A 57671-nucleotide genomic window follows, 5' to 3' on the forward strand; every position below is an offset into this window, starting at 1 on the left:
CCCCGAAGCCCCGCAGCCGTTGAGCCCCCTCGTCGACGCCCACACGCACCTCGACGCGTGCGGCGCCGAGGATGCCGCGACGACCTCCGCGATCGTCGATCGTGCCGCCGCGGTGGGGGTCGGACGCATCGTCACCGTCGCCGACGATCTCGAGGCGGCGCGTTTCGCCGTGCGGGCAGCGCACTGGGACGACCGCGTCCACGCGGCCGTCGCCATTCATCCCACCCGCGCGAACAGTCTCGACGACGCCACCCGCGCCGAGATCGAGAAGCTCGCCGCCGACCCGCGTTGCGTCGCGGTGGGGGAGACCGGCCTCGACCTCTACTGGCCCGGCAAGCTCGACGGGTGCGCCGAACCGGCCGAGCAGGAGGAGGGCTTCCGCTGGCACATCGACCTCGCGAAGCGACTCGGCAAGCCGCTGATGATCCACAACCGCGAGGCCGACGCCGACCTGCTGCGTGTCCTGCACGACGAGGGCGCACCCGAGAAGGTGATCTTCCACTGCTTCTCGTCGGATGCCGACATGGCCCGCCGCTGCGTCGACGCCGGATACCTGCTGAGCTTCTCGGGCACCGTGAGTTTCAAGAACGCGAAGGCCCTGCGCGAAGCGGCGCCGCTCGTGCCCCGTGAGCTGGTGCTGGTGGAGACCGACGCGCCGTTCCTGACCCCGCATCCCTTCCGGGGCGCGCCGAACGAGTCGTACTGCCTGCCGTACACCGTGCGCGCGCTCGCCGAGGTACGGGGCGAGGACGCCGACGAACTGGCCGCGGCCACCACCGCGAACGCCGAGCGGGTGTACGGACTTTCGTAAAGGGCACGCGCGTCCCCACTCCCGTCGTGAGAATACGGGCATGCGCTCCTTCGTCTACAACTCTCATCCGGTACGTGTGATCTTCGGCCCCGGTACCGCCTCGCGGGTCGCGGACGAAGTACGTCGACTCGATCGTTCCCGCGTCCTGCTGCTCGCCGGCGAGCACGTGCGGCACCAGGCGGAGCTGGTCGAGAAGTATCTCGGCGATCTGCAGGTCGCGCGTTTCGACGGCGCGGTCATGCACACGCCGGTGGAGGTGACCGAACGGGTCCTCGGCCGGGTCACCGAGCACGACGTCGATGCGGTCGTCGCGGTCGGTGGCGGCTCGACCACCGGACTGGCCAAGGCACTGGCCCGCCGCACGGGGATCGATCAGGTGATCCTGCCGACGACCTACGCCGGGTCGGAGGTGACGCCCGTTCTCGGGGAGACCGCCGACGGGGTGAAGACCACACGTTCGTCGCCCGACATCCTTCCCGAGACCGTGATCTACGACGTCGAGTTCACCACCTCGATGCCCATTCCGTTGGCGGTGACCAGCGCGATCAACGCGATGGCCCACGCGGTCGAGGCCCTCTACTCCGAACAGGCCAATCCGATCGTCGACGCCCTCGCGCTCGAGGCCGTGGCCGCGATCGCCCGGGGTATCCCGGCGCTCGGTGCGGATTCGGCCGATCCCGAGGGGCGTTCGGATCTGTTGCTCGCGGCGTGGCTCTCCGGAACCTGTCTCGCCTCGGCGGGAATGGGGCTGCACCACAAGCTCTGTCACGTGCTGGGCGGCTCGTTCGACCTGCCGCACGCTGCCACGCACACCGTCGTGCTGCCCCACGCGCTCGCCTACAACGAACCGTCGGTACCGCACGTCATGGCGCGGGTCGCGCAGGCGCTCGGCACGGATTCGGCGTCCGCGGGCGTCTACGACCTCGTGGCGGCGGCCGGTGGGCCGACGAGTCTCGAGGAACTGGGGTTGCGGGAATCCGACCTGGACGAGGCGGCACGACTGGCGACGGCGAAGCCGTATCCGAATCCCCGGGAGGTCACGGAGGTGGGCGTGCGGCGGTTGCTGGGGGAGGCGTTCGCCGGTACCCGACCGGAACCGGCTCCGACGGCTGGTTGAAGCTACAACTACGGGTTGCTATCTTAGTTGTCGCTTCAACTAAGTGGGGCTCTCCGGCCTCCGACCCGAAAGGCTCGACATGAAGACCCCTCTCGTCCGCGACCTCGGCATCCTCGTCGCCCGACTCGTACTCGGCGTCATCTTCCTCGCGCACGGACTGCAGAAGTTCGACTCGTGGGGATACGAAGGCACCAAGGCAGGCTTCGAAGGAATGGGCGTGCCCGCCCCGGCCGTCTCGGCGTTCGTCGCCACCTGGATCGAGATCCTCGGCGGTCTCGCGCTCATCCTCGGTGTGCTCGTCCCCGTCTTCGGCGTCCTGCTGTTCCTGCTCATGCTCGGCGCGTTCTTCGTCGTGCACGTGGAGAACGGAATCTACGTCGGCGACGGCGGTTTCGAGCTCGTCGCCGCACTCGGCGCAGGGGCTCTCCTGCTCGCGGCGGTCGGTGCGGGAGCGTTCGGCGTCGATCGATTCCTCGCGCGGAAGGTTCCGCTTCTGCGCACGGCCTGACCTGCGGATCCGAGGCGCTGTGGACGATTTCTCCCGATCGTCCGCAGCGCCTTTTCCGCCCGATGACGCGCGCTTTTCGCATATGTCTTGTTATTCTCCTGCACGACATATGCGTTCACGGATCTCTCCGACAGGATCGATATGGCCGTGCAGCAAGCTGTTCCGCGTCGCGACACCACGTGGAATGTCAATCGACGGACCTTCCTCGTGGGCGCGGGCGCGCTCCTCGCTGCCGGCCTCGTGGGCGCCGGAACGTCTGCGGCACAGCCCCGGACGCCGCAGCGTCCCAACATCCTCATCATCATGACCGACCAGGAGCGTCAGCCGATGCACTGGCCGGCCGACTGGGCGCGCAACAATCTGCCCAACCGGCAGCGCCTGGCCGACACCGGGCTGACCTTCACACGGTCGTTCTGCAACGCCGCGATGTGCTCGCCCAGTCGCAGCACGTTCTTCACCGGGCTCTATCCCGCCCAGCACGGGGTGGTGAGCACCCTCACCGAGGGCGGCACGCTCTCGCCCACCGAACCTGTGCTGCCGGTGGACGGCCAGAACATGGCGAAGATGCTGCTCTCCGCCGGATACGACGTCCACTACCGCGGCAAATGGCACATGAGCAAGGGGGCCGACGGCGGTGACCCGTCGCCCGACGACATCGCGCGGTACGGCTTCGCAGGGTGGGAGCCACCGGAGGCCGGGCAGGACACCGCACCCGAGAACTTCGGCGGTGGCTGCGCCGACCGCGACGGCAAGATCGCCTCCGATGCCGCCGAGTTCCTGCGGTCGCGCAGCGCCACCGACGACAGGCCGTTCGCGCTCATCGTGTCGTTCGCCAACCCCCACGACATCCTCTCGTACCCGAAGACCTGGGATCAGGTCGACGGCGACTGCAACAACTACGGAGCCTTCGCACCCGAGGCCTTCGAGCAGGGAATCGACCTGCCGCCCACCATCGACGAGGACCTGCTCCGCAACTTCAAGCCCACCGCCCAGGCCGAGCTGCTCCTGCTGCTCGCCGGGGCGCTCGGTCCGCTCGTCGGTCCCGAGGCGGCACGGCAGTACGTCAATCTGTACGCCTACATGCACAAGGTCGTCGACCAGCACATCGGAACCGTTCTCGATGCGCTGGAATCGGTTTCGGGCATGCGCGAACGCACCGTCGTCTTCCGGGTGGCCGACCACGGCGAGATGGGCCTGTCGCACGGCGGACTCCGCCAGAAGGCCTTCAACGCCTACGAAGAGACACTCAATGTCCCTCTCGTGGTGAGTAATCCGGTGATGTTCCCGAGGCCGGTCTCCACCGACGCGCTCGCGTCGCTGATCGACGTCATGCCCACCCTCGCGACGATGGCCGCCGTGCCCGACCGTTCGGCGTGGACGTTCAAGGGCGTCGACCTCACGCCCGTCATCGAAGGTGCGTCGTCCGGTGGCACGCCGCCACAGGTGCAGGACACCGTCCTGTTCACCTTCGACGACGAGAACGCCGCCGCGGCCAACGGGCAGACGACGGTGAAGCAGCCCAACCACATCCGTGCCGTCCGGCAGGACAGGTGGAAGTACGCGATGTACTTCGACCCGTCGGGACGCGCACTGCCGCAGTTCGAACTCTACGACCTGCACGACGATCCGCTCGAGACGCGCAACCGCGCGAACCCGCTCGACCTCGCGAATTTCGACCCGGTGCAGGTCGCGACCATGCACGCCGTCCTGATGGACGTCATGGCCCGCACGGGCACCACGCCCGCCGTGCCGATTCCGCAGTTCCCCGTACCGAGCGGATCCGCCGATCTCCCGATCCCCAGCGGATCGGCCGGACGCTGACGAAGCAGATCACCGGCAACCGCGGCCACCGGTAGGCGGTCCGGAAACCGCTGCGCCCGCGAAGCCGGCCGCTCCATCCGAACCTGTGGGCATCGGCACCTCGAACGCTCCCGTATGGGGCAGAGCACAGATGCGCGGGATCCTCGGCCGCCTCACGGAGTCCATGTCCTCGGTGCCCGAATCGCGAGGAATTCCTTTCTCCGAGTATCGATCGAAAATGGCAATTTCGGACACTCGGAAATGATCGAGGTAATACCGATCCGATATCTGTGACGTACGTCGTGATCTGACAGAAATCATTATCTGTGCAGGTGGAGACGATGAAGTTGCGATAACAATGCCGTCTCGTTACCGTGCTGTGATCACAGTTGTCGTCCGTCTGGAAATAATCGTGTCACCTTTCACCAAGATCAATCGCGTCAAGTCGCCGGTGTTCTACTCGGTGGTCGCCGCCGTCTTCGTCACCCTCGGTGCCGGTGGTGCCACTGCTGTGGTTCAGCACAAGGACGTCGTCCTCGACGTCGACGGTGAGCAGCGTGCCTTCGGCACGATGAACTCCAACGTCGGCGACATCCTGGCCGCCGCCGGCTACACCGTCGACGAGAACGACGTCGTGGCCCCGGCCGTGGACTCGTCCGTCTCCGACGGCGACACCATCGTCCTGCGACAGGCCCGCGAACTGCACCTCACCGTCGACGGTGAGGAGCGCTCGGTGTGGACCACCGCGCTGACCGTCGACGAGGCACTCGACCAGTTCCGCCTCTCCGACGACGCCTACGTCTCCGCTTCGCGTTCGCACCGCCTTCCGCTCGACGGCGCCGATCTCGAGGTCGTCAACCCCAAGACCGTGCGTTTCGCCGACAACGGCGCGCCCGCCGCCGAGGTGCGCGTCGCAGTGCCGACGGTCGCCGAGTTCCTGGAGTCCCAGGGCACGAAGCTCGAGCAGGCCGACAGCGTCACCCCTGCCCTCGACGCGCAGCTGGAGGAGGGCATGGAGGTCGTGGTCACCCGCGACCGCACCGAGTCGCGGACCGAGAACCTGCCGATCGCGCCGCCGGAGAACCGCGTGGACGATCCGAACATGCTCGAGGGCGAGACCGCCGTGAACGACCCGGGTGCTCCGGGCGAGCGGTCGGTGACCTTCGACGTCCACACCGTCAACGGTGTCGAGGTCGGACGCACCGAGACCGACTCGAAGGTCCTCGCCGAGCCGCGGCCCGTCGTGGTCCGCGTCGGCACCAAGCCGAAGCCCGCCGTGCCGGCCTCGGGCCGCGCATCGACCTGGGACTCCATCGCCCAGTGCGAGGCGACCGGCAACTGGGCCATCAACACCGGCAACGGTTTCTACGGCGGCCTGCAGTTCACGCAGCAGACGTGGGCCGGCTTCGGTGGCACCCAGTACGCGCCGCGCGCCGATCTCGCGACGCGCGAGCAGCAGATCGCCGTCGCGGAGAAGGTCCAGGCGGCCCAGGGCTGGGGCGCATGGCCGGCCTGCACCAGCAAGCTCGGTCTGCGCTGACCGGCACGGGTGTGCACGGTGTGACCTGCTTCCGAGTGCGCTAGGTTCACCACGTGTCAGCAGACGATCCCGAAACCACTCCGAGGGCCACCCCGGCTTCTCCGCGCGGCCTCGCCGCGCTGCTCGGACCCGCAGAGGTCCGCGCACTCGCGGAGGAGTTCGGGGTGCGCCCGACGAAGCAGCTCGGCCAGAACTTCGTGCACGACGCGAACACGGTGCGCCGCATCGTCAACGTCGCCGGGGTCGGCCCCGAGGATGTCGTGCTCGAGGTCGGGCCCGGCCTGGGCTCGCTCACCCTCGCCCTGCTCGACGTCGTCGACCGCGTGGTCGCGGTCGAGCTCGATCCCGTTCTCGCGCAGCGTATTCCCGCGACCGTGCAGGAGCGGGCCCCGCAGCTCGCCGATCGGTTCGACGTCGTGCACATGGACGCGATGAAGGTGCTGCCGAAGGACCTTCCCGTCACGCCCACCGCGCTCGTCGCGAACCTGCCCTACAACGTCGCGGTGCCGGTGCTGCTGCACCTGTTCTCCGAATTCCCTACTCTGCGAACCGCTCTCGTGATGGTGCAGGCCGAGGTCGCCGACCGGCTCGCAGCCGAACCGGGCGGCAAGATCTACGGCGTGCCCAGCGTGAAGGCGCGGTTCTTCGGCGACGTCCGCAGGGCCGGCGCCGTGGGGCGTGCGGTCTTCTGGCCCGTTCCCCAGGTGGAATCGGGCCTCGTGCGCATCGACCGTTACGCAGAGCCGCCGTGGCCCACCGACGCGCAGACGCGCGCCCGGGTCTTCGCCGTCGTCGACGCGGCCTTCGCCCAACGTCGAAAGACGTTGCGCGCAGCGCTGAGTGGATGGGCGGGCTCGCCGGCGGAAGCCGAGAGGCGCCTGCTGGCGGCCGGTATCGAGCCGTCGACGCGCGGGGAGAAGCTCGACGCCGCAGCCTTCGTGCGGCTCGCGGGGGTGGAGTGATCCCGGTCACTCTTCCTGGTGGTCCGTTGCGATGTGTGGTTAAGTTGTCCTCGGTCGTTAGGTAGTGTGTTCGTGGTTTACCCCTCGCACATTTCTGGTTGCGAGCGGAGGCGATAGCCACGATGGAATCGTTTCAGCCGTGTAGTGACAGACCCGGGAGCCGAAACCGACTCCCGACGAGACAGAACGTCTATATCCGTTCTGCCTGCAAGTGAAGGACAGCAACATGGCTGAAGGTACTGTGAAGTGGTTCAACGGCGAAAAGGGCTTCGGCTTCATCGCTCCCTCGGACGGCTCCGCTGACGTCTTCGTGCACTTCTCCGAGATCCAGGGCCGCGGCTTCCGCACCCTCGAGGAGAACCAGCGCGTGAGCTTCGAGATCGGCCAGGGCCAGAAGGGCCCGCAGGCCACCGGCGTCACCGTCATCGGCTGATACCGATAACTCTCCGAATCCGGGCCGGCACCTCAAAGGGTGCCGGCCCGGATTCGTTGTGTCCGGTCAGCCGATCAGTGCGCCGTAACCGGTGATGCCCACGCCGGACGAGCCGGTCGACGACCCCGCGGAGTCGGCCGAACCGGTGGCCACTCCGGCGGAGCCGGTGGGCGGATTGACGCAGTCCACGAGATTCAGCGAGCGCAGGACCAGGTCGCCGAGCGAGCAGACGCGCGGCGGGGCCGGTTCGGCCGAGGCGACGCCGGCGGTTCCCAGCGTGGCCGCCGCAGCGACGACGCAGACGGCGACCGCATTGCGTACGGATCGAGTCACATTTCCTCCAGAGTGTTCACGAGTCGCCCGATCGTAGAGCGTGGCCGCGGCGGTCGGGAAGCATCCGTATCCCGAGTAAGCTCTGTACTCGTGCTTTCCGTCGTGCCGACCCCCGTGACAGTGCGGGTCCCGTCCAAGGTCAACCTGCATCTCGCGGTGGGCGACCTCCGTCCCGACGGCTACCACGACCTGCACACCGTCTTCCAGGCCTTGTCCCTGTACGACGAGGTGTCCGTGGTCCCCGCCGACACCCTGAGCGTGACGGTGCGCGGCACGGGCGCCGAGGTGGTGCCCACCGATTCGACGAACCTGGCGTGGCGCGCCGCCGAGATGATGGCGGAGCGGGCCGCACGCACCCCCGACGTGGCGATCACGATCGACAAGGGCATCCCCGTCGCCGGCGGAATGGCCGGTGGCAGTGCCGACGCGGCCGCGACGCTGGTCGCGCTCGACGCGCTGTGGGGGATCGGGGCACCCCGCGAGGACCTCGCGGATCTCGCCGCCCGCCTCGGCAGCGACGTGCCGTTCTGCCTCCACGGCGGAACGGCGATCGGAACCGGACGGGGCGAGCGCCTCGTCCCCGTCCTCACCCGCGGCACCTTCCACTGGGTGCTGGCCCTCGCGAAGGGCGGCCTGTCCACGCCGGTCGTCTTCCGCGAACTCGACCGGTTGCGCGCCGAGGGGGAACCTCAGCGCGTCGGCAGCGCCGATGCCGTGCTCTCCGCGCTCGGCTCCGGCGACGCCCACCAGCTCGCGCCCCTGCTCGGCAACGACCTGCAGGCCGCGGCCCTGTCGCTCGACCCCATGCTGCGGCGCACGCTCCGGGCGGGTGTCGAGGCCGGTGCCCTGGCGGGCATCGTCTCCGGTTCGGGCCCCACCTGCGCGTTCCTCGTCGAGGACCAGCACGCGGCGGTCACCGTGAGTGCCGAACTCGCCGGTGCCGGTGTGTGCCGTACGGTGCGGGTCGCCTCCGGTCCGGTGCCCGGCGCCCGTGTCGTCGGCGACGCCGATCCCGCACACCCCTGATCCTGTAGTACATCCCCGCAATCCTCGGAAGGCGTTCCTCCACGTGGCGAATCTGATCAACCTCGAACAGGTCTCGAAGTCGTTCGGCATCAAGCCGTTGCTCGACTCGGTGTCCCTCGGCGTGAACGAGGGGGAGCGGATCGGTGTCGTCGGCCTCAACGGCGGCGGCAAGACGACGATGCTCGAGGTGCTCGCCGGCATCGAGGAGCCCGATTCGGGCCGGGTGAGCCGCGTGAACGGTCTGCGCATGGCCGTCGTCACCCAGCGCGGTGGCCTGCCGGAGGGCTCGACCGTCGGCGAGGTCGTCCTCGGACCGCTCGGAGTGGCCGAGCACGAGTGGGCCGGCGATGCGCGCATCCGCTCGGTGCTCACCGGCATCGGCATCGACAATCTCGGTCTCGACGCGGTCGTCGACGGCCTGTCCGGCGGCGAGCGTCGCCGGGTCGCCCTCGCCGCAGCCCTCGTGCAGGATCTCGACCTGCTCGTCCTCGACGAGCCCACCAACCACCTCGACGTCGAAGGCGTGCAGTGGCTCGCCGAGCACCTGCTGTCGCGACGCAGCGCGCTCGTCGTCGTCACCCACGACCGCTGGTTCCTCGACACCGTCGCGACCCGCACCTGGGAGGTCGTGAACGGGCAGGTCGAGAGCTACGAGGGCGGCTACAACGACTGGATCTTCGCGCGCGCCGAGCGTGCCCGTCAGGCCGACGCGATGGAGGAACGCCGCCGCAATCTCGCGCGCAAGGAACTCGCGTGGCTGCGTCGCGGTGCCCCGGCCCGCACGTCCAAGCCGAAGTACCGCATCGAGGCCGCCGAAGCGCTGATCGCGAACGTGCCGCCGCCGCGCGACTCGGTGGCCCTGGCGTCGTTCGCCAAGCGTCGCCTGGGCCGCGTCGTCATCGAACTCGAGGACGCCACGCTCACCACCCCGGACGGGCGCGAACTGGTCCGCGACCTCACCTGGCGTCTCGGCCCGGGTGAGCGGATCGGTCTCGTCGGCGTCAACGGCTCGGGCAAGACGACCCTGCTGCGCACGCTCGCGGGCGAACTCGAACCGGCGCAGGGACGTCGCATCCAGGGTCAGACCGTCGAGATCGGCTGGCTGCGGCAGGAACTCGACGATCTGCCCACCGACATGCGGGTGCTCGAGGCCGTCAAGGACGTGGCCGAGCGGATCACGCTGGGCGACAAGGAGATCTCCGCCGGTCAGCTCGCCGAACGCCTGGGCTTCACCCCGGCCCGGCAGCGCACCCCCGTCGGCGACCTGTCCGGTGGTGAGCGTCGCCGCCTGCAGCTCACGCGCGTGCTCATGGCCGAACCGAACGTGCTGCTCCTCGACGAGCCCACCAACGACCTCGACATCGACACCCTCCAGCAGCTCGAGGACCTGCTCGACGGCTGGGCCGGAACCCTCGTGGTCATCAGCCACGACCGGTATCTCGTCGAACGCATCTGTGATTCGACATGGGCCCTGTTCGGTGACGGCCGGCTCACGAACCTTCCCGGTGGTATCGAGGAGTACCTGCGCCGGCGCGCGGCCATGGGCGACGGCGACGTGCCGTCGGTGGCGTCGACCGTCTCGAAGACCGGCGACGCCGCGGAGCAGCCGAAGAAGCGCGACGGTGCCGCCGAACGTGCCGCGCGCAAGGAACTGTCACGCCTCGAGCGTCTCGTCGCGAAGCTGACCGAGAAGGAGGAGAAGCTGCACCACGACCTCGCGGAGGCGGCGACCGATCCCGACCGGCTGCAGAAGCTCGACGCGCAGTTGCGCGAGGTGGTCGCGGAGAAGGAAGCGGCCGAGGAGCAGTGGATGGAGCTCGCCGAAGATCTCGACTGAATCCTCTTGACCTCGAGTCGGCTCGAGGTCGCAGGATGGGCGTCGTCAGAAGGAACGCCCATCAGGAGGATTCATGTCCGTCACCGAAACATCCGGTACCTCTACGCATCTCCCGCAGTCCCGGCTCGCGCGTTCCGCGGTGGTGATTGCCGCGTCCGTCGTGACCGCACTGGTGGTCAACCTCGTGCTGTGGGCCGCCGGGCTCGTCGCGGGAGGCTCGTTCGAACACACCGACGCCGGTGAGGTGGTGAGCGCGGCGCCCGGTGGCGTGGTGCTCATGTCCGTCGTCCCGCTCACCGTCGGTCTCGCCGTCGCCGCCCTGCTCACCCTGTGGTGGAACGGTTTCGCGCGGATCGCGCAGGTCGTCGGGGCGCTGCTGCCGCTGGCGACGATCCAGGGCACGATCTCCGCGGACTTCGACACGCCGAGCACCGTCGCGCTGACGCTGATGCACGTCGTGATCGCCGTGGTGGTCGTCGTCGCCCTGGAGATGCTCCGTGCGCGTGACTGAAACGAGTAGGGGGAGGAAATGTGCGCTTCCGCAAGGAAAGTCGCACATTTCCTCCCCCGAGTTCGGGCGGAGACCTACAGGCCGAGCAGCTTGCTGATGATCTCGTTCATGATCTCGTTGGTGCCGCCACCGATGCCGAGGACGCGGGCGTCGCGGAAGTGGCGCTCGACCTCGCTCTCACGCATCAGGCCGATACCACCGGCGAGCTGAACCGCCTCCATGACGGCGTGGTCGCACACCTTGACGGCGTTGTTCTTCGCCATCGAGGTCTCGAGCAGCATGCCCTCGCCGTTGACCCACCGCTCGGCGACCGAACGGCAGAACGTCCTCGCCGCGGTGATCTCGGTGGCGAGCTCGGCGAGGCGGTGCCGCACGACCTGACGCTTGGACAGCGGGCGGCCCATCGTCTCACGGGATTTCACCCACTCGACGGTCAGGTCGAAGCAGCGCTGCGCGGTGGCGACGGCCTGGAAGGCCAGCGACAGGCGCTCACCCTGGAACTGCTGCGCGATCTGACCGAACGCCGAGTTCTCGGCGCCGATGAGGTTCGAGACCGGCACGCGCACGTCGTCGTAGAACAGCTCGGCGGTGTCCGAGCACAGCCAGCCCATCTTGTCGAGCTTGCGGGAGACCGTGAAACCCGGTGTGTCCGTGGGGACGACGACGAGCGAGATGCCGCCGGCGCCGGCGTCGCCCGTGCGCACCGCGGTGGTCACGAAGTCGGCGCGCGTACCCGAGGTGATGTAGAGCTTCGCACCGTTGATGACGTACTCGTCGCCGTCACGACGCGCGGTCGTGCGGATGTTCGCGACGTCGGAGCCACCGCTGGGCTCGGAGATCGCGAGCGAACCGATGGCGCGACCCTCGAGCGCGGGACGCGCGAACCGCTCGATCAGGTCGGTGTTGCCCGACGAGACGATGTGCGGGGTCGCGATGCCGTGGCTGAACAGCGCCGAGATCAGGCCCGACGAACCACCGGCGAGGATGATCTCCTCGAGGATCGCGAGCATGTCGAGGGCGGTGCCGCCCGAGCCGCCGTGCTCCTCGGCGACCGAGGCGCCGAGCAGGCCCGCGTCGGCGGCCTTGCGGTGCAGTTCGCGCGGGATCTCGCCGGCACGTTCCCACTCGTCGAGGTGGGGGACGATCTCCTTGCGGGTGAAGTCCGCGGCGAGCTGACGGAGTGCCTTCTGCTCGTCGGTGTCCCAGCGGATCACTTCGGTGGTGGTCATGCCTATTCGCCCTTCCAGACGGGTTCGCGCTTCTGCATGAAGGCCATGACGCCTTCGAGGGTGTCGGCGCTGGTGGTGAGACGTGCGAGGGCCTTGTCGGTCAGCTCCCAGGGCAGGTCCTCGGCGGGGACGTTGCCGTCGATGATGCCGCGGGCGACGGTCTTGCTGGCCTGCACGGCGAGCGGAGCGCCCTTCGCGACGTCGGCGGCGAGAGCGAGAGCGGTGTCGAGGACGTCGGCCTGCGGGACGACCCGGTTGACGAGGCCCCAGCGCAGGGCGTCGGCGGACGACATCGGCTTGCCCGCCAGGACGAGTTCCATCGCGACGGCGCGGGGGATGGCCTGGCCGATGCGGAAGACGCCGCCGGCACCGGCGATCAGGCCGCGGTGCACCTCGGGAAGGCCGAATTCGGCTGTCTCGGAGGCGACGACGAGATCGCTCGCGAGGGCGAGTTCGGTGCCACCTCCGAGCGCGGTGCCGTTGACCGCGGCGATGACGGGCTTGGAGATGTGGTGCTTGACGACACCGGCGAAGCCCCAGTGGGCGGTCTCGGGCGGGGTGACCCCGTCCGGTCCCTTGGTGCCGAGGGCCTTGAGGTCGGCGCCGCCGCAGAAGACGGCGTCGCCGGCACCGGTGAGCACCACGACGCGCACGTCGCGATCCTCTTCGGCGCGGTCCCAGGCCTCACCGAGTGCCTGGTGCACGTCGGCGTTGATGCTGTTGGCCGCCTTGGGACGGTTGATGGTGACGAGCAGGACGTGCTCGCGCTTCTCGACGAGAACGACGGGTTCGCTCACGACTGGGACTCCTCGGGGGACAGGTGCTCGATGCGGGTGACGGTGAGATTGCCACCGTTGTCGGTGACGTGGACGGTCTCGCCGACGATGTCGGCTCCGGCGGCGAGGACCGCGGCGCCGGCGGCGTCGGTCTGGCCGGAGACACGCCGGCCGTCGGGGGTGAGACCGATGAGGAAGCCGATCGACGGGTTGCCGTCGCGACCGAATTCGGCCGTGGCGGTGACGATCTGGACCTCACCGCTGTAGTCGGTGGCGGCCTCGGGTGCCGACGGCTCGAGCAGCACGTGCTCCGGGTCGCCGACGTAGCCGTCGGTGTGCGGCGCGCAGCCGAGGACCACGACGTGCTGGTAGGTCAGGTAGCCGCCGTTGCCGTGCACGAGGGCGAGCTCGCCGTCCTGCCGCAGCCGCTTGGCGACCGAGACCACCGAGTGCAGCGTGTAGCTGTTGAGCGGGCCGCCGAAGAAGGAGTGGCCGCCGGTCACCGACGGGACGGTGTCGCGGGGGAGACCGAGCTGCTCGATGAGCAGCTTCGGGACCACGGGGAAGCAGCTGTAGGCGTCGATGATGTCGAAGTCGCCGGGACGCAGGTCGGTCGCCGAGAGCGTGCGGCGCAGCGCGTCGTCGAGTGCGGCCGAGCGCCCGAAGTCGCCGCGGGCGAGCACGTCCGAGGGCTCGGTCGCACCGGCACCGCCCCACACGTAGAGCAGGTGGTCGTCGGGGACACCGAGTTCGCGGGCCACGGCGAGCGAGGTGACGACCACGGCCGCGGCCTGGTCGACGAACGGCATCGCGTTGACCAGCAGCGGGTACGGGTCGGTGACGAGGCGGTTCTTGCCGGCGATGGTGCGGATGTCGTCGGCGGTGCGGCGCTCGGGGTTCCACGACGCCGGGTTCTCGGCGGCGAACTCGGAGAAGGCGGCGTACAGCGTCGCCGACCAGTCGAGCGACTTCTCGCGCGAGTGTCCGAGATCGTGGCTGAGCCGGTTCTCGAACAGCGGGTAGACGCGCGTGGGGACGATCATGCCGGCGCGCTGCATCGCGGGGCTGCCGAGGTCCTCGTTGCTGATCGGCGCGGGGCCGCCCGGGGCGGTGGTCCATCCGAGCGTGACCGGATCCGTCCCGGCCTTGTAGGAGTTGGTCGCCGAGGCCTGCGCCTCGCCGCCGACGAGCAGCGCGACGGTGCTGGTGCCCGCGGCGATGTCGTGGCCGATGCGGTCGAGCAGGGCCGTCGGCCAGTGGCCGCCGATCGGCGTGGTCGACGTGTGCTCGGGTGTCGCGCCGAGACGTTCGGCGAGCAGGCCCGGCAGGTCGTCGTAGTTCCAGCTCGCGGTCCTGATCGCGTGGATGGTGTCGATCCGCGTGGCGAGATCGGCGCCGGAGTCGGCGATCGCGGCGAGGGTGGCCTCGTGGATGAGGTCGAGCGGTTCACGCGGGTCGGCGGGCGCACCGGCACGGCCGGAGCGCAGGTCGCCGACGCCGATCACGACGGGAACCCGGGTGGGGTCGGTCATGGCGTTCCTTCGGTCTGCTCGGGGGGAGGAGGACGCGGCCAGCTTAATACGGACTATTTCAGTCTGTAAATCGAGGAGTGGTCTGGCACACTTGCCCGACGTGACCGAAGTACCCGCACCGCGCCGCCGCGGGCGCCCCCGCGACGCCGACCTCGAGGACCGCGTCTTCGACGCCGTGCTCGAGGTGTATTCCGAGACGAGCTGGCGTGGCTTCACGATCGACGCGGTCGGGCGACGCGCGCGGGTGGGCCGCGCCGCCCTCTACCGCCGGTGGTCGAGCAAGGACGACCTGCTGGTCCAGGCCCTCGAAGCACGCAGTCCGCTGCCCGTGCCGATCGACACCGGCGCGCTCCGGTCCGATCTCGTCGAACTCGCCCGGCAACTGTTGCGCGGTTACCGGACCACCCCGGGCCTGGTGAGCCTGCGCGTCGCGCTCGATGCCCGCGCCAATCCCGAACTGCTCGCCCGGCTGATCCACACCCTCAACCGCAGCCGCGTGCTCGCGGCGCGCACGATCGTGCACCGCGCCGTCGAGCGCGGTGAACTCCCCGCCGACACCTCGGCGACGCTGCTGCTCGAGATGGTCACCGGCACCGTGCTCAGTCACGCGCTGTTCGCGTTGGCGACCCCCGACCAGAGCGTCGACGACGACTACGCCGAACTCGTCGTCGACGCGACCATCCGCGCGCTGCGCCGTCCCGAGTCGTGACCGACACGCACTCCCGTGATCGAATCGCGATCGAATGCCGCCTGGTAACAGTGTGATTCCGGCCGTCTGCGCCGGTCGTCCGGGCTAGCCTGGAATGCGAATACTCGCAGGGGGGGCGCCAATGGGAGGCCGACGATGGATGTGCAGGCGGTAGCGGAGATCACGCGGCTCAAATACCGTTATGCGCGAGCGCTCGACACGAAGGACTGGGACGAACTGGCGAACACCCTCACCCCCGACGCACACGCCGTCTACGGGGAGCATCTCGTTTTCGACTCACGCGACGCCTTCATAGGTTTCCTCGAGAACACGCTGGGAACGCGCTTGATCACGGAGCACACGTGTTCCCATCCCGAGATCGACATCGCCGACGACGGCCGCACCGCCACCGGGGTGTGGTTGCTGTCCGACACCGTGATCATCCCCGAGGACGGGATGATGTTGCGCGGATCGGCCTACTACCACGATCGATACAGCCTGGGTGACGACGGATTCTGGCGGATCAGCCGCACCGGATATCAACGCAACTGGGAGACGGTCACATGCATGGGCGACTCGCCTTCGGTCCGGTTGACGACCAATCGATGGGCGCTGCTGCAGCAACCGAAAGCGTCCTGAGCGGGAACGACGAGATGGTCTCGGAGAGCTCCGCCGATTTTCCCCCTCCGGGAGGCTCCGGCGATTTTCCCCGCCCGGGGGCGCTGCCCTATCTGACGGTGCCGCGGGCCCACGAGGCGATCGAGTGGTACACCCGGGTGTTCGGGGCCTCGCTGACCGCCGAACCGGTCGTGATGGACGACGGTCGTGTCGGGCACGCCGAACTGCGGTTCCCCAGTGGAATGATCTATCTCGCAGACGAATTCCCTGAACTCGGACTCACCGCGCCGCAGGAGGGAGCGGTCTCGGTGAGCCTGATGCTCGAGGTCGCCGATACCGACACGGTGCTCACCCGCGCCCGTCTGGCCGGCGGTTCGGTCGAGAGGTGGATCAACGAGGCCCACGGTCATCGCAACGCCACCCTGCTCGATCCCTTCGGGCATCGCTGGATGCTCGTCGGCCCGTTGACCGGCAAGCTGCCGCCCCCTCGGGAATGAGCTCCCCGCTCGGTACCATGCGGCGATGAGCGAGATCGCGCGTCGCAGTGAGTTTCCCGATGTCCGTGGCTGGATCCGGGCCCTGCCCACCCTCACGGCGTCCGCCCCGCGGTTCGAACCGGCCGCGACGCCGCAGGAGACCTTCCTCCGGTGGCTCGCCGAGGCGGCCGAGGCCGGCGTCGCCGAGCCGCACGCCGCGACCCTGTCGACCGTCGACCCGTCCGGGACGCCCGACGCACGCATGCTGCTCATCAAGGACGTCACCGACGACGGCTGGTGGTTCTCCGGCGACGACCGTTCCCCGAAGGGCCGCCAGCTCGACGCGACACCGGCCGCCGCGCTCACCGTGTACTGGCGCGAACTCGGCCGTCAGGTCCGCGTGCGCGGCCCCGTCCTGGCCGGCCCGCCCGAGGTGTGTGCCCGCGACTTCCGGGAACGGTCGGTCTTCGCCCGTGCCGTCGCCTCCACGGGACACCAGAGCGAGGTCCTCACCGATCCCGCCGAGTACGACGACCTCGTGCGGGAACGCCTGACCGCGCTCGAACACGACCCGGACCTCGTCTCGCCGCACTGGACGGCGTGGTGCGTCGCCGCCGAGGCCGTGGAGTTCTGGCAGGCGGATCCCGGCCGGCGGCACCTGCGGTATCGCTACCGGCGTGCGGGGGACCGGTGGGTCACCGAGGAACTTCATCCGTGACGTGTCGCGTGAGAGGGATCCGTCCCCTGCGCCCGGTAGGCTCCCGCCCGTGAACGAGTCCTTCATCCGCACACGCGTCGCCAACGGAGTCGGCGAAGTGCAACTCGACCGTCCCGGTGCGCTCAACGCGCTCGACCGGTCGATGATCCGCGACGTCCGTTCGTCGCTTCTCGCCTGGCGCGACGACCCGGCCGTCACGGCCGTGCTCGTCACCAGCACGTCCGACCGCGCGTTCTGCGCCGGTGGCGACGTCAAGCCGGTGCGCGAGGTGGCTCTCGAGGGACGCTTCGACACCGTCCGGGAGTACTTCGCCGACGAGTATCGCCTCGACGAACTGGTCGCCACCTACCCGAAGCCCTACCTTGCGGTCCTCGACGGCGTCACGATGGGCGGTGGCCTCGGTATCTCGGTGCACGGCGCGGTGCGTGTGACCACCGAGAAGACCACGATGGCCATGCCCGAGACGGCCATCGGGTTCGTTCCCGACATCGGGTCGAGCCACTTCCTCCCGCGCCTGCGCGGCACCACCGCGCGGTGCGACGCGGTGGGGATGTACCTCGCACTCACCGGTGCCAGCATCGACGCCGGCGACGCGCTCGCCGTCGGCCTGGCCACGCACCATGTGCCCAGCGCCCGCATCGACGAGTTCGCCGACCGCATCCGCGCCGGGCAGTGGCGCGACGCCCTCGACGAGTTCGTCGAACCGGCCCCCGAATCCTCCCTGGCGCAGCGTTTCCCCGATATCGAGACGGTGTTCGGCGACGGCACGGTGCTCGACATGGTGGCCCGCCTCGACAGCCTCACCGACATCGACGCCGAGTGGGCGGAGCAGACCCGCACGGCCCTGCGGTCGTTGTCGCCGACGAGCGTGTGGGCCACGGCCGAACTCATGCGGCGCGGCGCCGAGAGCACCCTCGAGGAATGCTTCGCCCGCGAACTCGACGTCGCCGTGCGCGTCGCCGCGACGCCGGACTTCATCGAAGGTGTGCGCGCCGTGCTCGTCGACAAGACCCGCGACCCGCAGTGGTCGCCCGCGACGCTCGAGGACGTCGATCCGGCGGCGATCGCCGCACTGTTCGGCGACGGATAACCCGGGACCTGCCCGCCGCTACCGGGCGTGACGCTGCGGTACCTGCAGGTCGACGACGATGGGCTGCCCACCGAGGGTCGCGTGGATCTCGGGCTTCTCGAGGCCACCGGCGAGCAGGTACTCGCCGAGCAGGGTGAGCAGTTCGTCGTCATCTGCCATCGGGTCGCCGTGCGAGCCGATTCCGCGCGAGTCGCGGGAGGTCAGTTCGTTCTGCGCGAGTCGCGCGGCGATGCGCACCGACGCCACGCCCATCGAATTGCGCCGCGACGGGACCGGGCCCGGTGCGGTGATCGTGCCGAGGCTCTCGGTGGCCTTCGTGGTCGTCGTGGTGGTGGCGGGCCCGCTCGCGGAGCCGTTCGTGCCGGTGCTGCTCACCAGGGTCGTTCCTTCCTCGGAATTGCCGGCGCCCACCCCGCCGGCCGGGTCACCTTCGAGCACTGCGTCCCCCACGCTCGTGCGGTGTGTTCCGGGATCCGGCGTACTCGTCAGCGGGGTACTGCTCGGAAGAGGAGTGCTCGGCAACGGGTAGACGAAGGTGCCCGAGCGCTTCGCGCGTCCGGATCGCCTGCCGGTCTCCGCCGTCCCACCGGACGACAGGTCCTCACCGGCCGTGGCCGGTACGTCGTCGTTCATCGACACAACTCCTGATTCCACCCGAATACGTCGGATCGACGAAAGGGAAAGTATCAGTAAAATCCGCTGGACGCACTACCCGTCCGGCGTCGTCGGGACGGTCAGTCGGTGGCCGCGACCAACGGTTCGAGAGTCAGCTCCGGCAGCTCCTTGAGGATGTACTGCAGCCGCCACTTGTCGCTGACGAGAGCGAGGAGCGCGCCGTCCGATCGGGTGAACACCTCGACACCGCGCTGGCGGTTCAGCTCGCCGGCCGAGGCCGCGTCGGTGCGACGCGCGAGCGAGTAGCCGAGATGCTCGATCTTCGGGTCGACGTTGTACTCGGCCTTCATCCGCGCCGCGACCACCTCGAACTGCATCGGACCGACGGCCGCCATCACCGGCGACGCGTCGCCGCGGACGTCGTTGCGGAGGATCTGCACCACGCCCTCGGAGTCGAGCTGGTCCACGGCCTTGCGGAACTGCTTGTACTTCGAGGCGCTCTCGGCCCGCAGGATCGCGAAGTGCTCGGGCGCGAACGACGGGATCGGCGGGAACTCCACCTTCCTGTCGACGTAGAGGGTGTGGCCCGGCGCCAGCGCGGTCGCGTTGACCAGGCCGACGACGTCGCCCGGATAGGCGTTCTCCACCGTGGAGCGTTCGCGACCGAAGACCGTCAGCGCGTACTTGGTGGCGAAGGGCTTACCGGTCTGCGCGTGCGTGACGACCATGCCGCGCTCGAACACACCCGAGACCACACGCATGAACGCGAGCCGATCGCGGTGGGCGGTGTCCATGCCGGCCTGCACCTTGAACACGACGGCGCTGAACGGATCGTCGACCTCGCGAGCGGTCTCGTCGATCGCGAGACGGGCCCGCGGCGGCGGAGCGAGCGTGACCAGGGTGTCGAGGATCTGCCGCACACCGAAGTTGAGCATCGCCGACGCGAAGATCACCGGCGAGGTCTGCCCGGCGAGGAACAACTCCTGATCGTGGTCCTGGCCGTTGGCCGACAGCAGTTCGGACTCCTCGGCGGCCTCGACCCAGGTGTCGCCCTCGAGGGCGAGCGCCTCGTCGGGGGACAGATGCTCCTCGGGCGCGATCTTGGCGCCACCGGCCGTGCGGGTGAACTTGATGTACTCGGCCGCGTCTCCGTCCTCGCCGCGGCGCAGCAGACCGCGGAAGTCGCCGGCGATGCCCACGGGCCAGAACAGGGGAGTCGGCGTCAGGCCGATGCGCTCGTCGATCTCGTCGAGCAGTTCCAGCGGAGTGCGGCCGGGGCGGTCCCACTTGTTGATGACGGTGACCACGGGGATGCCCCGGTGGCGGCACACCTGGAACAGCTTCAGCGTCTGCGGCTCGAGGCCCTTCGCCGCGTCGATGAGCATGACGGCGGCGTCGACGGCGGTGAGGACGCGGTAGGTGTCCTCCGAGAAGTCGGAGTGGCCGGGGGTGTCGACGAGATTGACGACGTTGACGACCTCGTCGTCGGTGCCCGCGATGTCCGAGCGGGTGTAGTTGAACTGCAGGGCCGTGGAGCTGACGGAGATGCCGCGGGCCTTCTCCATCTCCATCCAGTCGGAGACCGTCGACTTGCGGCCGGCCTTGCCGTGGACCGCGCCGGCCTCGGAGATGACCTTCGCGTGCAGGGCGAGCGCCTCGGTGAGCGTCGACTTACCGGCGTCGGGATGGGAGATGACGGCGAAGGTGCGTCTGCGCTCGGCTTCGGCTCTGACCTCCTTCGCGGACCCGGGCTTCGCTGTGCCGGAGGACTGCGCAGGCTCCGTCGTGCCGGTGGATTGACTGTCGGCCGAAGCGTGCGGGGTGCTCAACGGGAAAAACCTCTCGAAGGGGGCAGGGAGTAGGGGCGCTATCGCCGCCAACTCGTCCATGTTACTCGGCGATTCGGTGTCGATTTCCGCCAGATTCGATCACGTTTCCCCGGGGTCGCCCCATACCGACCGCTCGACGGCGCACGCTGATGTGCAACTACCGGATCTTGATCGAGGTCGTGCACCACCGGACGAGGAGCGGGTCGTGAGCAGGTTCACCGAGGAGATGTACGCGACGGCGGAGGCGGACACCGGGGCTCTGATCACCGGCGAACCGGATACGCCGCTGCGGCAGAGCTGGGGAGGGATCCACCGGCAGGCGCGACGCATGGCCGGCGCGCTGGCCGCGGCGGGCATCGGACCCGGTGACGCGGTGGGCGTCCTCGCAGGACAGCCGGTGGACATCGCGCCGGTCTGCCAGGCTGTCTGGATGCGCGGCGGAAGCGTGACGATGCTGCACCAGCCCACCCCGCGCACCGACCTGCAGATGTGGTCGCGCGACACCGAGGTGGTGCTGCGGATGATCGATGCCCGCGCCGTCGTGCTCGGCGCACCCTTCGAGATCGCGGAGCCGCTGCTGCGCGAACGCGGCATCTCCGTCGTCACCGTGGAGCGGATGCGGGAGGGGAGGCCCGTCGATCCCGTCGACACGGCGGAGTCCGACATCGTGCTGCAACAGCTGACGTCCGGCTCCACGGGCTCGCCGAAGGCGGTGCGGATCACGCACGGCAACTTCTACGCCAACGCGACGGCGATGATGGACCGCGTCAAGTTCTCGCTCGACGACGACGTCATGATCAGCTGGCTGCCGCTGTTCCACGACATGGGCATGGTGGCCTTCCTCAGCGTCCCCATGCAGGTGGGCGCCGAGGTCGTGTCGGTCACGCCACTGGACTTCCTGCGTTCGCCGATCCTGTGGGCGGAGCTGATCAGCAAGTATCGCGGAACCCTCACCGCAGCACCGAATTTCGCGTACTCGTTGCTGGCCCGGAAGTTGTCGCAGGCGCCGGACGGCGCGCTGGACCTGTCGTCGATGCGCTGGATGTGGAACGGTGCCGAGCCGGTCGATCCCGACACGATGGAGGCGCTCGCGGAGGCCGGAGAGCGCTTCGGTCTCGACCCGTCCGCCCTCGCGCCCTCCTACGGGATGGCCGAGACCACCCTCGCGGTGTCGGTTCCCGATCCGGGACGCGGGATGGTGCTTGACGTGGTGGACCCCGACCTGCTCGAAGCCGGCGGGATGGCCGTGCCGACCAACCGCACCCACGCACGCCGCATGCCCACCCTCGGCCGTCTCGTGGCCGGTCTCGAGGGCCGGGTCGTCGACCGCGACGGGCAGGTGCTGCCGCCCCGCGGCGTGGGCATCATCCAGTTGCGCGGCGAGGCCGTCACGCACGGTTATCTCACCGTGGACGGACCCGTCCCCGCGCAGGATGCGGACGGCTGGCTCGACACCGGCGACGTGGGCTACTTCACCGAGGACGGACTCGTCGTGGTGTGCGGCCGGGTGAAGGACGTCATCATCATGGGCGGCCGCAACATCTATCCCACCGACATCGAACGGGCGGCGGGGACCGTCGACGGCGTGCGTCCCGGCAACGCCGTCGCCATCCGGCTCGACGCGGGGGACAAGCGCGAATCGTTCGCGGTGGCCGTGGAGACCAAACTCTTCGACCACCCGGACGAGGTGCGCCGCATCGAACACGACGTCGTGCACGCGGTGGTCGCCGAGGTGGGCGTGAGGCCCCGCACGGTCGCGGTGCTCGGTCCCGGCAGCATCCCGAAGACCTCCTCGGGCAAGCTGCGTCGCGGCACCTCGCTGGCGCTGCTGACGCGGGCCTGACCGTCCCGCGCCGATCGATGCGGGGTCAGTGGATGCGGTTCTGGGCGCCCTCGAGGCCGAGCTTCAACAGCAGTTCGACGGCGTCGGCGCCTTCCTCGCACCACACGTCGAGTTCTTTGCGTTCGATGGCCGAGAACGGCTTGAGCACGAAGTCGGCGGGATCCTGGCGACCGGGCGGGCGGCCGATGCCCATCCGGACCCGCAGGTAGTCCTTGGTGCCGAGCGCCGACGAGGTCGACCGCAGGCCGTTGTGGCCGTTCTCGCCACCTCCGAGCTTGAGCCGGATCGTCCCGAAGTCCAGGTCGAGCTCGTCGTGCACGACGATCACGTTCGCGGGATCGACCGAGAAGAACTTGGCGAGGGAGGCGACCGGACCACCGGACAGGTTCATGTAGGTGCGCGGCTTCGCGATGATCACCTGCCGCCCGTCGAGCCGGGCCTGCACGATGTCGGCGTTGCTGCGCTTGTGCGCGGAGAACTTGCCGCCCACACGTCCGGCCAGCACGTCGGCCACCATGAATCCGATGTTGTGCCGGGTGTTCTCGTACTTCGGGCCGGGGTTGCCGAGACCGACCACGAGCGCGGCGTCGTCGCCCACGAGCTGATCCTTCCGTGCATTCGAACGACGTGCGGCGCGCCACCCCGAAGGGATGACGCGCCGCACGAGTGACTTCACAGGGAGCCGGGGAAGGCTCAGGCCTCCTCGGAGGCCTCTTCGGAGGTCTCTTCGCCCTCGGCGCCTTCCATGGCGTCGGCGGAGGGAGCCTCGACGATGTTCACGAGCAACAGCTCGGGATCGTCCTGCAGGGTCGCACCGGCGGGCAGCTCGACGCCACCGGCCAGGATCTGGGTGCCGGCCTCGGCGCCCTCGATCGAGACGGTGATCTCCTCGGGGATGTTGAGGGCGTCGGCCTCGAGCTTGATGGTGTTGACCTCGTTGACCACCAGCGTGCCGGAGCCGGCCTCACCGGAGAGGACGACGGGCACCTCGACGGTGACCTTCTCGCCCTTCTTCACGACGAGCAGGTCGGCGTGCTCGATGTAGCGGCGGATGGGGTGGACGACGACCGACTTGGTCAGCGCGAGCTGATCCTCGCCGTCGATGTCGAGGGTGAGGATGGCGTTGGTGCCGTGGTTACGCAGCACGGCTGCGAACTCGAGGTCGGGGAGGGCGAGGTGCCGGGGCTCGGTGCCGTGGCCGTAGAGGACGGCGGGGACCTGGCCGGCGCGACGGGCGCGGCGTGCGGCACCCTTGCCGAACTCGGTGCGGACGCTGGCTACGAGACGATTCTCGTCGGACATGATGTGACGGCTCCTACGCTGGTGGCACTTCGTGGTCGGGTGTTCTCGAACGAACGGATCCGACACGTGCGACCGGGGAGCACATTGCTTCCGTCGCAGCCGCGTCGATCACGGTGATCCAGCGATATTGCGGTTCACCCTCGCCGAGACAACTCGAACCACTTTACCGGACGACGTCGAGCGGGGACAAACAGCCCTGTCGTCGACTCGCGGCCACGAGCGGCGCACGGCCTCACGAACGGGCGATGTCGTGCACCGAGGCGAGGAACCTGTCGACGTCGGCGGGCGAGACGAAGTAGTGCGGCGACGCCCGCACCACCGACTGCAGGTCGCGCGAGGTCATGTCCAGCAGCGTCGAACTGCGGCTGCTGACCGTGACCGTCACCGACCGCTCGGCCAGGGCATCGCGGACCTCCCGCGGGTCGCGGCCGTCCACGGTGAACGAGACGATGCCGCTGCGCTGCTCACCGAGATCGGTGACGGTGACGCCGTCGATGCCTGCGAGCCCGTCCCGCACGTGCCCGGCCCGGTAGGCCACCGCTTCGGCCACGGCGTCGACACCCAGATCGAGGAGATAGTCCACGGCTGCGCCGAGACCGAGCCGGGCCGCCACCGAGGCCTCCCACATCTCGAAGCGCGTGGCGTCCGGGGCGAGCTCGTAGCTGTCGGCCGAGGTCCACGAGGCACTGCGCAGGTCGAGCACCGCCGGTTCGAGTTCGGTCACCAGCCGCGGCCGCACGTAGAGGAAACCGGTGCCGCGCGGACCGCGGAGCCACTTGCGCCCGGTGCCCGACAGTGCGTCGACATCGAGTTCGGGCACGCTCACCGGCAGTTGCCCCACCGACTGGCACGCGTCGAGCAACACGAGCGCCCCGACCGCGTGCGCGGCGTCGGCGATCTCCCGGACGGGGTTGACCAGCCCGCCGTTGGTGGGGGCGTGTACGACGGACACGAGCCGCACCCGTTCGTCGAGCATCCCCTCGAGTGCCTCGACGTCGATGCGACCGGACGGATCGGACGGAACGACCTCGACGGTGGCGCCGGTCGCCTGCGCGCGCTGCAGCGCGGCGATCGCGTTCGCGGCGTACTCGGCCTGTGAGATCAGGATGCGGTCACCCGGTTGCAGCGGCACGGCGTAGAAGAAGGACGTCCATGCCCGCGAGGCGCCGTCGGAGAGCGCGAGGGAGGTCTCCGGCACGTCGAACAGGCGACCGAGTGAGGTCTTCACGGCCGTCAGGTCGTCGAGCCGCTCGTCGGCCGCCACGTACCCGCCGACCTCGGCCTCGCGGCGCAGGTGCGCGAGCATCGTCTCGAGTACCGGTGTCGGGGGCAGCGACGAGCCGGCGCTGTCGAGGAAGACCCGGTCGAAGCATCCCGGTGTGTCGCGTCGAGCCGCCTGGAGGTCCAGCACGGACCGCTCACCTCCTCCGTCGTCCGTATCGTCGGGGTCGAGCCTGCCCGGTGGAGTGCGTTCGCGCACGCACCGGTGCGTTATCCGCGCGTCGTGTCCCCGGGCGGGTTAGTCTCGACCGCAGACCTGGCGCACCGGCCGAGGGGGTGGACGAATGGCAATGGCAGTCGATGCCTCGGCCTCCCGTGCCCGTAAGGAACTCGGCTCCCGAGCAGCAGCGGAGGATCACGTCCGCAGCAGGGCGTTCCGGCTGGGAATTCCCAGGTTGATCGGGGTCGAACTCGAATGGCTCACCGCGCGGGCCGACGGCACCGAATCGCGTCCCGAACTCACGACGCTCGTCGAGGCCCTCGGGCCCCACGCGCCGCGCACGGTGGCGCCGTCGTCGTCCGCCCGTCCCCTGCCGTCGGGCAGTGCGGTCAGCGTCGAGCCGGGTGGTCAGGTCGAGCTGTCGAGCGTGCCGTGCACCTCGGCGCGGCAGGTGTGCGATCGACTCACGGCCGACCTCCGCATGCTCCGGGCGTTGCTGGCCCGCCGGTCGGTGATCATGCTCGACCGCGCCGCCGACGAGGTGCGGCCTCCCCACCGTCTGCTGCGCACCCCGCGCTACGGGGCGATGGAACTCCGCTACGACCGCATCGGCCCGATGGGCCGGCTCATGATGAACAGCACTGCGTCGGTGCAGGTTTCCGTCGACGCGGGACGCGACGAGGCGGAGATCGTGCAGCGCTGGGAGCTGCTCCACGCCATCGGCCCGGCGATGATCGCGGCCTTCGCGTGCTCGCCCCGGCTGCGGGGCGCTCCGGAGGGCGACTGGGCGTCGCAGCGGATGCGCACGTGGCTCGAACTCGATCCCGCTCTCGGTCACGTCGACCATCCCGCCGACTACCCCGCGTGGGTGCTCGACGCACCGCTGACCTGCGTGCGTTCGGAGCTGCCCGAGTGGTACGCACCGCCCGGCGCGACCTTCGCGGCGTGGCTCGCGGGCGAGCTCGACGCCGACATCCGTCGTCGACCCACCGTCGACGACCTCGATTACCACATGACGACGCTGTTCCCGCCCGTTCGGCCGTGCGGGCACCTCGAGGTGCGCTATCTCGATGCGCAACCGGCCGAGTCGTGGCAGGTGCCCGTCGCGGCCCTCGAAGCGTTGCTGTCGGCACCCGAGGTCTCCGTGGAGGCGTGCGCGATCGCCGCCCCGGTGCGCGACCAGTGGGCCGAGGCGGCCCGCGTCGGTCTCGCATCGCTCGAATTGCGTGCTGCCGCAGCGGGTCTGCTCTCGCTTGCAGCGGAGTCCTCCCGCGACATGCGGTTCACCGCGGCGCTCGACGCGGCCGCGGCACGGTGCCTGCGCGGACTGGCGCCGGGTGAGGAGGCGCGGTGACACCTGCTCGTGTTGCGCTCAGGCGTCACCTCGAGCGGGCTCGTGCCCGTACCGAGGTACTCACCTCCGTGCCGGAACAGGATCTCACCGCACAACATTCGCCGTTGATGAGCCCGTTGGTGTGGGATCTCGCGCACATCGCCAACCAGGAGGAGCGCTGGCTCGTGCGGGTCGCGGGCCGGCGCCCTGCGGTCCGCGGCGACATCGACGATCTCTACGACGCGTTCCGGCATCCCCGCGCGACCCGCACGGGGCTGCCGCTGCTCGACCCCGACGCCGCCCGCGGTTACGCGCGTGCCGTCCGCGATCTCACCTGGGACGTGCTCGAGCACAGTGCATTCGACGACGAGCTGACCCGCGAGGGCTTCGTCTTCGCGATGGTCGCACAACACGAACAGCAGCACGACGAGACGATGCTCGCGACTCACCAACTGCGGCAGGGGCCGCCGCTGCTCGACGCGCCGGACGCGCCGCGCACCGGAACCGTCCGCGACACCGAACGCGTCCGGATCCCCGCCGGCGCATTCGAGATGGGCACGTCCACCGATCCGTGGGCCCTCGACAACGAACGTCCGGCGCACGTCGTCGAGGTGCCGGAGTTCGAGCTCGACGCGGTGCCCGTCACCAACCGTCGATACCTCGAGTTCGTCGAGGACGGTGGCTACGAGCGGCCCGAACTGTGGAGCGAGGTCGGTTGGCGGCATCGCCTCGACGCCGGTCTCGAGGCCCCGCAATTCTGGAGTCGCGACGAAACCGGATGGAACCGAACGGCCTTCGGTCGCACCGCGCCGCTGCACCCGGACGAGCCGGTCGTGCACGTGTGCTTCCACGAAGCCGAGGCGTTCGCCTGCTGGGCCGGTGGACGTCTTCCGACCGAGGCCGAATGGGAGAAGGCGGCACGCTGGGATCCGGCCACCGGAGCAAGCCGCCGATTCCCGTGGGGCGACGAGGATCCCGGCCCCGACCACGCCAATCTCGGTCAGCGTCATCTCGGTCCCGCCGTCGTCGGCGCGTATCCGCAGGGAGCGTCACCGCTCGGAGTGCACCAGCTGATCGGCGACGTGTGGGAGTGGACGTCCACCCCGTTCACCGGTTATCCGGGCTTCCGCGCGTTCCCGTACCGCGAGTACTCGGAGGTCTTCTTCGGCGACGGACACCGGGTGCTGCGCGGAGGCTCCTTCGGAACCGACGAGGTCGCGTGCCGCGGAACCTTCCGCAACTGGGATCTGCCCATCCGCCGCCAGATCTTCTCCGGGCTCCGCGTCGCGTACGGGACGGGCGATGTGTAGACATCTGGCGTACATCGGACCGGAGACGAACGTCGCCGCACTGTTGTCCACCGGAACCAATTCACTGCTCCGCCAGTCGTGGGCGCCCACCGACATGCGTGGGGGAGGCACGATCAACGCCGACGGTTTCGGTGTCGGATGGTGGAGTGCCGAGGGCACCTTCGGACGCTACCGGTCGGCGTTGCCGATCTGGTCCGATTCCTTCGTCGGTGAAGGCCTGACGTCGATACGGTCGCGCACCGTGGTCGCCGCGACCCGCTCGGCCACCGAGGGGATGCCCGTCGAACGATCGGCGTCCGCACCCTTCTCCGACGACCGGTGGGCGTTCAGCCTCAACGGTGTCGTCCGGGGCTGGCCGGGATCGCTCGTCACGCTCGCCGCCGCGCTGCCCGTCGCCGAACTGCTGCGGCTCGAATCGCCCACCGACGCCGCCACGCTGTGGCTCCTGCTCCAATCGCGGCTGCGCTCGGCCGATCCCGAACCGGCACTGATCTCACTCGTCCACGACGTGCTGGAACTCGCACCGGACTCACGGCTGAACATGTTGCTGTGCAACGAATCCGGGATCTGGGCCACCGCCTGGTACCACTCGCTGTGGACGTTCGTCGACGAGCAGGTCGCGATCGTGGCGTCCGAACCGTTCGACGACGACAGTCGCTGGAAACCCGTACCCGACCGGCATCTCGTCGCTGCGATGCCGGGCAAACTCATCGTCTCACCACTGGAGGTCGGCTCACCGTGATCGTCGACGTGCATCTGCGCCCCGAGGACCTCGACGCCAAACTGCGCGAGGACGCACGGCGCGGACTCACGTCCGATCCCAAGTACCTGTCACCGACCTGGCTGTACGACGCGCGCGGCAGCGAACTGTTCGACGAGATCACGCGGCTGCCCGAGTACTACCCGACGCGCACCGAGTTCACCCTGCTGCGACAGCACGCCGCCGACTTCGCCGACGCCGCCCGCCCCGAGATGCTCGTCGAACTCGGCTCCGGGTCGTCGGAGAAGACGCACGTGCTGCTCGACGCCCTCGAACCGTATCTCCACACCTATGTGCCGCAGGACGTCTCCGAACCGGCGTTGCGGTCGGCCGTCACCAGACTGGCGGCGGAGTATCCGAACCTGACGGTGCACGGGGTGGTCGGCGATTTCACCGATTCGCTCGCGCATCTTCCTGCCGGCGGGAAACGCGCGATCGCGTTCCTCGGCGGCACGATCGGCAACCTCGTCCCGAGCGAGCGCGCACAGTTCCTTGCCGGGACGGCCGCGATCCTCGACCCCGGCGAGTGGTTGCTGCTCGGCGCCGGGCTCGTCATCGACCGCGACACCCTGATCGCCGCCTACGACGACGCGGCGGGGGTGACGGCGGAGTTCGACCGGAACGTCCTGCGGGTGCTCAACGCCCGGCTCGGCGCCGACTTCGATCCCGCCCGGTTCGTGCATCGTGCCGTCTGGGACCCGGAGAACGAGTGGATCGAGATGCGCCTCGAGGCGACCGAGGCGATGGACGTGAGTATCCCGGGCCTCGATCTGCAGATCACCCTCGCCGAGGGGGAGCAGATCCGGACCGAGATCTCCGCGAAGTTCCGCCTCGTCGGTATCTCGCAGGAACTCGCCGACGCGGGATTCGTCGTCCGGCACGAATGGGTGGATCCGGACGGACGGTTCGTCCTGCTCGCCGCGTCCCGGGAGTAGCCCTCGACAGGCGGCCGACGAGGCGATTCGACTTCCGCCGCGCCCACACGGGACGCTGGAGGACATGACGTCCTCCCGTGCCGTCCTGACGACCCCGGTCCTGGTGCTCATGGCCGTGGCGACGGGTCTGTGTGTGGGCGGCAACTATTTCAACCAGCCGCTGCTCGACTCCATCGCCGAAGCGCTGGACACCTCCCGATCGGCCGCCGCTTCCACTGTGACGGTCGCACAGGTCGCCTACGCTCTCGGCCTGCTGTTCCTCGTGCCGCTCGGCGACATGTTCCCGCAGCGGCGACTGGCGGTGATGCTCATGCTGGCCGCGGCGGCGGGTCAGGGGCTGAGCGGTTTCGCACCGAACATCGGGGTGCTCGTGGTGGGCACCGCGATCGCCGGTCTGTTCTCGGTGGCCGCGCAGGTACTGGTGCCGTTCGCAGCGACCCTCGCGACGCCGGAATCGAGGGGTCGCGCGGTCGGTACCGTGATGAGCGGCCTGCTCGTCGGGATCCTCGTGGCCCGGAGCGTCGCGGGCATCCTCGCCGAACTCGGCGACAGCTGGACGACGGTCTACCAGGTGAGCACGGTCGCCATGGTGATCGTGGCCCTCGCGTTGTGGCGGGTGCTGCCGGCGACGCCACCGGTGGTCCGTCAGGGTTACGGCAGCATCCTGCGATCCCTCGGGACGTTGATCGTCACGCATCCCCGCCTGCGGACCAGGACGCTGCTCGGCGGACTGGGTTTCGCGTCGGTGGGTGCGCTGTTCTCGACGATGGCGTTCCTGCTGTCCGACCCGCCGTTCGGCCTCGACGACCTGCAGATCGGCCTCGTGGGGCTGGCCGGGGTGGCCGGTGCGTTCGCCGCGACCGCGGCGGGCCGGCTCGTCGACCGCGGCTACGGACCGCCGACTACGGCGGTGGGGGTGTTCACGCTGATCGCGTCGTGGGCGGCGCTCGCGGCGGGCGGGAGTTCGCTGGTGTGGTTCGTCGTCGGGATGCTCGTCGTCGACCTCGCGCTCAATCTCGTGCACATCACCAACCAGAACATCGTGTACGCCCTCGACCCCGACGCCCGTTCGCGCGTCAATTCGGTCTACATGACGGGCTACTTCGTCGGTGCGGCATCCGGTTCGGCGCTCGGCACGATGGCGTGGAGCGCCGGTGGGTGGACCGCTGTGTGCGTGCTCGGTGTCGGACTGGCGGCGCTCGCGGGCGTCGTGTGGGCGCTCGATCTGCGGCTCGCCGCCCGGATGCGTGCGCGTTCGGCTACAGCGACCGGCGGACCGGCAACAGCCTGAGATCACGCGCCCGGCCGATCGCCTCCACCCGCGTGTGCACCCCGAGCTTGCGGTAGATGCTGCGCAACTGGGTCTTGATCGTGTTGTGCGAGACGAACAACTTCTTCGCGATGTCGGCGTGCGTCGATCCCAGCGCGAGCAACTCCAGCACGTCCGTCTCACGGCGGGACAGTTCGACGTGGGTGACGGGTTCGGTGAAGACGGACCCGATCGCTTCGTCCGGGCCGGTGGGACCGCCGAGTTCCGCGAGACGCCCGGCGACACCTTCGGCCAGAGTCGTGAAGGCGCGGCGGTTGCCGAGGGCCTCGGCGAGTGTGCAGGCCCGCTGCCAACTGCGGACCGCGGCGTCCTTCTCGTCGAGATCGAGATGGGCGCTCGCCTCGACGAGCAACGCCTCGAGATGTGCGCGCGGGAAGCCGCACTCCGTCCAGTGAACGCGCTTGAGCTTCTTGAGCGCGACGTCGGGATGGCCGGTGAACAGTTCGACGCGCGCATTCGTCACCACGAGTATCGGATGGTTCTGCGGCGCCTCCTCGGCGAGGGCGCGCGCGAGGTTGCCGTTGCCGAGCGCCAGATGCAGATCGATCTCGGCAGCCCCGAGCAGGATGCGGGAGAACGCGCCGCGGGCGAACAGGTCGTGGTGCGAGGCGATGAGCCGGTGGAGTTCGGTGAGTCCGTCGTAGGCGTTGCCCGTCACCAGGTTGTAGTAGGCCCGGCCGTAGGCGACGAATCCCCAGAGTTCCTCCGAGACCCGCGGGACGCCGAGCTCGTCGAGATATCCGACGGCACGGTCGAGCTCGAGCGAGTCGAGGTGGACGAGCGTGGACGCCACCCGGCCGCCCACCTTGACCATCTCGCCCCAGCGGCCCTCGGTGGGCTCGGCGTTGCTCTCGGTGCGCAGCCATTCCCGGGCGCGCGGATTGTCGCCGGTCACCGCCCAGTTCAGCGCCGAGCTGCCTGCGGCGTTCTGGATGACGAAGGCGATGTTCGCGGCGTAGGCACCGCGGTAGGCGCGGCGGAAGACGGTGGTGGACTCGGTCAGATATCCGGCGAGCTGGAGCGTGATCGCCCACTGCACGCGCAGCAGCGGAAGCTGCGGGCCGAGATCGTCGGGCCGGTGTTCGAGGATCGAATGGACCAGCGGACGTAACAGCAGCGTCAACCGCGCGGCCTCACCGAACTCGCCCGAGACCCGCAGGGTCAGGGTCTGCACCGTCGCGACGTAGACGGCCTGCGCGGCGCCGGGCGTCTTCCCGAGCTCGGCGAGTTCGTCGGGATCCGTGGGCAGGGAGGCGTGCAGGATCGAATGTTCGTCGAGCATCTGTGTGAACAGCGCGCGACCGGCCTGGACCGACGGATGGTCGCCGAGTTCCTGGTCGGGGATCTGCCGGAGCACCTTGACGAGAACGTCGAAGGAACTGTCGACCATGCGCGCCCAGGATTCCTCGACGATCGCCACGGCGGTCTGCCAGTCGCCGGCCTCGACGGCATAGATCGACGCCTCGGCGGGCTTGCCGGCGTCGCGGTGCGCCCGGGCCAGTTCGACGAGCAGTGCGTCGACCCGTCCGGGGTGTTCCCGGCGGGAGATGTCGAGCACACAGGAGCGGACGGCGTCGGGCCACCGCCACGTCCGGGGATCGTCGAAGGGCGAATCCATCACGAGGCCTGCGGCGGCGAGTGTCGCCAGTGCTCGTGAGGCGGCGAGTGTCGCCGGTGCTCCTGAGGCGGCAGGTGTCGCCGGTGCATCCGAGGCATCTTCCGCGCCCGTCAGTTCGGCCGCCCGGTGGGCGGTGACACTGTGGGCCGCGGCGACGGAGAACGCGAACTCGCGGTGCGCGTCGTCGAGTTCGTCGAGCCGGTACTCCACATACGTCCGCACGAGGCGGGCCAAGGCAGGAGTCGGCAGTCCCCGGGAGTCGATCAGGCGCTGGGGCCGGCTCCGGGCCACGACCGCGGCCGCCGAGACGAGGGTCGGCACGCCACCGAGTGCACGGCACACGACCTCGCATTCGCTGTCGGAGCGCTCCGGTCCGGCGTCGCGCAACAGCGTCGTCGTCTCCTCGACGGTGAACGCGAGATCGGCGGCCGGGACGTACGTGGAGTCGATTCCCCGGAGGACGACCTCGGTCATGTCGGTGCTGTTTCCCGGCAGGCAGACGATCGCATCGAGCCGCGGGCAGCGATCGAGCAGCCGGAGGGTCCCTTCGAGCACGTCGGCCGAGTTCTCCGGCGACACACAGGCGAGCACGAGCAGGCAGAGTGAGCCCAGATCGCGGAAGGTACGGACCACGCGTTCGAACGGGGACTCGTCGGAACCCTCGGTGGCGACGTCGACGGCCGGGTGGTCGGCGAGGACCTCGAGCACACGCTCGGACAGGTCGCCGTCGCCGGACGCGGTGAGTTCGGGAATCCAGACGATCGTGTGGTCGGGTGCGCCGCCCTGATGAAGCCATCCCGCGACGAGTGTCCGCTTGCCGAAGCCCGGGGGAGCGTCGATCACCGTCAGCGTGGAGCACCGGTCGAGACACGCGAACAGTCGGGGTCGCGCCAGGGCCGAGGACAACGATCGCCACGCGGGTGCACCGACGCGAGGGGAGTCGGAAACACTCACGCGCACTCCTTCGGACAGGCTTCGGCCCGGATCCGCGCAGGCGAGAACGCCCGAGCAGCGCCCCCCGACAGGCCCTTGGTCGATCACAGACTACCCGGTCCGTTGTCGTGAGGTGGGGTAACGACACCTACTGTGACGTGCGGTAACGACCGCAGCCCCGCACCCGGATCGTCGAGCGGACTCGACGGAGCGGGGCGGGGCTGCGGTGGTGTGGTCCGGCGACTAGCTGCCGGATGCGCTCAGACGTGCCTTCTCGAGTGCGGCGAGGGTGCGCAGGATCGTCGCCTTCTGCTTCTCCAGATCGCTGCGGCGGGCGCGGGCGGCGAGACCGCTCTGCTCGGCCACGAGGGCGAGCTGCGCGTCGATCGCGGAGAGCTGATCGAGCAGCGCGAGGGCGCGGGTCTGGATCTCCTCGACGTCCACGGCGCCCGTCCGGACCGGAGCCGCGTTCTTCGCCGGTTTGGGCGAGGAGGACGAGGACGAGCTTCGGGATGCGGAGGACGGACGCGAGGTCTGCGCGGAGGAACCGGTGTGACTCTCGGTGATCGCGGCGGCGCGGGGACGCAGCGCCTTGCGCACGAGTGCCGGGTCGGGCTGCTCGGCGAGACGGATGTCGTTGAGGGCGCGGCGGGCCTCGCGGGCGGCGAGGCGGTGCTCGTACTCCTCCTCGTCGTCGGACTGCAGGGTGCCGCCGATGGGGCGCAGGCCGTACATGCCCATGAACTTGCGGGCCTCGTCGATGACGGCTTCGTGCTTACGGCATGTGGCACAGCGAGGTTCGTTGCGGAAGACCTCGACCGAGTCGGTGTCACCACACCAGACGCACGCACCCGGCGACCATCGTCGGACCGTTCGGATTGTCGCGTTTTCCGTAGGGGCTTCGAGAGTTTGCGCGTCGGTCACGAGGTGCCACTTTAGGTGAAAGCCGAGTTACGCAGGGGAGGGGGGTCTCGCACGACCTGCGACGATTTCGCGCGGCGTGACGAAGATCATTCCCCTCCCGGCGCGTCCTTCAAACCATTGCGCCACACAGCATTTCCATACCACCCGGTCTGCCGGATCACGTTGCGGTGGCAGCGGTGAGCCAGCGCACCAGCGGCCGGAACTCGCGCCACGCCGAACGCACCTCCTCGAGGGTGCGCGGACTGTCGATCCACGGCGGGGAGATCTCCGTCCGGCCGGCCCACAGCGACCGGTGACGCATGAGTTCGATGCGGGGATGATCGGCGTCCACGCCGCGCGGCCGGGACTTCAACCGGTCGCCACCGATCTCGTATCCCGCGCGCTCGAGCTTGCGCACGATCCTCCCGAGTCCGGGGCCGCGACGGTCGTGATCGACCCCGGCTCGGTATCCGGCGATCTGGTCGGACGAGCCGTGGAACAGGCCCGCGGCGACCCGCAGCCCCGCGGCGTTGATCTCGACGTAGTAACCGACGCTCTGCGCGACGGAGACGAATCCGCCCTGATGGGTCTTGTACGGCAGCTTGTCCTTGCTGAACCGCACGTCGCGGTACGGACGGAAGGCCTTGCCCTCCCCGAACTCCTCCTCGAGTTCCGCGAGCAGGGCAAGCATCGGGCCGCGCACGCAGTCGTCGTAGACGGCCTTGTGCGCGGCCCAGAATGCTTTGCTGTTGTCGGCCTCGAGATCGTCGTAGAAGTCGAGGGCCGCGACGGGAAATCCGGTGAACACCCGGACAAGTCTGCCCCGTCGTCGAGCGGAAGGTCAGGCGACCCCGTTGAACAGCGAGGTGACCGAGCCGTTCTCGAAGACCTCGCGGATCGTCTGCGCGAGCAGCGGAGCGATCGACAGCACGGTGAGGCAGTCGAACTGCTTCTCCGGCGGGATCGGCAGCGTGTTGGTGACGATGACCTCCTTGGCGCCGCACGAAGCGAGGCGCTCGGCGGCCGGATCGGAGAGCACACCGTGGGTGGCGGCGATGATGACGTCGCCCGCGCCGGCCTCCTTGAGGATCTTCACAGCGCCGGCGATGGTGCCGCCGGTGTCGATCATGTCGTCGATCAGGATGCAGGTGCGGCCGTCGACGTCACCGACCACGCGGTTCGACTTGACCTGGTTGGGCACCAGCGGGTCGCGGGTCTTGTGGATGAACGCCAGCGGCGCGCCACCGAGGGTGTCGGCCCACTTCTCGGCGACACGCACACGACCGGAGTCGGGGGAGACCACGGCGATGTTCTCGACGCCGTACTTGCCGCGGATGTACTCGGCGAGCTGGCCCTGGGCGTGCATGTGGTCGACCGGACCGTCGAAGAAGCCCTGGATCTGATCGGTGTGCAGGTCGACCGTGATGATGCGGTCGGCGCCGGCGGTCTTGAGCAGATCGGCGATCAGGCGGGCGGAGATGGGCTCGCGGCCGCGGTGCTTCTTGTCCTGACGGGCGTAGGGGTAGAACGGCAGGATCGCGGTGATGCGCTTGGCCGAACCACGCTTGAGCGCATCGATCATGATGAGCTGCTCCATGACCCACTGGTTCAGCGGGAACGGATGGCTCTGCAGCACGAAGGCGTCCGAACCGCGCACCGACTCCTCGAAACGCACGAACGTCTCACCGTTCGCGAAGTCCCGTGCAGTCTGCGGGGTGAGGGGGACGCCCAGTTCCTTCGCGACCTGCTCCGCCAGCTCGGGATGGGCCCGGCCGGAGAAGAGCATCAAGTTCTTCTGGTTGTCGATCCAATTGGTCACTGGTTCTGGCCGTCCTTCTGGCGATCGTGGTCGTGCTGCTGCTGTGCTCTCGATGCTGCCTCGGCAGCGGGGGTACCGGCGCGATTTCGCTGGACCCACCCTTCAATATTGCGCTGTGGCGTACCCGACACCGCCAGCGCCCCCGGAGGAACGTCGCGACGGAGTACTGTTCCGGCGCCGGTGTAGGCGCCGTCGCCCACTGTGAGGGGAGCGACGAACATCGTGTCCGACCCGGTCCGGACGTGCGATCCGACGACCGTGCGGTACTTCGTCACCCCGTCGTAGTTGACGAACACGCTCGACGCTCCGATGTTGGAGTGCTCGCCGATCTCCGCGTCGCCGACATAGGTGAGGTGGGGGACCTTCGAATGCGCCCCGATCTGCGCGTTCTTCGTCTCGACGAAGGCGCCGAGCTTGCCGCACGCGCCGAGTTCGGTGCCGGGACGCAGATAGGTGAACGGGCCGACCGTGGCCTCCGCGCCGATCACCGCGTCGGAGCCGTGGGTGCGCACCACGGTGGCACCGGCGCCGACCTGCACGTCGGTCAGCGTCGTGTCGGGGCCGACCTCCGCGTCGTCGGCGATCACCGTGCGGCCGCGCAACTGCACACCCGGGTGGATGGTGACGTCGGTGCCGAGCACGACGTCGACGTCGATCCACGTCGAGGCCGGGTCGATCACCGTGACGCCCTCACGCATCCAGTGCTCGAGCAGGCGCCGGTTGAGTTCGGTGGTCAGTGCCGCGAGTTGGACGCGGTCGTTGACGCCGGAGACCTGCACGGCGTCGTCGGTGTGCACGCCGCGGACGGTGTGGCCCTCGCCGCGGGCGATCTTCACGACATCGGTCAGGTACAGCTCGCCCTGCGAGTTGTCGGCGCTCAGCTTGCCGAGAGCCGATCGCAGCGCGGTCGCGTCGAAGGCGTACACGCCCGTGTTGATCTCCCGGATCGCGCGCTGCGTCGGCGAGGCGTCCTTCTCCTCGACGATCCCGGCGACATCGCCGTCGGTGGTGCGTACGATGCGTCCGTAGCCGGTCGGCTCGGACACCGTCGTGGTGAGGACGGTGACGGCGGCCGGCTCGGCGTCGAGGTGCGCATCGAGCAGTTCCTGCAAGGTGTCGGGGCGGAGCAGCGGGACGTCGCCGGCGGTGACGACGACCGTGCCGTCGAAGTCGTCGGGGAGGGCACCGAGGCCGCACTCCACGGCGTGGCCGGTGCCGAGCTGTTCCTCCTGGACGGTCACCAGGATCTCGCGGTCGAGACCCGCGGCGACGGCGCTCACCTCGGCGGAGACCTCCTCGCGGCGGTGCCCGACGACGGTGACGAGATGGGCGGGTCCGAGTGCGGCGGCGGCGTACAGGGAGTGCGCGAGCATCGTGCGTCCACCGAGGGTGTGCAACACCTTCGGTGTCTTCGACCGCATCCTTGTTCCTGCTCCGGCTGCCAGCACGACGATCGCGGTCTGCACCTGCATGTAGCTCCCTCGACACGTTTCTGCACACTGGTCCGTGCGTGCACCGGGGAAGCGCTGAGGCTCCCCGGGACGGTTCCCGCTCCGCCGCCAGGACTCGAACCTGAACTATCTGAACCAAAATCAGAGGTGCTGCCGATTACACCACGGCGGACTGCCACACCCCCGCGGCGGAACCGGCGGGCGTGCGCCCCCGATCCTCGCACGAGACGGCGTCGACGTCGAACCTGGGGTGGCGCGATCGGGAATGGATAGGCTGTCGAACGTTCGAGTACGTCCCGCCGCCGAAGGAGGACCTGTGTCGCAGGCGTCGCAGAAGCGAACCGAGCGCACTCCGCGGATCCGGATGACGGGCACGCAGCGTCGGGAACAACTCATCGAGATCGGTCGCGCCCTGTTCGCCGAGCGCGGCTACGAGGGCACCTCCATAGAGGAGATAGCCCAGCGGGCGCAGGTCTCCAAGCCGGTCGTCTACGAGCACTTCGGCGGTAAGGAAGGCCTCTACGCGGTGGTCGTGGACCGCGAGATGACCGTTCTGATGTCGATGGTCACCGAGAGCCTCACCCGCAACCGGTCGAGGATCCGCGTCGAGCGGGCCGCGCTGGCACTGCTCACCTACATAGAGGAACGCACCGACGGTTTCCGCATCCTCGTGCGCGACTCGCCGATGTCCGCCGAGGAAGGCACCTATTCGAGCCTGCTCAACGAGGCGATGCGGCAGGTGGGGGAGCTGCTGACCGGTGACTTCTCCCGGCGGGGCCTCAACCCCGAATTCGCTCCGCTCTACGCCCAGGCGCTCGTCGGCATGGTCGCCACCACCGCCACGTGGTGGCTCGACCGCCGCACCCCGTCGAAGGAGGATGTGGCGGCCCACCTCGTGAACCTGTGCTGGAACGGCCTCATCGGTCTGGAAGCGGACCCCAAGCTCGGGGAACCCCCGGTTTCCGAATAGTCCTCTCGTTTTCGGGACCGTCTGCTCTCTACTTTCAGGTAAGTGGCGTTATCGTTGGGATACCCGTGAGAAGGCAGGCTGTGGTGGGACGACAAGTACGCGCAGAGGTGACACGCGAATCGGTGCTGCAGGGCGCAGCGACGATCTTCGTGCGCGACGGGTACGCGGACGCGAACCTGGGCGACATCATCGAGGAGGCCGGCGTCACCAAAGGTGCGCTGTACTTCCATTTCGGTTCGAAGGAAGAACTGGCGCGCGGGGTCATCGACTCCGGCTATCTCCGCTTCGAGGCCGCCGCCGAATCCAAGATGGACCGCCGTTCCCCGGCGCTCGAGACACTGATCGACCTGTCGGTCCTGCACGTCGACATGTCCGAGACCGATTCCGTGGTGCGGGCGATGTTCCGGCTGCTGGTCGAGATCGGCGACTACCAGGGCACCGAGCACCGGCCCTACGAGATCTGGCAGAACAACCTGCAGGAACTCGCGGCCCGGGCCGCCGAGGAGGGCGACCTCGTCGAGGACGTCGACGTCCACGCCGTCTCCCTGTTGCTGCTCGAGCAGGCGATGGGCGCCCGGATCATGGCGAACGCCCTCAAGGCGACCGAACGGCTCGCCGAACAGACGGGCGCGATGTGGCGGATGATCCTGCCCGCGCTGGTGCCGGCGAACAAGCTCGAATACTTCCGGCAGTTCGTGGAGCGCCGTCTGCGGCTGCAGTCGTGAGTTTCGGGCCGTTCTCCGCCGAGGAGGCCCCCGCGGCGCTGGCGGGTCTGCTCGACCGGTTCGGGCCCGACACCGCCGTGACGATCGGTGTCGTGCCGTCGTTGCTCACCATCGCCCAGGCCGCCGACGTCCTCGGCTGCTCCCGCCGACACGTCGCCCGCCTGGTCGACACGGGCGCACTCGCCGCCGACTTCCACGGCCTGCACCGGAGGGTGTCGCGCTCCGACGTCCTCGAACTCGCGAAGCAGCAGGCGGAGGTGGTCACGACGGTCCTCGACGGACTCGCCGACCTCACGCGGCGCGAAGGACTGTACGACCCGTTCTGACAGCATGACGCGGCCCGTCGCGGCAGCACGGTACGGTCCGTTCCGACGATTCGACGAAGGGTGACGATGCCGGTTCGAGTGGTGCTCGGTGCGACGGTCCTCGCCCGCCCCCGCCTGCGCGATGTGGCGCTCGCCCTCGCCGAAGACGGCCTCTACCAACCCTTCTGGAGCGACGGGATCATCGCGGAGGTGGACCGCCGACTGCCGCAGGATCTGCTGCGTCCCGCCCGCGACTTCCTCTTCGCCGAACTCGACCGCGCCTTCCCCGACGCCCGGGTCGTCTGGCCCACCGCCGTGCTCCGCGAGGTGCCGCACGTGACGGGACCGAGGGAGGCGCACGTGACGTCGGTGGCGTTGCTGTGCCACGCCGACGCCGTCGTCACCGCCGACCCCGAGCTCACCGGGGCGCTGGAACGGTCGGGTATCGAAGCGTGGACGCCCGACGCCTTCGTCACCTTCGCGCTCGACGCCGATCCCGCCCGCACCCGCGCGGCACTGCTGAGGATGGTGCGCCGCCGTTGGCTCGCCGACGACGACACCCGGCGCGAGGCGGGCGACGACGAACTGTTCGCAAAGCTGGCGGAGTGGGCGGCGCGCGAGCTCGGTGCCAGCAGTGCCGACCTTCTCGTCCCTACGCGGTGATCATCCTCGCGCCCCGGCGGTAGCGCCCGTCACGCCACGGCGCGGTGACGCCCGGGGAACAGCGGAATAGACTCGACAAGGTTCTCGTCCCACACTCAGGAGCGCCTTCCTTGTCTGCTGTGCCCCCGGCCGCTGTCCCACTGTCCGGATTGGCGCGGATCGCGCTGGCCGACGACAGACTGCGCAGGATCGGCGAGCTCGCCGGTTCCGCCGAACAGGAGATCGTCGCACCACCCGCCGCGCGGCCGTTCGTCGCGGCGGCGCTGGCCGAGAAGACACCTCTGCTCGTGGTCACCGCCACCGGACGCGAGGCCGACGATCTCACCGCCGAACTCACCGAGATGCTCGGCGAGGGCGTCACGCAGTTCCCCTCGTGGGAGACCCTGCCGCACGAGCGCCTGTCGCCGAGCGCCGACACGGTCGGCCGTCGCCTGCACGTCCTGCGTCGCCTCGCCCGTCCCGACGATCGCGATCTCGGGCCCGAACTGAAGGTCGTCGTCGCCACCGTGCGGTCGCTGGTGCAACCGATGGCCCCCGGACTCGGCGAGATCGACCCCGTCACGCTGCGGGTCGGCACCGAACACGACTTCGAGGAACTCGTCGAGCGGCTCGTCGAACTCGCGTACACCCGCGTCGACATGGTCGGCAAGCGCGGTGAGTTCGCGGTGCGCGGTGGCATCCTCGACGTCTTCCCGCCCACCGCCGACCATCCGGTCCGCGTCGAGTTCTGGGGCGACGAGGTCACCGAACTGCGCTGCTTCTCGGTCGCCGACCAGCGTTCGATCTCCGAGGTCGACGTGCCGGTGCTGGTCGCGCCGCCGTGCCGCGAACTGCTGCTCACCGACGAGGTCAAGGCCCGGGCCGCGCAGCTCGCCCAGGACAACCCGGCCGATGCGGCGCTCGTCGAGATGCTCGACAAGATGGCCGGCGGCATCCCCGTCGAGGGCATGGAAGCGCTGCTGCCGGTGCTGCAGCCCGGTGAGTTGCAGTTGCTCACCGACGTTCTGCCCGCCGGGACGCACGTGCTGATCTGCGATCCGGAGAAGGTCCGTACCCGCGCGAGCGATCTCGCCCGCACCGGGCAGGAGTTCCTCGAGGCGTCGTGGACCGCCGCCTCGATCGGTGGTGCGGCGCCGCTCGACACCTCGAACCTCAACGGCGTGGACGGCCGGAAGCTCGATCTCGGTGCGTCGGCCTACCGGTCGCTGCGCCAGGTGCGCGAGGCCGCGCAGGCCGCGGGCACACCGTGGTGGACGCTGAGCCCGCTCGCCTCCGGTGCCGACACCGAACTCGTCCTCGACGTGCAGCCGGCCCCCGAGGTCCGCGGCTCCGAGGACCTGCTGTCGATGCTGTTCGTGAACCTGCGCGCCCACGTCACCGCCGGGGGCCGCGCGGTGATCGTCGTCGCCGGTGCAGGCACCGGACAGCGGATCCTCGAGCGGCTGAAGGAGAACGAGGTCCCCGCCGCGAAGCTCGAACCGGGCACCGAGCCGGTGCGCGGGCAGGTCGGCGTCATGCGTGGCTGCCTGCACGAGGGCGTGGTCCTCCCCGGCAACGACGACAACGTGGTGCCGGGGCTGGTGGTCGTCACCGAGGCCGACCTCACCGGCAACCGCGTCGTCACCGAGGGCCGCAAGACTCCCGTCAAGCGTCGCAACCAGGTCGACCCGCTCGCCCTGAACGCCGGTGATTTCGTCGTCCACGACCAGCACGGCATCGGCAAGTTCGTCGAGATGGTCGAGCGGACCGTCGGTGGCGCCCGCCGCGAGTATCTCGTCATCGAGTACGCACCCGGCAAGCGTGGCCAGCCCGGCGACAAGCTGTTCGTGCCGATGGAACAGCTCGACCAGCTCTCCCGGTACGTCGGCGGCGAACTGCCGTCCGTCAGCAAGCTCGGTGGATCCGACTGGGCGAACACCAAGCGCAAGGCGCGCAAAGCGGTTCGCGAGATCGCCGGCGAACTCGTGCGGCTGTACGCGGCGCGGCAGGCCTCGCCCGGCCATGCCTTCGCGCCCGACTCGCCGTGGCAGAAGGAGATGGAGGACGCCTTCCCCTTCACCGAGACGCAGGACCAGCTCACGGTGATCTCCGAGGTCAAGGCCGACATGGAGAAGGCGGTGCCGATGGACCGCGTCGTGATCGGTGACGTCGGCTACGGCAAGACCGAGATCGCGGTGCGTGCGGCGTTCAAAGCGGTACAGGACGGCAAGCAGGTCGCGGTGCTCGTCCCCACGACCCTGCTCGCGCAGCAGCACCTGCAGACCTTCACCGAGCGGATGGCGGCCTTCCCCGTGACCGTGAAGGGACTGAGCCGGTTCACCGACGCGTCGGACTCGCGCGCGATCACCGAGGGCATGGCCGACGGCACCGTCGACATCGTCGTCGGCACCCACCGTCTGCTCCAGACCGGGATCCGCTGGAAGGACCTCGGTCTCGTGATCGTCGACGAGGAGCAGCGTTTCGGTGTCGAGCACAAGGAGCACATCAAGGCGCTGCGCACGCACGTCGACGTGCTCACGATGTCGGCCACACCGATCCCGCGAACCCTCGAGATGAGCATGGCCGGGATCCGCGAGATGTCGACCATCCTCACCCCGCCCGAGGAACGGCACCCGATCCTCACCTATGTGGGTGCCTACAACGACAAGCAGGTCGCCGCGGCGATCCGCCGGGAGTTGCTGCGCGACGGCCAGGTCTTCTACGTCCACAACCGGGTGAGCTCGATCGACAAGGCCGCCAAGCGACTCCGCGATCTCGTCCCCGAGGCACGGGTCGCGGTCGCGCACGGGCAGATGAACGAGGAGACGCTCGAGAAGACGGTCCAGGGCTTCTGGCAGCGCGAGTTCGACGTGCTGGTGTGCACGACGATCGTCGAGACCGGTCTCGACATCTCCAACGCCAACACGCTCATCGTCGAACGCGCGGATTCGCTCGGCCTGTCGCAGCTGCACCAGCTGCGCGGTCGCGTCGGGCGTTCGCGCGAGCGTGGCTACGCGTACTTCCTGTACCCGGCGGAGAAGCCGCTGACGGAGACCGCCTACGACCGGCTCGCCACGATCTCGCAGAACTCCGATCTCGGCGCAGGTATGGCCGTGGCCATGAAGGACCTCGAGATCCGCGGCGCCGGTAACGTTCTCGGCGCCGAGCAGTCCGGTCACGTCGCCGGCGTGGGCTTCGACCTGTACGTGCGGCTGGTCGGCGAGGCCGTCGAGGCGTACCGCGCCGCGGCCGACGGCCGCACGGTCACCACCGACGAAGCACCCAAGGAGGTGCGGATCGACCTTCCCGTCGACGCGCACATCCCGGCCGACTACGTCGCGTCCGACCGGCTGCGTCTCGAGGCGTACCGCAAACTCGCCGCCGCGAACGACGATGCCGCGATCGCCACGGTCGTCGACGAACTCGTCGACCGCTACGGTCCGCTGCCCGAGGAGGTCCAGCGGCTCGTGTCCGTCGGCCGGTTGCGGTTGCTGTGCCGCGAGTACGGCCTCGAGGAGGTCGCGGTCACCGGCACCCAGATCCGGATCTCGCCGATGGAGCTGCCCGACTCGAAGCAGATGCGGCTCAAGCGGTTGTATCCGGGCGCGCAGTACCGCGCGACCAGCGGTCTGGTGCAGCTGCCGATCCCGCGGACCGGCGGGGTCGGATCGGATCGGGTGCGCGACGTGGCGTTGCTGCAGTACATCGCCGACTTCCTGCTCGCCCTCGACGGCAAGCCGCAGGGTTCGGTGGATCTGAACAGCGCGGCGACGGTGAATGCATGACCGACTACACCGCTCTCGCCGAGGCGGCGGCCGTGATGGACAGACTGTGGTCGTTCGGGGGCTGGGAGGTCACCCAGACCCACGAGAGTCTGCGCCGCTATCTGATCGAGGAGACCTACGAGGTCCTCGACGCCGTCGAGTCGGGTGATCCGGACGAGCTCCGCGAAGAACTCGGCGACCTGCTGCTGCAGGTGCTGTTCCATTCCCGGATCGCCGAGGCGAACGGGCAGTTCACGGTCGACGACGTGGCGGCGACGCTCGTCGCCAAGCTGGCAGCGCGCAGCCCGCACCTGACCAACGGCCACACCGGTCCGCTCGACGTCGCCGAGCAGGAAGCGGCGTGGGAGGTCGCGAAGAAGGCGGAGAAGGCACGCGCGTCGTGCCTCGACGGGATCGCGATGGCGCAGCCGGCATTGGCATTGGCTCAGAAAGTGTACGAGCGTACGAGCCGTGCCGGATTCCCGGACGACCTCGTCCCAGAGGAGTTGCGCACCGTGGACGTGCTCGGAGGCACGGACGCCGAGGTCTCCCTCCGAAGCGCGGTGCTCGCATTCGCCCGGCGCGTTCGTGCCGTCGAGCGCCGGGCGATCGCCGCAGGCGTGTCGCCTGGCGGATTGTCCCCATCGATATGGCGAGAGTATTGGAGGGACGCTGCTTCACTCGAATGAGTTGCGGCGTATTCGTGCTTTCCGATAACGACGAGCGATTGCTGCAGCGAGACGCATCGTCCTGATAGGCAGTCCGTGAATTCCGTCCTCGCGCAGGGCGAGTACGGAGCACAGTAGTCTGCTTCGCGCCGACAGGGTGAGAGGAGCGCAATGCGGACACCCTCCCGGACGGTGGCCGAGTAGATCGCTGCAGGCGTCCGCGAAACCGGCCTGATAGGCGTGGGGGGTGATCGTAACCCCGGATCGATGAACCGTCTCGTCTGCATTGCGGGGGGCGCGACTCAGTCCGGCCATGGCGAGAACGCCCAGGTCCTCTCTCGAATCACCGACGGCCAGAGCGATTTCCTCATCGAGTCGGTGGGCCAACCATGAGAGACCCGACGATTTGTCCACTTCCTGAGGGACGAAATCGGTCTGGGATTGTCCCTGGATGGCACGGACCCTCCCGTCGGCGGCCGCCACGACTCCGGCTGCGACGACATCGGGAAGCGGTCCGCTGCGGGACCGAGCGCGGACGACGAAACGGAACCGGGGATCGATCCTTACGTCGTCGAGTCCTGCAATATGTGCGCGGACTCGTTCGAGCGCTGCCACCGCGCTGGTAGTACGTAGATCCGTCCATGTCTCCGTACGTGCGTCGTAGACCACAGCGCCGTACTCTGCGACAGCTCCGGCGAGTCCGAATCGCCGGCACCGGTCGATAGCGTCGCGCAGGCAGCGACCGGTGACGGGGACCGGTCGGTAGCCGTGGGCAGCGAGGGCGCGGACGGACAATGCGCCCAACGGGGTGGTGCAGGGGTAACCCAGGGGTGAGGTTTCGAGCACGCCGTCGAGGTCGACGGCGCACAACGGCCCACCGAGAACTCGGACGCCGTGATCGACCGGAGGGATGACTGTCGAAAGGTATTCGTGGACAGCGGATGCCGAACGGAATTCGATATCCTCTCGGCTCATGTCACCGGCGCGGCAAAGTCTCCACAGCGCTGTCAATTTGTACAACAACCACCGCTCCGGGTCGATCGCTTCCCCGGTGCGTTCGGTGTAACAGGTACGCAACAGCTCCTCGAACTCGTGGGCCGGAGACTCCACAGCTGCCCCGGCGAGATCGGAAACCGAGTCGTAACAGGTTATTTCGAGGTTGCTGAAGGAACTCTGATGGAATTGCACCTTGCGGATCGCACCGGAGCGGGGTGACCGACGCCAGTACTGCAGTTGTGTCTGTCCGTCCGGGATGCTGGGAGTGTCGGTGCGCAGCAGACCGCGAGTGACCCGATCGAGTAGGAGATATTGTCCGAACAGGTCGAATCTGCCGAACATTCCGCTCAGGACGCGGGCTGCCGCAGCAGCCGAGGTTCCGCGATCACGTAGAGAGCGGGTGGGGTCACGCAGAACGCGCAGAGCTCGACCGCGGTCGGCCACGTACTCGGCTATGGACTCGGCCAATTCGGGAAATTCTTCCGAGATTTCGGGACCCGAAACCCAGTCTCGGTAGAGAAGTCCATCCGACACTCCGTACACGTGAGGGAAGTGATTCTGTAGGGGTGCCGCCACTGCGACCGCGTGTCGTCCGAAGAAACCCAGTCCGGCACCTTCCACAATGATTTCCCGGCGACAACTGGATGATTCGGTGATGAATGTGACCGAGAAACGAGCGCGCACCCGGGCCCGGTTGTCCCCCGGAAGTCGTCGCGGGCCGGACGCAACCACCCTGTATTCGGGGCTGAGCATTTCGCGGAGGGTTGCCGCAAGTGCTGTTCGGGTCAATCTGCGGTGAACCGCCCAACGGTTCCACGGAAGGTAGACGCCTTCCCACCTTGCAAGAGCAGGGGGTGGCGTCTCCTCGGCGAGAGCAACGACGAGGACGATGCGGTGACGAGGGATCCCGAGCGCTTCGACAGCACGTGCGGTATCGGCGATGGAACCTCCAGTGACCGGCGGGTCATCGACTACGAGAATCGTTCCTCCCTCCCGGACGGTCGACCGTAGGATCTTTGCATCCGATCGTTCCCACGGCCGTCCAGGGCGGTAGGTCACCGTACTCACTTCGGGAGTGCCACGACGTTCGAGGGCAGCACCCAACAGAGGTGCCAGGTAATTTCCGGAGGTGCGCACTCCCACGACGCATACCTGCCGCGTCGCGGCCGGTCGCTCGTGAAACCTTCGCGCGAGTTCCACCATGTCATCGGGATGTTGATCGAAACTGCGGAAACAGGAGGGGATGCGCATGACGTCCGACTTCCGATTCGTCAAGGCATGCAGGGTGGGCTCGAGACTGTGGGGTAGCGAAGGGTGTCGACCTGTCGGATCGACGATCGTGCGGGCAAGTTCGAATGTGAGGTCACGCAGGGACATACGCAATCGGTGCAGATTCCTGTGGTGTGCGCCGACCATCACAGCGGATATCGTTCCCGCAGTCGCGTACGTTATCGAACCGGCGAGCCGAGCGTACATCGAATCGTCGCGTCGTAGAAGGGCAGCTGCGCGGTACAACTGGGCTGGATCGGGACGAATGGCGTCGTCGACGAGTTGAGTCGATCCCGCCGCGAGAAGGTAGGCGTCCAGCCAATGTCCCTCCCGGAGTGCCTGGCGCAACAACTCTGCGAGTTCCGATGCAGTGAACAACAGGTCGACCGGCGTGAGGGGTCGGCCTCCCTCACGGTTCGTCAGGAGTGGTGACAGGTCACAGGTCATGATCTTTGTCCGGTTCGACGATTGTGCAGCGCGAGCGACCCACGCTCGAGTTCGCGACGGAGTTCGACGAAGGCTCGTCCGAATTTGGAGAACGGCAATGTCTCCCAAGTGAACTCGGGAACATTATGGGCGGTTCCGCCGAACCGGCCCTTGACGTGTTCCAGTCCTGCGATTCCGCCTGCCTGTCCCATGTCGAACGACAGGCAACCTATACGACAGGCGTACTCGATGGCGTGTACCTGCAACTGTTCGTGTGTTCGTAACGAGCCCGTGAGTTCACGATCGCTGAAGGCTCGCCAACCCATTCCCACGGTGCCGTGATAGACGGCGTAAGCCGTAGCGACCGGGACGTCCCCGAGGTATGCCACCCAGATCCGGCTTCGATCGCCGAAGACTCGGGCCACGGTTTCGAAGCGTCGCAGAGGTTCGCGTCGTCGGCCCATCCATTCGGCAAGGAGTCGAGGAGTCTGCCGTTCGACGGCTCGACGGGCCAGCCATCGAAGGTAAACCTTGTAGAAATCCGAGACCAGACGCGGAGAATTACCGCTCCGTATGACCAGTCCGGCAGCCTCCGACTTTCTCTGCGCATTCCGGATGCCCGACCGAGCCTTGGACGAGAACCGCTGGGTCCAAACGGTCTCGAATCCACCCGTGAGGTCGAGAATGTACGTGGCGGGGACGACCACATCACACCGCTGCGGGATTCGAGAGCGACTTCGTGACCAAGTCTCCGACCAGAGGCGGGCAGTGGAGAAGTCCGGACGTACCAGCACCCGGATGCCAGGTATGACCGCGAGGTCGGGCAACACAGCTGAAAGGTCCGCGGAAGTCGCGCCGCCTGCCGCGAGGATGCCCCCGACAGACCACCCTCGCGGCATCGACGCATATGTGTCGAACCTGCTCGACACTCCGGGGACCGGACTCCGCCTCACCATCGGAACGACGATTCGGCGCCCGTTGCTCAAGTCGTACAGGCGGCTCGCGTCGGTCCAGCCTTCGGCATCGCAGGCGCAATCGAGCCATTCCGGGAGATGGGACGGTCCTGCCGACGGGTCCGCCCCCACAATCTCCCGCCATTGGTCGCGCGGTGCGGGAATCGTCACCCGTATCGTGTGAACAGATCCGGGGGCCGTCGTCCTCCGAGGAGATACGGAACGAAGTTCGGTTTCGATGATCGATCGGGTCACGGTTGGTCCTCCGCCCGGTAAACACGGATGTAATCGACGAGCATTCGAGCAGGAAACTCGGTGTCCGAATCGGGGGAGCCCGGCCATTCCCCTCCGACAGCAAGATTGAGCAGGAGGAAGAATGGGCGATCGAACACCCATCCCGAGTCCGCCTCGTCACGGGTGAGGGTCCTTGTGATCTCCCCGTCCACGTGCCACGATAGTTGGTCGGACGACCATTCGATACCGTATGTGTGCCAGTCGGTAACGGACTGGCCCTGTGGAAGGATGTGCTCGGCTCCGAAGTGCAGACCCGGTCCGTGGGCGTGCTGCTCGACTTCGTCGTCGCGCTTTCCGATGACCTCGACGACGTCGATCTCACCAGCCTCAGGGTGGCCGACCTCATCGAGATTCTCGCCCAGCAACCAGAATGCCGGCCACAGTCCGGTGCCGACCGGTAACTTCGCCCGGATGTCGAATCGCCCGTACTCCTGAGCGAATACAATGGTCTCGTCCTGCTTCCGTGTCGTCAGCTTCCCGCTCGTGAAGCGACAGCGGCCGTACCAACAACGGTGTCCATCGGAACCTGCACGCGCCTCGATGACGAGATGTCCTCGTCCGTCGAGGAACACATTGTCGCCGTCCGTGTAGTACTGTAATTCGTCGTTTCCCCAACCGGTTCCGCCGACATCCGGGATCCATACGTCCGGATTCGGTGCCCCAGGATTTCCGTCGAACTCGTCACCGAAGGTGGGGACCCATCCAGGGATCGACGGGGTCGTGGCCTGGACGTTCTCTCCTTCCCTCGGGGATGCGGTGGTAGGTCCGCACGCGGTAAGAACTGCAAGTACGGTGAGGATCTGTATCAGCCTCCACGACGGCCGGGTGCCGGAGCCGGAAATATGCACGATTACCTCCTCATGTCTCCGACACGGCGATTCCACGAGGCGTGGACGTCGGGGCCCCCGATCGCACGGGTGCGAGTGTTGTCGTGTCGATGACCGTCACATCGTTCGAGTACATGTTGGTGACGTAAAGACGCGACCCGTCGGGACTCATCGCCAGGCTTTCCGGCGCTTCTCCGGTAGGTATCGGTGTACCGATCGGTTGCATCGTCTCGGTGTCGATGACCTGCACGGAGTTCGAATTCTGTGAGACCACGTAGATTCGTCTGCCGGCGCGGTCGGCCAGGACATCGGTGGGAAAACTGCCTACGGGCACCCGGTTGCCGACCACGGACCTCGTAACCGTATCGATCACCGTGATATCGCCGGAATATCGTCCGGTGACGTAAACACGTGCGCCGTCCGGACTGACCGCCATTGCGGCGGGTGCCCGGCCCACCAGGATCGGGTTCCCCACCACTGCCCACTCCTCGGTGTCGATGATGCGAACGTCGTCCTGATAGATGCTCGAGGCGTACAGCATGTGTCCGTCCGGGCTCAATACGAGTCCGCCGGGTGCGTCACCGACCCGGAGCGGGGTCCCCACCATGTCACCCGTACGGGTGTCGTAGGCGCGGACATCGTCGGTTTCGCCACCTGCCACATAGAGGCGGTTGCCGTCGGGGGAAACCGCAAGGTCGGACGGATAGATGCTCACCCGGATGGGACGACCGACGACCTGCTGTGCCGTCGTGTCGATCACGGTGACGTCGTTCGAAGTAGGGCTCAGAATGTATCCCCGAGTGCCGTCCCTGTTCACCGCGACCTCCGACGGCACCGTACCGACGCCGATCGGTGGTCCCTCGGGGCGGAGAGTATCTGCATCATGGATTCGGACCGTGCTCGCCGCAGCGCTCACGACCAACACATGTTCACCGGAAGACAGTGGACTCGTGTCGGACTGCTCGACCTGGGTGGTACAACCTCCGACCGCGGCCACGAGTGCGACGACCGCAAAGGTTCTCGCGAGTGTGTCAGTGTGCATCGACGAATCCGATCACTCGCTTGACCTGCCTGCGCAGTGCTCGGTCGGCTCGATGAACAGGTACACGTTCGATCCAATATTCGGCGTAGTCGACCGGCACGGCCCCGAAACGTTCCTTGAACCGCGACAACGACTGGGATGTTCCAGACTCGCCCATGTGATACGAGCGGCAGCCGGCACGGCAGGCCTCCTCGATCGCTGTGCGGTGGAGTAGAAAGTTGGCTCGAACCGGAGACGCAAGGTCCTTGTCCATGGCTCCGCGGGTGTAGTGGGCATTCGCCCCGTCCTGCAGTACGAGAATCGCGGCCGCAGGACGGCCCTCGACCCATGCCACGGAAATGCGACAACGCGGTCCCAATCGGTCGGCGATGATGCGGAACTTGGCCTGAGGATCCCTGTGGCGTCCACGGAACCGAGCTAGCCAGAGGTACTCGTGCTGCTGGCGGGCCCATCGGTCGAAGGAGCGAAGAAGCAGTTCGTAGAACACTGGGACGAGACGGCCGGTGTTGTCGGATTCGATCACTACGCCGGATTTCTCAGCGCGGCGGACGGCCGAGCGAGTCGGACCCGTGATCCGCTGTGCCCATACCTTCTCGAAGCCTCCTTCGAGATCGAGTACATGTGCTCGCGCGGGAATCACCGTGACGTTGTTCCGACCGGCTGTCGCTGCACTCCAGACATCTGCCTGCAACGGATTCGGCCGTATACGAACCCGAAGTGCCGGCGAACGTTCGAGATCGTCGAGGATGTCGGTCACCAGTCGAGGACTTGCACCATTGGGTGCGACGAGACCGCCGAAACCCCAACTGCTCGGCATCGATTGCAGAATCGTCGCACCACCGGTAGGAAAACTGCGACGTACCAACGGGAGCAGCGCTGTTCGGCCTCCTCCTGTTGTGTACAAGCGGCTGGCATCGTGGTAGCCGCCGAACGCCAGGAGTGAGTCGATCCATTCGGCGGATTGTGTGGGTACCGCATACGGATCGGTACGGTGCAATTGATGCCACAGGCTCCGAGGGATTTCACGACCGGTTGCGATCCGCTGTGCCGGCCGTTCGATTGCGGTCGTCATCGCCTGTTCCTGTCGAACCCGCCCAGTGCGGCTCCTGCCTCCATCGGAGCTGTCGTCACCTCACGCAGCCATTCGACGGTGCGGCGCAGACCCTCCCGCATGTCGGTGCGAGGGTCCCATCGCAAGGCGCAACGCGCGGCTGAGGGATCGAGTGCAATCGCCTGGACCTCCCCGGTGCGTGCACCCTCGTAGCGGGGAGGCTCGGCGCAACCGACAGTTTCGCACATCAGGCGATGCAACTCCGTCGTCGATGTCTGAATTCCTGTCCCGATATTGAACGTCCCGGTGACGGAAGCAGCTGCATGTCCGGCACGCACGAATGCATCGACCACATCTCCTACGAACACGTAATCTCTTGTGGAATCGCCATTTCCATATATAACTGTGGTTCGTCCTGTCAGCATCGCGGAGCCGAAGATCGCGATCACCCCGGCTTCGCCACGGGGGTCCTGACGCGGACCGTAGACGTTGGAGAGGGCGAGGCTGATCGGTGAGAGCCCATACATGCTCGCGAAACACTCCAAGTACAACTCCGCGGCAACTTTGCTTGCGGCATAGGGAGAGCAAGGATGCGCAGGAACGTTCTCGTCCACTGGGAGTACCGGAGGTTCGCCGTACCGCGAACCTCCGGAGGCGGCGAACACGATCCGCCGGGTGCCGGCTCGATGACATGCCTCGGTGAGGTTGACGGTTCCCACCACATTCGTCACGGCATCATGGCAAGGGTCTGCCACCGACTTTCGGACGTCAACCTGGGCAGCCAGATGAAAGACGACTTCGGGCCGGACTCCGCCGATCACTGCCCTGAGATCCGGGAGCGTCACATCGGTCTCGACGAATGTGAAACGGTCGGAGTGCAGAGCGACATCGAGATTCGATGGCCGACCGGTCGAGAGGTTGTCGACACCGACGACTTCGTGACCTTCCGCCAGCAGTCGGTCGACCAGGTTTGATCCGATGAAGCCGGCAGCTCCGGTGACGAGAGTGCGCATGTCATTGACTCCTGTTCGGTGATGAGGCCTGCCGAGTCGGCGTGCCGGATGTGTGAACGAATACTCCTCGAACGGAACGTGTTCCGCGGAACCTTCGGTAGGTTCGCCACGCTGCGGTACGCCAGCGTTCGCGGCGTGGCGCGATCGGAGCGCCGCATCCTGCGAGCCATTGTGTGAGCTGCTCTGGGGTGGTATCTGCGCGAACGGTCAGTCGCGCGATGGAAAAGGGATGATCGTTACTGGAACTCAGGGAGTTTCCGACTGCGCAAGCGGAGTCGTACCCAGCATGTACGACGGCTGCCCGGACTCGGGCCGAGTGGAAGCCATGTGGATACGCGAAGCTCGGTACGGAACGATCCAGAAAGTCCTCGAGTAGGTCCTTGCTTCGTCGGATTTCGTCATCCACAGCTGAGATCGGAATGATGTCGAGTTGAGGATGAGTGTGGGTATGCGCCCCGATCTCGACAGGGAAGTCGTCGAGATCGCGCAGTTGCGACCAGGACAGCATCGCCGCGGGGGGAATGTTGAGGCCGACCGATCGGGACCCCTGCAGTGCACCGGTCGTGACATACAGAGTACTGCATATTCCCTGTGCGTTGAGAGCTTCGGCAGCGTACGTGAAGTCGGCGAAGCCGTCGTCGAAGGTTACGATCAGCGGCCGCTCCGGCAGGACGCTTTGTCCGCGGACGGCGGAGGTGAAGTCGGAGACTGTCATCGGCGTCCGGCCGCTCTGGATCATGGCATCCACATGCCGAGCGAACGCGGAAGGTGGGACCGAATACGGGGCGATCCAAGAAGCGGGCTCGGCTGAGACCGAGTGGTAGAGCAGGATCGGAATCGCGGTCATCAGATCACCTCGGTGCTCGTTCCTGCCCGTGTGACTGCACGGGCGTCCGAGCTCGGTGTGTCGCGTACCGCGAGGATCATCGCGATCACCGATGCCATTGTCGTCAGCGCTGCCAGAGTCGCGAGTCGCAGATTCATCGAACCGTTGTGTGCGATTGTGAATCCGACCGAGACGATCAGCACCGATGAGAAACTGAATGCGACTGCGGCCACCAGACGTTCGACAAGAGACTGCAGCGGAAGACATCCTGTAACTGCCCAGCCGGGGGTGAACAGGGCAAAGAGGAAGACGGCCACAGGGCGGATGAACTGTACGACCGAATCCGGCTGGAGGAACTCCGCTATCAGCAGGGCAACCCAGCCCGCCGAAGCTGTCACCCACAAGACAAGAGGAATCCGACGGAGGGTCCCTACCGATCCCGCGAAGGGCTCGAGTGCGGCGCGAGCAATTGTGCGGATGCGGATCATGGCTCCTCCGGCGAGGGTTGGGTGAGAGTGAAGACGACGGCATCGGGATTCCGGTAGATCAATGTGAAGCGAGGAGATTCCTCGAGGATCTGCTCGATTCGGGGAAGCGCGTCCTCCGGGAGGTCACCCGACAACACCATGTCCTCCTGCTGACTACGGGTGATGACGAGATAAGAGTGATGGTGCTCGACGGGATTCATGATGTCGGCGAACATCCCTTCCGGGTCGTCGAGTATCGCCTGTCGATCCTCGAGTTCGAATGTCGAGAACCACATGTGGTCGTAGAACTCGAAGTTCTTGAAAGCCCAAGGGAATCCGTTTGTAGCGCCGACGATCAGCGACCCTCGGGGTGCCACACCGTAGACGAACTGGGCGACCGCGTGCTCACCGGTCGTGAAGTTCGCCGTCTGTTCCTTGCCGTAGTAACCGAAGGCGAATCCTGTCACCATCAGAATGAGGACTGCCGGAAGTGCGACAAGACTCACCCACGTTCTCCGGTTCGTCGGTACGAGACGGCCGGTCCGGCGATCGGGGAAGAATGCGGCTGCCGCATAGAAAGCCACGAATGGTAATCCGAGCAAGTAGACGCGGAAGATCATCTCACCGCCGTAGTCGTTGCTCAGTATCAGCGGCAACGGAGCGACGGCGAGCAGAGGCAGGGCGAGTTCGCGATGTCGGAGTATCCCCCTGGGCGTACGGAATCGCCGGAAAAGACCGACTGCGGCCAGGAACCATACTCCTGCCGAGAGAGCACGATCGAACTGGGCGACGACCACCTGGCTCCGGCTTCCTGCTGCCAGATCGATGAAACCCGATCCGGCGTTTCCACCTGCGTCACCGAATGCAGCGGCCAGGCCGGCCAGATCGGCAGCGAGCCATGGTCCGGCGAACAGAATGTCCCATCCCAACGTCAGTGCCAGCATCACGGCGGTCAGAACCCATGTCTTCCTGGCGCGGAATACCGCGAGGATGCCGAGTGCCATCACTGTCATCAGTGGGGTGAGCTGATGCGTCGGCACTATCCCTGCCATGATGGGCACTATCGCGAACGCGGCGACGCACCTACGTGTGTGCGCCGGAACGGTGGGCTTCTGGTAGCGGAGGACGAGTGCCAACACCGTCAGGTAGAGGAAGAATGAAACAGCCTGTGGTGCGAAATAGTCCTGCCCGACCCATGCTCCGAGATAGAAGATCGTGATTGCAGTCCAGATCAAGCGCTTGTCGCCGCTGAACTCACGGAAGATCAGGAACAACGGACCTAGGAGCAGGACGTTGAAGAAGGGCGGAGCCCACGCTGCGTAGCCGAGTGCCGAATCGAGACCGCCGGCCTTCACAAGCGTGGCATTCGCGTTGAAGAAGGCAGGCCAAAATTGGTAGGCAGACAGTTCTCCGAAGGTGGGATCGACAGCAGGATTTCGCTGGAAGTAGTCGACGATGCCGATGTGCTTCCACGCCCACGAATAGCGCAGAGTGTCGTACAGGATCGTCGGGGTGGCGTGCAGGATCGCGATGAGTACACCGACGTGGGCTGCGTAGACCCAAATCGGGACGGAATCGCGCCGCACCGAGAGACCGAAGCTCACCAGTAGAACCGCCAGTCCGGCCCAAAATGTGACAGGTAGCAGGGGCAGCAGCCCGTAGTCACCCATAAGTGATACGTCGATACGCGGGAGTGAGACGATCCACAGACTCGCAGCGGCGAGTACACCGAGATAGGGAAGTACGCCGAGATGAGGAAATAGGACAAGTGCGGATTGCCGCGGAGAAGCCCCCGAAGTGGTGCGCTCCCGACCTATGGTGGTGCCGACGGCGTAGCCGGCCAATGTGGTGGTCACCCCCACGATCATTGCGAGGATCGCGGCGAGGCTGCCCACCCTGCCGCGTGCGACATCTGCCAGTTCCCGCTTGAGTCCCTGGGGAATCGTGGTGGTGAGGTACTGTTGCTCGCTCGACAATGCGCGGTCGGTGCCGGTGCGCGCGCTTACGGCGGCTTTCGAAAGTCCCTCCGAGTAACAGCGGGACCGAAAATAGGACCACTTCGCGCGCTCGGCTGTGACGTAGTGACGGACCTTGGCATCGGGCTCATGGATATGGACCCCGCCTGAATGCTTCTGGGCGAGCCGGATGCAGAGTTCGGTTTCCTCGCACCCCAGTGGTTTCGTTCCGACCCGGCCGAGTTCAGTGGCGAAGCCTCCTGCCTCTGCCACGGGCGCGCGGCGTAGCGACATGCTCGCGCCGATCATGTTCCGTACTTCGGTCCGTCGGGTGGGGAGCCCTCGGTAACTGCAGCCCACGACCCAATCGAATTCCGGGGGGAACCAACGTGGTCGCGCGATCTGCCATTCGGCCTCCACCAATCCTCCTACCCCGAGGACTTCCGGATCGTGGTAGGGCGCGGAGATCGCCGCGAGCCAGCCGCTGTCGGCTGCGGCATCGTCGTCGAGGAATGCGACTATCTCGGCGGTAGCGATTGAAACACCAGTGTTACGTGCACCGGACAGTCCGGGCTCGTGACGATTGGGAACCACTGTCACATCATCGAACTCGACTCGGGCCCGTTCCAACAGTCGCTGGTTGTGGTCGACGACCACGATGATCTCTTCGGGCTGGTGGGTCTGGGATCGAACCGACTCCACAGCACGGCACAACAGACCCCATCGACGTTCGGTGTATGCGCAGATCACGACCGACGCGGTGACGACCCCGACCGGGGCGACCCGAGGCGCTTCGGTGGGGTGCGGAGCGAAATCGGAGGTCGCGGGCGGAAGTACTCGCGTTCTGCCTCCGTCGCCGGCGCCGTCCTGCGCGGGTCCGGCGAATGCGGCGGGGCTGTTCACACCGATCGTCTGTGAGCGCGCCGTGTCGGCGTGCCGATCGAAATCCGACCTGATGTCGACGAACATCCGAAGGACAGGGAGTCCGTTGAGCACCCACCAGACCCGATCCTCGCTATGGGCGGTACATGTCCGGCACAGGACGGCCACATGGTGGAGCCAAGTAAGCAACACCATGATGCGTTCGTCGGGCTCTTCACCGCGAAGAAGACTCTCTCGTGAGGAATACGCCGTCTCACGTATCGTGTGTTCACGCTCCGACAAGCCGCCGTCACGAAGACGCCGCCGGACGACCGTTCCCAACTCGCTGCGGTCGATCAGGCAACTGGAGGTGAGAATCATGAAGTAATCGTCGAGAACGACCGGATGATCGCGTCTGGCGCCGCCCCAGTCCACGATCCCCGACACCGCACCTGTCTCGGACGAGACGCGCACGTTTCCCGCGTGAAAGTCGCCGTGGGTCCAGCCCACCATCATGACGCGTTCACGCAATGCATTCCGCAGGGTTGCTCCGAGATCGTCGACCACGGACAAGTAAGACGGGGTGATCGTGCGGCATACGGAGGCCACATCTTGCAATGGTCCGTCCACCCATGAGGCCAAAGTCTCTTCATCCACCACAACGAGTTCTGCAGTTGCGGAATGTAATTCGTCGATGGAAGCGATCGCAGCCGGTACAAGTGTGTCCAGGTGATCTGGTCGTCGATCGATCATGGTCGCGAGATCTTCGCCGGGAAAGTACGTCTCGACCGACGTGACGGTGTCCGAATCGGAGCGGAAGAAGAGAGTTCGCGGTAGATGGCGACGCCAGGTTCCGAGACCGTGGTGATGATGCAGCTCGGTCAATGCCTTGTGTTGGGCGCGTAATTCTGCTGCAGCGAGTTCGGTACGGGCGATCTTGAGGACGGCGACCGGACCATGAGCGGACCGGTTCAGGACGGCGACGTGCATGTCGGTCTCGGTCGGAAGAGACTCCGCATCGGACCATTCGCTCGAAATGGTGCTTCGGAGGAAGGCATCGGCTTCTGCCTTGGCATCGCGGGAGCGCCGGCGGACGAGCAACGTCTCGAACGAACGCGACATCCTTTTCACTGCACGCGATCTCAATAGTACGGCGACGGCACGTATGACGAACTCCGGTACGGTTCGGC

50 protein-coding genes and 1 tRNA gene (1 of these 51 running past the window's edge) are annotated in these 57671 nt (G+C 67.6%); 27 read left to right on the forward strand and 24 right to left on the reverse strand.

Features of this window, described 5'->3' with window-relative positions; genetic code table 11:
* From B9C99_RS19940 to B9C99_RS19970, 7 genes are all read left to right on the forward strand, one after another.
* Positions 1–811, forward strand: an 811-nt coding sequence (locus B9C99_RS19940) for a TatD family hydrolase (RefSeq protein WP_253250144.1), incomplete at its 5' end; no start/stop codon positions are given.
* Between the two features lie 40 nt (positions 812–851).
* A complete protein-coding gene (locus tag B9C99_RS19945) occupies positions 852–1928 on the forward strand; it encodes a maleylacetate reductase (protein WP_088899075.1) in 1077 nt (358 codons plus the stop codon).
* Between the two features lie 79 nt (positions 1929–2007).
* The gene (locus B9C99_RS19950) at positions 2008–2436 is read left to right on the forward strand and encodes a DoxX family protein (protein ID WP_016693587.1); all 429 of its coding nucleotides are present in this window, start codon (positions 2008–2010) and stop codon (positions 2434–2436) included.
* 141 nt (positions 2437–2577) lie between these two features.
* Positions 2578–4257, forward strand: a complete 1680-nt coding sequence (locus B9C99_RS19955; protein WP_088899076.1) for a sulfatase-like hydrolase/transferase — start codon at positions 2578–2580, stop codon at positions 4255–4257.
* A gap of 391 nt (positions 4258–4648) precedes the next feature.
* Entirely contained in the window at positions 4649–5776 is a 1128-nt protein-coding gene (locus B9C99_RS19960; RefSeq protein WP_088899077.1) for a resuscitation-promoting factor, read from the forward strand.
* 53 nt (positions 5777–5829) lie between these two features.
* Positions 5830–6738, forward strand: a complete 909-nt coding sequence (gene rsmA / locus B9C99_RS19965; protein ID WP_088899078.1) for a 16S rRNA (adenine(1518)-N(6)/adenine(1519)-N(6))-dimethyltransferase RsmA — start codon at positions 5830–5832, stop codon at positions 6736–6738.
* A 226-nt stretch (positions 6739–6964) separates the two neighbouring features.
* A complete protein-coding gene (locus B9C99_RS19970; protein WP_026061436.1) occupies positions 6965–7171 on the forward strand; it encodes a cold-shock protein in 207 nt (68 codons plus the stop codon).
* A 66-nt stretch (positions 7172–7237) separates the two neighbouring features.
* Here B9C99_RS19970 and B9C99_RS19975 read toward each other — a convergent pair whose 3' ends face one another.
* The gene (locus tag B9C99_RS19975) at positions 7238–7504 is read right to left on the reverse strand and encodes a hypothetical protein (RefSeq protein WP_088899079.1); all 267 of its coding nucleotides are present in this window, start codon (positions 7502–7504) and stop codon (positions 7238–7240) included.
* 90 nt (positions 7505–7594) lie between these two features.
* On the opposite strand from B9C99_RS19975, the gene B9C99_RS19980 reads away from it, so the two are divergent.
* The 3 genes from B9C99_RS19980 to B9C99_RS19990 all read left to right on the forward strand — a co-directional run bounded on the left by B9C99_RS19980 (position 7595) and on the right by B9C99_RS19990 (position 10878).
* Entirely contained in the window at positions 7595–8530 is a 936-nt protein-coding gene (locus B9C99_RS19980) for a 4-(cytidine 5'-diphospho)-2-C-methyl-D-erythritol kinase (protein WP_026061828.1), read from the forward strand.
* Between the two features lie 43 nt (positions 8531–8573).
* Positions 8574–10367, forward strand: a complete 1794-nt coding sequence (locus B9C99_RS19985; protein WP_088899080.1) for an ABC-F family ATP-binding cassette domain-containing protein — start codon at positions 8574–8576, stop codon at positions 10365–10367.
* Between the two features lie 73 nt (positions 10368–10440).
* The gene (locus B9C99_RS19990) at positions 10441–10878 is read left to right on the forward strand and encodes a DUF6069 family protein (protein WP_088899081.1); all 438 of its coding nucleotides are present in this window, start codon (positions 10441–10443) and stop codon (positions 10876–10878) included.
* A gap of 74 nt (positions 10879–10952) precedes the next feature.
* On the opposite strand, the gene B9C99_RS19995 is transcribed toward B9C99_RS19990, so the two are convergent.
* From B9C99_RS19995 to B9C99_RS20005, 3 genes are read right to left on the reverse strand one after another with little or no spacing between them, the layout of a single operon-like run.
* Positions 10953–12107 carry an acyl-CoA dehydrogenase family protein gene (locus B9C99_RS19995; protein ID WP_088899082.1) on the reverse strand — a complete coding sequence of 385 codons (1155 nt, stop codon included), beginning with the start codon at positions 12105–12107 and terminating at the stop codon, positions 10953–10955.
* A 2-nt stretch (positions 12108–12109) separates the two neighbouring features.
* A complete protein-coding gene (locus B9C99_RS20000) occupies positions 12110–12904 on the reverse strand; it encodes an enoyl-CoA hydratase-related protein (protein ID WP_088899083.1) in 795 nt (264 codons plus the stop codon).
* Complete coding sequence (locus B9C99_RS20005) at positions 12901–14415, reverse strand: acetyl-CoA acetyltransferase (protein ID WP_088899084.1); 1515 nt, start codon at positions 14413–14415, stop codon at positions 12901–12903. The genes B9C99_RS20000 and B9C99_RS20005 overlap by 4 nt, the downstream gene beginning before the upstream one ends.
* A 100-nt stretch (positions 14416–14515) precedes the next feature.
* On the opposite strand from B9C99_RS20005, the gene B9C99_RS20010 reads away from it, so the two are divergent.
* From B9C99_RS20010 to B9C99_RS20030, 5 genes are all read left to right on the forward strand, one after another.
* Positions 14516–15124 (forward strand): TetR/AcrR family transcriptional regulator, encoded by a 609-nt coding sequence (locus B9C99_RS20010; RefSeq protein ID WP_016695774.1) that lies wholly within the window; start codon positions 14516–14518, stop codon positions 15122–15124.
* Between the two features lie 135 nt (positions 15125–15259).
* On the forward strand, positions 15260–15742 hold the full coding sequence (locus tag B9C99_RS20015) for a nuclear transport factor 2 family protein (RefSeq protein WP_088899085.1): 483 nt from the start codon (positions 15260–15262) through the stop codon (positions 15740–15742).
* 14 nt (positions 15743–15756) lie between these two features.
* On the forward strand, positions 15757–16218 hold the full coding sequence (locus tag B9C99_RS20020; protein WP_016695772.1) for a glyoxalase/bleomycin resistance/extradiol dioxygenase family protein: 462 nt from the start codon (positions 15757–15759) through the stop codon (positions 16216–16218).
* A 25-nt stretch (positions 16219–16243) separates the two neighbouring features.
* A complete protein-coding gene (locus tag B9C99_RS20025; RefSeq protein WP_088899086.1) occupies positions 16244–16915 on the forward strand; it encodes a pyridoxal 5'-phosphate synthase in 672 nt (223 codons plus the stop codon).
* 49 nt (positions 16916–16964) lie between these two features.
* A complete protein-coding gene (locus B9C99_RS20030) occupies positions 16965–18005 on the forward strand; it encodes an enoyl-CoA hydratase/isomerase family protein (protein WP_088899087.1) in 1041 nt (346 codons plus the stop codon).
* Between the two features lie 18 nt (positions 18006–18023).
* Here B9C99_RS20030 and B9C99_RS20035 read toward each other — a convergent pair whose 3' ends face one another.
* Positions 18024–18644, reverse strand: coding sequence for a hypothetical protein (locus B9C99_RS20035; RefSeq protein ID WP_088899088.1), 621 nt, complete (start codon positions 18642–18644; stop codon positions 18024–18026).
* Positions 18645–18739: 95 nt separating this feature from the next.
* Entirely contained in the window at positions 18740–20449 is a 1710-nt protein-coding gene (locus B9C99_RS20040) for a peptide chain release factor 3 (protein WP_088899089.1), read from the reverse strand.
* 205 nt (positions 20450–20654) lie between these two features.
* On the opposite strand from B9C99_RS20040, the gene B9C99_RS20045 reads away from it, so the two are divergent.
* The gene (locus tag B9C99_RS20045; RefSeq protein ID WP_088899090.1) at positions 20655–22292 is read left to right on the forward strand and encodes a fatty acyl-AMP ligase; all 1638 of its coding nucleotides are present in this window, start codon (positions 20655–20657) and stop codon (positions 22290–22292) included.
* A 25-nt stretch (positions 22293–22317) separates the two neighbouring features.
* On the opposite strand, the gene pth is transcribed toward B9C99_RS20045, so the two are convergent.
* The 3 genes from pth to B9C99_RS20060 form a co-directional block, all read right to left on the reverse strand.
* On the reverse strand, positions 22318–22890 hold the full coding sequence (gene pth / locus B9C99_RS20050) for an aminoacyl-tRNA hydrolase (protein WP_088899121.1): 573 nt from the start codon (positions 22888–22890) through the stop codon (positions 22318–22320).
* Between the two features lie 95 nt (positions 22891–22985).
* Positions 22986–23594, reverse strand: a complete 609-nt coding sequence (locus tag B9C99_RS20055; RefSeq protein ID WP_088899091.1) for a 50S ribosomal protein L25/general stress protein Ctc — start codon at positions 23592–23594, stop codon at positions 22986–22988.
* Positions 23595–23826: 232 nt separating this feature from the next.
* The gene (locus tag B9C99_RS20060) at positions 23827–25005 is read right to left on the reverse strand and encodes an aminotransferase class V-fold PLP-dependent enzyme (RefSeq protein ID WP_088899122.1); all 1179 of its coding nucleotides are present in this window, start codon (positions 25003–25005) and stop codon (positions 23827–23829) included.
* A gap of 154 nt (positions 25006–25159) precedes the next feature.
* On the opposite strand from B9C99_RS20060, the gene egtA reads away from it, so the two are divergent.
* The 5 genes from egtA (at position 25160) to B9C99_RS20085 (ending at position 30664) form a co-directional block, all read left to right on the forward strand.
* A complete protein-coding gene (gene egtA, locus B9C99_RS20065) occupies positions 25160–26389 on the forward strand; it encodes an ergothioneine biosynthesis glutamate--cysteine ligase EgtA (protein ID WP_172415021.1) in 1230 nt (409 codons plus the stop codon).
* Positions 26386–27678: an ergothioneine biosynthesis protein EgtB gene (egtB, locus tag B9C99_RS20070; protein ID WP_088899093.1), complete on the forward strand. Its 1293-nt coding sequence runs from the start codon at positions 26386–26388 to the stop codon at positions 27676–27678. Before egtA ends, egtB begins: the two co-directional genes overlap by 4 nt.
* Entirely contained in the window at positions 27671–28420 is a 750-nt protein-coding gene (egtC, locus tag B9C99_RS20075) for an ergothioneine biosynthesis protein EgtC (RefSeq protein WP_088899094.1), read from the forward strand. Before egtB ends, egtC begins: the two co-directional genes overlap by 8 nt.
* Positions 28417–29373 (forward strand): L-histidine N(alpha)-methyltransferase, encoded by a 957-nt coding sequence (gene egtD, locus B9C99_RS20080; protein ID WP_088899095.1) that lies wholly within the window; start codon positions 28417–28419, stop codon positions 29371–29373. The genes egtC and egtD overlap by 4 nt, the downstream gene beginning before the upstream one ends.
* A 64-nt stretch (positions 29374–29437) precedes the next feature.
* Positions 29438–30664, forward strand: a complete 1227-nt coding sequence (locus B9C99_RS20085) for an MFS transporter (RefSeq protein WP_088899096.1) — start codon at positions 29438–29440, stop codon at positions 30662–30664.
* Here the strand turns inward: B9C99_RS20085 and B9C99_RS20090 are convergent.
* The 6 genes from B9C99_RS20090 to B9C99_RS20115 all read right to left on the reverse strand — a co-directional run bounded on the left by B9C99_RS20090 (position 30633) and on the right by B9C99_RS20115 (position 37599).
* Positions 30633–33275 (reverse strand): LuxR C-terminal-related transcriptional regulator, encoded by a 2643-nt coding sequence (locus B9C99_RS20090; RefSeq protein ID WP_172415022.1) that lies wholly within the window; start codon positions 33273–33275, stop codon positions 30633–30635. The genes B9C99_RS20085 and B9C99_RS20090 overlap by 32 nt on opposite strands.
* Before the next feature lie 222 nt (positions 33276–33497).
* Entirely contained in the window at positions 33498–34178 is a 681-nt protein-coding gene (locus tag B9C99_RS20095) for a hypothetical protein (RefSeq protein ID WP_088899098.1), read from the reverse strand.
* 157 nt (positions 34179–34335) lie between these two features.
* On the reverse strand, positions 34336–34965 hold the full coding sequence (locus B9C99_RS20100; protein WP_088899099.1) for a DUF2461 domain-containing protein: 630 nt from the start codon (positions 34963–34965) through the stop codon (positions 34336–34338).
* A 33-nt stretch (positions 34966–34998) separates the two neighbouring features.
* The gene (locus B9C99_RS20105; RefSeq protein WP_016691467.1) at positions 34999–35976 is read right to left on the reverse strand and encodes a ribose-phosphate diphosphokinase; all 978 of its coding nucleotides are present in this window, start codon (positions 35974–35976) and stop codon (positions 34999–35001) included.
* The gene (gene glmU / locus B9C99_RS20110) at positions 35973–37448 is read right to left on the reverse strand and encodes a bifunctional UDP-N-acetylglucosamine diphosphorylase/glucosamine-1-phosphate N-acetyltransferase GlmU (protein WP_088899100.1); all 1476 of its coding nucleotides are present in this window, start codon (positions 37446–37448) and stop codon (positions 35973–35975) included. Before glmU ends, B9C99_RS20105 begins: the two co-directional genes overlap by 4 nt.
* Positions 37449–37527: 79 nt before the next feature.
* A tRNA-Gln gene (locus B9C99_RS20115) sits at positions 37528–37599 on the reverse strand.
* A gap of 192 nt (positions 37600–37791) precedes the next feature.
* Between B9C99_RS20115 and B9C99_RS20120 the strand changes: the two genes are divergently transcribed.
* From B9C99_RS20120 to B9C99_RS20145, 6 genes are all read left to right on the forward strand, one after another.
* A complete protein-coding gene (locus B9C99_RS20120; protein ID WP_172415033.1) occupies positions 37792–38397 on the forward strand; it encodes a TetR/AcrR family transcriptional regulator in 606 nt (201 codons plus the stop codon).
* An 83-nt stretch (positions 38398–38480) separates the two neighbouring features.
* Positions 38481–39122 (forward strand): ScbR family autoregulator-binding transcription factor, encoded by a 642-nt coding sequence (locus B9C99_RS20125; RefSeq protein ID WP_267499189.1) that lies wholly within the window; start codon positions 38481–38483, stop codon positions 39120–39122.
* A complete protein-coding gene (locus B9C99_RS20130) occupies positions 39119–39448 on the forward strand; it encodes a helix-turn-helix domain-containing protein (protein ID WP_088899102.1) in 330 nt (109 codons plus the stop codon). The genes B9C99_RS20125 and B9C99_RS20130 overlap by 4 nt, the downstream gene beginning before the upstream one ends.
* 66 nt (positions 39449–39514) lie before the next feature.
* The gene (locus B9C99_RS20135; RefSeq protein WP_088899123.1) at positions 39515–40090 is read left to right on the forward strand and encodes a PIN domain-containing protein; all 576 of its coding nucleotides are present in this window, start codon (positions 39515–39517) and stop codon (positions 40088–40090) included.
* A 110-nt stretch (positions 40091–40200) separates the two neighbouring features.
* Entirely contained in the window at positions 40201–43854 is a 3654-nt protein-coding gene (gene mfd / locus B9C99_RS20140) for a transcription-repair coupling factor (protein ID WP_172415023.1), read from the forward strand.
* Complete coding sequence (locus B9C99_RS20145; RefSeq protein ID WP_088899103.1) at positions 43851–44522, forward strand: MazG family protein; 672 nt, start codon at positions 43851–43853, stop codon at positions 44520–44522. Before mfd ends, B9C99_RS20145 begins: the two co-directional genes overlap by 4 nt.
* Here B9C99_RS20145 and B9C99_RS25640 read toward each other — a convergent pair.
* The 9 genes in view from B9C99_RS25640 to B9C99_RS20180 are tightly spaced (at most 10 nt apart) and all read right to left on the reverse strand, a layout consistent with a single transcriptional unit that may run on beyond the window.
* A complete protein-coding gene (locus B9C99_RS25640; protein ID WP_143543573.1) occupies positions 44511–47213 on the reverse strand; it encodes an HAD family hydrolase in 2703 nt (900 codons plus the stop codon). The genes B9C99_RS20145 and B9C99_RS25640 overlap by 12 nt on opposite strands.
* Positions 47210–48487, reverse strand: coding sequence for a GNAT family N-acetyltransferase (locus tag B9C99_RS26370; protein WP_088899104.1), 1278 nt, complete (start codon positions 48485–48487; stop codon positions 47210–47212). Before B9C99_RS26370 ends, B9C99_RS25640 begins: the two co-directional genes overlap by 4 nt.
* The gene (locus B9C99_RS20155; RefSeq protein WP_172415026.1) at positions 48397–49287 is read right to left on the reverse strand and encodes a family 16 glycosylhydrolase; all 891 of its coding nucleotides are present in this window, start codon (positions 49285–49287) and stop codon (positions 48397–48399) included. Before B9C99_RS20155 ends, B9C99_RS26370 begins: the two co-directional genes overlap by 91 nt.
* 10 nt (positions 49288–49297) lie before the next feature.
* Positions 49298–50308 carry a beta-propeller fold lactonase family protein gene (locus B9C99_RS20160; protein ID WP_088899106.1) on the reverse strand — a complete coding sequence of 337 codons (1011 nt, stop codon included), beginning with the start codon at positions 50306–50308 and terminating at the stop codon, positions 49298–49300.
* Positions 50298–51380, reverse strand: a complete 1083-nt coding sequence (locus tag B9C99_RS20165; protein WP_088899107.1) for a GNAT family N-acetyltransferase — start codon at positions 51378–51380, stop codon at positions 50298–50300. Before B9C99_RS20165 ends, B9C99_RS20160 begins: the two co-directional genes overlap by 11 nt.
* Entirely contained in the window at positions 51377–52372 is a 996-nt protein-coding gene (locus B9C99_RS20170) for an NAD-dependent epimerase/dehydratase family protein (RefSeq protein ID WP_088899108.1), read from the reverse strand. Before B9C99_RS20170 ends, B9C99_RS20165 begins: the two co-directional genes overlap by 4 nt.
* A 1-nt stretch (position 52373) precedes the next feature.
* Complete coding sequence (locus B9C99_RS25945; RefSeq protein ID WP_172415028.1) at positions 52374–53219, reverse strand: polysaccharide deacetylase family protein; 846 nt, start codon at positions 53217–53219, stop codon at positions 52374–52376.
* Positions 53219–53686, reverse strand: a complete 468-nt coding sequence (locus B9C99_RS25950) for a hypothetical protein (RefSeq protein ID WP_172415029.1) — start codon at positions 53684–53686, stop codon at positions 53219–53221. Before B9C99_RS25950 ends, B9C99_RS25945 begins: the two co-directional genes overlap by 1 nt.
* Positions 53683–57671, reverse strand: the 3' portion of a protein-coding gene (locus B9C99_RS20180) for a glycosyltransferase (protein WP_172415030.1). 1249 nt of this gene lie beyond the right edge of the window; only the last 3989 of its 5238 coding nucleotides appear in the window; its start codon lies beyond the right edge, outside the window; its stop codon occupies positions 53683–53685. Before B9C99_RS20180 ends, B9C99_RS25950 begins: the two co-directional genes overlap by 4 nt.

This window comes from Rhodococcus sp. BUPNP1, assembly GCF_002215235.1.
Taxonomy (GTDB): domain Bacteria; phylum Actinomycetota; class Actinomycetes; order Mycobacteriales; family Mycobacteriaceae; genus Rhodococcus.

What these genes read in the sequence shown, in the direction of transcription:
- B9C99_RS19945 (WP_088899075.1), top strand. Translation starts at nt 852, where the DNA reads ATGCGCTCCTTCGTCTACAACTCTCATCCGGTACGTGTGATCTTCGGC.
- B9C99_RS19950 (WP_016693587.1), top strand. Translation starts at nt 2,008, where the DNA reads ATGAAGACCCCTCTCGTCCGCGACCTCGGCATCCTCGTCGCCCGACTC.
- B9C99_RS19955 (WP_088899076.1), top strand. Translation starts at nt 2,578, where the DNA reads ATGGCCGTGCAGCAAGCTGTTCCGCGTCGCGACACCACGTGGAATGTC.
- B9C99_RS19970 (WP_026061436.1), top strand. Translation starts at nt 6,965, where the DNA reads ATGGCTGAAGGTACTGTGAAGTGGTTCAACGGCGAAAAGGGCTTCGGC.
- B9C99_RS19990 (WP_088899081.1), top strand. Translation starts at nt 10,441, where the DNA reads ATGTCCGTCACCGAAACATCCGGTACCTCTACGCATCTCCCGCAGTCC.
- B9C99_RS19995 (WP_088899082.1), bottom strand. Translation starts at nt 12,107, where the DNA reads ATGACCACCACCGAAGTGATCCGCTGGGACACCGACGAGCAGAAGGCA.
- B9C99_RS20005 (WP_088899084.1), bottom strand. Translation starts at nt 14,415, where the DNA reads ATGACCGACCCCACCCGGGTTCCCGTCGTGATCGGCGTCGGCGACCTG.
- B9C99_RS20015 (WP_088899085.1), top strand. Translation starts at nt 15,260, where the DNA reads ATGGATGTGCAGGCGGTAGCGGAGATCACGCGGCTCAAATACCGTTAT.
- B9C99_RS20020 (WP_016695772.1), top strand. Translation starts at nt 15,757, where the DNA reads ATGGTCTCGGAGAGCTCCGCCGATTTTCCCCCTCCGGGAGGCTCCGGC.
- B9C99_RS20025 (WP_088899086.1), top strand. Translation starts at nt 16,244, where the DNA reads ATGAGCGAGATCGCGCGTCGCAGTGAGTTTCCCGATGTCCGTGGCTGG.
- B9C99_RS20055 (WP_088899091.1), bottom strand. Translation starts at nt 23,594, where the DNA reads ATGTCCGACGAGAATCGTCTCGTAGCCAGCGTCCGCACCGAGTTCGGC.
- egtA (WP_172415021.1), top strand. Translation starts at nt 25,160, where the DNA reads ATGGCAATGGCAGTCGATGCCTCGGCCTCCCGTGCCCGTAAGGAACTC.
- egtC (WP_088899094.1), top strand. Translation starts at nt 27,671, where the DNA reads ATGTGTAGACATCTGGCGTACATCGGACCGGAGACGAACGTCGCCGCA.
- B9C99_RS20085 (WP_088899096.1), top strand. Translation starts at nt 29,438, where the DNA reads ATGACGTCCTCCCGTGCCGTCCTGACGACCCCGGTCCTGGTGCTCATG.
- glmU (WP_088899100.1), bottom strand. Translation starts at nt 37,448, where the DNA reads ATGCAGGTGCAGACCGCGATCGTCGTGCTGGCAGCCGGAGCAGGAACA.
- B9C99_RS20120 (WP_172415033.1), top strand. Translation starts at nt 37,792, where the DNA reads ATGACGGGCACGCAGCGTCGGGAACAACTCATCGAGATCGGTCGCGCC.
- B9C99_RS20135 (WP_088899123.1), top strand. Translation starts at nt 39,515, where the DNA reads ATGCCGGTTCGAGTGGTGCTCGGTGCGACGGTCCTCGCCCGCCCCCGC.
- B9C99_RS20145 (WP_088899103.1), top strand. Translation starts at nt 43,851, where the DNA reads ATGACCGACTACACCGCTCTCGCCGAGGCGGCGGCCGTGATGGACAGA.
- B9C99_RS25640 (WP_143543573.1), bottom strand. Translation starts at nt 47,213, where the DNA reads ATGACCTGTGACCTGTCACCACTCCTGACGAACCGTGAGGGAGGCCGA.
- B9C99_RS26370 (WP_088899104.1), bottom strand. Translation starts at nt 48,487, where the DNA reads ATGGCCGGGCTCCCCCGATTCGGACACCGAGTTTCCTGCTCGAATGCT.
- B9C99_RS20160 (WP_088899106.1), bottom strand. Translation starts at nt 50,308, where the DNA reads ATGCACACTGACACACTCGCGAGAACCTTTGCGGTCGTCGCACTCGTG.
- B9C99_RS20165 (WP_088899107.1), bottom strand. Translation starts at nt 51,380, where the DNA reads ATGACGACCGCAATCGAACGGCCGGCACAGCGGATCGCAACCGGTCGT.
- B9C99_RS20170 (WP_088899108.1), bottom strand. Translation starts at nt 52,372, where the DNA reads ATGCGCACTCTCGTCACCGGAGCTGCCGGCTTCATCGGATCAAACCTG.
- B9C99_RS25945 (WP_172415028.1), bottom strand. Translation starts at nt 53,219, where the DNA reads ATGACCGCGATTCCGATCCTGCTCTACCACTCGGTCTCAGCCGAGCCC.
- B9C99_RS25950 (WP_172415029.1), bottom strand. Translation starts at nt 53,686, where the DNA reads ATGATCCGCATCCGCACAATTGCTCGCGCCGCACTCGAGCCCTTCGCG.